The organism is Bifidobacterium aerophilum, from assembly GCF_010667685.1.
GTDB classification, from domain to species: domain Bacteria; phylum Actinomycetota; class Actinomycetes; order Actinomycetales; family Bifidobacteriaceae; genus Bifidobacterium; species Bifidobacterium aerophilum.
The window spans coordinates 1-57,671 of the sequence record NZ_WHZW01000005.1; the positions used below are offsets into that span (position 1 = coordinate 1).

The 57,671-nt window shown below is 65.1% G+C and carries 47 protein-coding genes (1 of these 47 running past the window's edge); 10 read left to right on the forward strand and 37 right to left on the reverse strand.

The annotated features are described in order from the left end of the window. Positions 1 to 65 precede the first annotated feature (65 nt). The 12 genes from GFD25_RS02795 to mraZ form a co-directional block, all read right to left on the reverse strand. Positions 66 to 1,262, reverse strand: coding sequence for a cell division protein FtsQ/DivIB (locus GFD25_RS02795; RefSeq protein ID WP_163229784.1), 1,197 nt, complete (start codon positions 1,260 to 1,262; stop codon positions 66 to 68). Further along, on the reverse strand, positions 1,259 to 2,878 hold the full coding sequence (murC, locus tag GFD25_RS02800) for a UDP-N-acetylmuramate--L-alanine ligase (RefSeq protein ID WP_163229786.1): 1,620 nt from the start codon (positions 2,876 to 2,878) through the stop codon (positions 1,259 to 1,261). Before murC ends, GFD25_RS02795 begins: the two co-directional genes overlap by 4 nt. A 47-nt stretch (positions 2,879 to 2,925) precedes the next feature. After that, positions 2,926 to 4,107 (reverse strand): UDP-N-acetylglucosamine--N-acetylmuramyl-(pentapeptide) pyrophosphoryl-undecaprenol N-acetylglucosamine transferase, encoded by a 1,182-nt coding sequence (locus GFD25_RS02805; RefSeq protein ID WP_163229788.1) that lies wholly within the window; start codon positions 4,105 to 4,107, stop codon positions 2,926 to 2,928. An 88-nt stretch (positions 4,108 to 4,195) separates the two neighbouring features. Next, positions 4,196 to 5,494, reverse strand: coding sequence for a putative lipid II flippase FtsW (ftsW, locus tag GFD25_RS02810; RefSeq protein ID WP_239512366.1), 1,299 nt, complete (start codon positions 5,492 to 5,494; stop codon positions 4,196 to 4,198). Continuing rightward, positions 5,481 to 6,914: a UDP-N-acetylmuramoyl-L-alanine--D-glutamate ligase gene (gene murD / locus GFD25_RS02815; RefSeq protein WP_163229969.1), complete on the reverse strand. Its 1,434-nt coding sequence runs from the start codon at positions 6,912 to 6,914 to the stop codon at positions 5,481 to 5,483. Before murD ends, ftsW begins: the two co-directional genes overlap by 14 nt. A 136-nt stretch (positions 6,915 to 7,050) precedes the next feature. Further along, positions 7,051 to 8,154: a phospho-N-acetylmuramoyl-pentapeptide-transferase gene (mraY, locus tag GFD25_RS02820; protein ID WP_163229792.1), complete on the reverse strand. Its 1,104-nt coding sequence runs from the start codon at positions 8,152 to 8,154 to the stop codon at positions 7,051 to 7,053. Between the two features lie 83 nt (positions 8,155 to 8,237). Next, complete coding sequence (locus GFD25_RS02825) at positions 8,238 to 9,737, reverse strand: UDP-N-acetylmuramoyl-tripeptide--D-alanyl-D-alanine ligase (RefSeq protein WP_163229971.1); 1,500 nt, start codon at positions 9,735 to 9,737, stop codon at positions 8,238 to 8,240. A gap of 78 nt (positions 9,738 to 9,815) precedes the next feature. Beyond that, positions 9,816 to 10,769, reverse strand: coding sequence for a UDP-N-acetylmuramyl peptide synthase (locus GFD25_RS02830; protein WP_163229794.1), 954 nt, complete (start codon positions 10,767 to 10,769; stop codon positions 9,816 to 9,818). A 28-nt stretch (positions 10,770 to 10,797) separates the two neighbouring features. Then, complete coding sequence (locus tag GFD25_RS02835; RefSeq protein WP_163229973.1) at positions 10,798 to 12,600, reverse strand: penicillin-binding transpeptidase domain-containing protein; 1,803 nt, start codon at positions 12,598 to 12,600, stop codon at positions 10,798 to 10,800. After that, the gene (ftsL, locus tag GFD25_RS02840; protein ID WP_239512367.1) at positions 12,600 to 13,073 is read right to left on the reverse strand and encodes a cell division protein FtsL; all 474 of its coding nucleotides are present in this window, start codon (positions 13,071 to 13,073) and stop codon (positions 12,600 to 12,602) included. The genes GFD25_RS02835 and ftsL overlap by 1 nt, the downstream gene beginning before the upstream one ends. Continuing rightward, positions 13,070 to 14,200, reverse strand: coding sequence for a 16S rRNA (cytosine(1402)-N(4))-methyltransferase RsmH (gene rsmH, locus GFD25_RS02845; protein ID WP_163229796.1), 1,131 nt, complete (start codon positions 14,198 to 14,200; stop codon positions 13,070 to 13,072). The genes ftsL and rsmH overlap by 4 nt, the downstream gene beginning before the upstream one ends. Beyond that, positions 14,200 to 14,664, reverse strand: coding sequence for a division/cell wall cluster transcriptional repressor MraZ (gene mraZ / locus GFD25_RS02850; protein WP_163229977.1), 465 nt, complete (start codon positions 14,662 to 14,664; stop codon positions 14,200 to 14,202). Before mraZ ends, rsmH begins: the two co-directional genes overlap by 1 nt. A gap of 346 nt (positions 14,665 to 15,010) precedes the next feature. Here mraZ and GFD25_RS02855 point away from each other — a divergent pair, with 346 nt between their 5' ends. Further along, on the forward strand, positions 15,011 to 17,290 hold the full coding sequence (locus GFD25_RS02855; protein WP_163229798.1) for a HelD family protein: 2,280 nt from the start codon (positions 15,011 to 15,013) through the stop codon (positions 17,288 to 17,290). Between the two features lie 9 nt (positions 17,291 to 17,299). Further along, positions 17,300 to 18,499: a phosphoglycerate dehydrogenase gene (serA, locus tag GFD25_RS02860; protein WP_163229800.1), complete on the forward strand. Its 1,200-nt coding sequence runs from the start codon at positions 17,300 to 17,302 to the stop codon at positions 18,497 to 18,499. 137 nt (positions 18,500 to 18,636) lie between these two features. Here the strand turns inward: serA and nrdR are convergent, their stop codons facing one another. Together nrdR and GFD25_RS02870 are read right to left on the reverse strand one after the other, a co-directional pair. Then, positions 18,637 to 19,083, reverse strand: coding sequence for a transcriptional regulator NrdR (gene nrdR, locus GFD25_RS02865; RefSeq protein ID WP_163229979.1), 447 nt, complete (start codon positions 19,081 to 19,083; stop codon positions 18,637 to 18,639). Positions 19,084 to 19,150: 67 nt separating this feature from the next. Then, positions 19,151 to 19,519 carry a LysM peptidoglycan-binding domain-containing protein gene (locus GFD25_RS02870; RefSeq protein WP_239512368.1) on the reverse strand — a complete coding sequence of 123 codons (369 nt, stop codon included), beginning with the start codon at positions 19,517 to 19,519 and terminating at the stop codon, positions 19,151 to 19,153. A 152-nt stretch (positions 19,520 to 19,671) separates the two neighbouring features. Between GFD25_RS02870 and lexA the strand changes: the two genes are divergently transcribed. Beyond that, the gene (gene lexA / locus GFD25_RS02875; RefSeq protein WP_163229802.1) at positions 19,672 to 20,394 is read left to right on the forward strand and encodes a transcriptional repressor LexA; all 723 of its coding nucleotides are present in this window, start codon (positions 19,672 to 19,674) and stop codon (positions 20,392 to 20,394) included. A gap of 52 nt (positions 20,395 to 20,446) precedes the next feature. Here the strand turns inward: lexA and GFD25_RS02880 are convergent, their stop codons facing one another. The 3 genes from GFD25_RS02880 to hflX form a co-directional block, all read right to left on the reverse strand. Continuing rightward, complete coding sequence (locus tag GFD25_RS02880; protein ID WP_163229804.1) at positions 20,447 to 21,385, reverse strand: cation diffusion facilitator family transporter; 939 nt, start codon at positions 21,383 to 21,385, stop codon at positions 20,447 to 20,449. 251 nt (positions 21,386 to 21,636) lie between these two features. Continuing rightward, on the reverse strand, positions 21,637 to 22,599 hold the full coding sequence (locus tag GFD25_RS02885; RefSeq protein WP_163229806.1) for an L-lactate dehydrogenase: 963 nt from the start codon (positions 22,597 to 22,599) through the stop codon (positions 21,637 to 21,639). Positions 22,600 to 22,812: 213 nt separating this feature from the next. Continuing rightward, a complete protein-coding gene (gene hflX / locus GFD25_RS02890; protein ID WP_338024613.1) occupies positions 22,813 to 24,297 on the reverse strand; it encodes a GTPase HflX in 1,485 nt (494 codons plus the stop codon). A gap of 153 nt (positions 24,298 to 24,450) precedes the next feature. Here hflX and GFD25_RS02895 point away from each other — a divergent pair, with 153 nt between their 5' ends. The 3 genes from GFD25_RS02895 to GFD25_RS02905 all read left to right on the forward strand — a co-directional run bounded on the left by GFD25_RS02895 (position 24,451) and on the right by GFD25_RS02905 (position 30,391). Next, positions 24,451 to 25,107, forward strand: coding sequence for a class I SAM-dependent methyltransferase (locus GFD25_RS02895; protein WP_163229810.1), 657 nt, complete (start codon positions 24,451 to 24,453; stop codon positions 25,105 to 25,107). Positions 25,108 to 25,171: 64 nt separating this feature from the next. Beyond that, positions 25,172 to 29,323 carry a DUF3418 domain-containing protein gene (locus GFD25_RS02900; protein WP_163229812.1) on the forward strand — a complete coding sequence of 1,384 codons (4,152 nt, stop codon included), beginning with the start codon at positions 25,172 to 25,174 and terminating at the stop codon, positions 29,321 to 29,323. A 135-nt stretch (positions 29,324 to 29,458) separates the two neighbouring features. Continuing rightward, the gene (locus GFD25_RS02905) at positions 29,459 to 30,391 is read left to right on the forward strand and encodes a hemagglutinin (RefSeq protein ID WP_420837541.1); all 933 of its coding nucleotides are present in this window, start codon (positions 29,459 to 29,461) and stop codon (positions 30,389 to 30,391) included. Positions 30,392 to 30,467: 76 nt separating this feature from the next. On the opposite strand, the gene GFD25_RS02910 is transcribed toward GFD25_RS02905, so the two are convergent. After that, on the reverse strand, positions 30,468 to 31,685 hold the full coding sequence (locus GFD25_RS02910; protein ID WP_163229814.1) for an MFS transporter: 1,218 nt from the start codon (positions 31,683 to 31,685) through the stop codon (positions 30,468 to 30,470). Between the two features lie 10 nt (positions 31,686 to 31,695). Then, positions 31,696 to 33,033: a type I glutamate--ammonia ligase gene (glnA, locus tag GFD25_RS02915; RefSeq protein WP_163229816.1), complete on the reverse strand. Its 1,338-nt coding sequence runs from the start codon at positions 33,031 to 33,033 to the stop codon at positions 31,696 to 31,698. A gap of 174 nt (positions 33,034 to 33,207) precedes the next feature. Between glnA and GFD25_RS02920 the strand changes: the two genes are divergently transcribed. Then, on the forward strand, positions 33,208 to 34,605 hold the full coding sequence (locus GFD25_RS02920; RefSeq protein ID WP_163229985.1) for a DUF2252 domain-containing protein: 1,398 nt from the start codon (positions 33,208 to 33,210) through the stop codon (positions 34,603 to 34,605). Between the two features lie 285 nt (positions 34,606 to 34,890). Here GFD25_RS02920 and priA read toward each other — a convergent pair whose 3' ends face one another. The 9 genes from priA to GFD25_RS02965 form a co-directional block, all read right to left on the reverse strand. Then, a complete protein-coding gene (priA, locus tag GFD25_RS02925) occupies positions 34,891 to 35,616 on the reverse strand; it encodes a bifunctional 1-(5-phosphoribosyl)-5-((5-phosphoribosylamino)methylideneamino)imidazole-4-carboxamide isomerase/phosphoribosylanthranilate isomerase PriA (protein WP_163229818.1) in 726 nt (241 codons plus the stop codon). A 27-nt stretch (positions 35,617 to 35,643) separates the two neighbouring features. Continuing rightward, the gene (gene hisH / locus GFD25_RS02930; RefSeq protein WP_163229820.1) at positions 35,644 to 36,291 is read right to left on the reverse strand and encodes an imidazole glycerol phosphate synthase subunit HisH; all 648 of its coding nucleotides are present in this window, start codon (positions 36,289 to 36,291) and stop codon (positions 35,644 to 35,646) included. A gap of 53 nt (positions 36,292 to 36,344) precedes the next feature. Beyond that, positions 36,345 to 37,109: a hypothetical protein gene (locus GFD25_RS02935; RefSeq protein WP_420837540.1), complete on the reverse strand. Its 765-nt coding sequence runs from the start codon at positions 37,107 to 37,109 to the stop codon at positions 36,345 to 36,347. Further along, a complete protein-coding gene (gene hisB, locus GFD25_RS02940; protein ID WP_163229822.1) occupies positions 37,109 to 37,711 on the reverse strand; it encodes an imidazoleglycerol-phosphate dehydratase HisB in 603 nt (200 codons plus the stop codon). Before hisB ends, GFD25_RS02935 begins: the two co-directional genes overlap by 1 nt. A 65-nt stretch (positions 37,712 to 37,776) precedes the next feature. Then, the gene (locus GFD25_RS02945) at positions 37,777 to 38,949 is read right to left on the reverse strand and encodes a histidinol-phosphate transaminase (RefSeq protein ID WP_163229824.1); all 1,173 of its coding nucleotides are present in this window, start codon (positions 38,947 to 38,949) and stop codon (positions 37,777 to 37,779) included. 160 nt (positions 38,950 to 39,109) lie between these two features. Continuing rightward, positions 39,110 to 40,507 (reverse strand): histidinol dehydrogenase, encoded by a 1,398-nt coding sequence (gene hisD / locus GFD25_RS02950; RefSeq protein ID WP_163229826.1) that lies wholly within the window; start codon positions 40,505 to 40,507, stop codon positions 39,110 to 39,112. An 82-nt stretch (positions 40,508 to 40,589) separates the two neighbouring features. Further along, the gene (locus tag GFD25_RS02955; RefSeq protein ID WP_163229828.1) at positions 40,590 to 42,053 is read right to left on the reverse strand and encodes a xylulokinase; all 1,464 of its coding nucleotides are present in this window, start codon (positions 42,051 to 42,053) and stop codon (positions 40,590 to 40,592) included. A gap of 43 nt (positions 42,054 to 42,096) precedes the next feature. Continuing rightward, entirely contained in the window at positions 42,097 to 42,621 is a 525-nt protein-coding gene (locus tag GFD25_RS02960; RefSeq protein WP_163229830.1) for a GNAT family N-acetyltransferase, read from the reverse strand. Positions 42,622 to 42,741: 120 nt separating this feature from the next. Then, on the reverse strand, positions 42,742 to 44,619 hold the full coding sequence (locus GFD25_RS02965; RefSeq protein ID WP_163229832.1) for an oleate hydratase: 1,878 nt from the start codon (positions 44,617 to 44,619) through the stop codon (positions 42,742 to 42,744). Positions 44,620 to 44,961: 342 nt separating this feature from the next. Here GFD25_RS02965 and GFD25_RS02970 point away from each other — a divergent pair, with 342 nt between their 5' ends. Together GFD25_RS02970 and GFD25_RS02975 are read left to right on the forward strand one after the other, a co-directional pair. Continuing rightward, a complete protein-coding gene (locus tag GFD25_RS02970) occupies positions 44,962 to 45,267 on the forward strand; it encodes a YhbY family RNA-binding protein (RefSeq protein WP_163229834.1) in 306 nt (101 codons plus the stop codon). Positions 45,268 to 45,364: 97 nt separating this feature from the next. After that, the gene (locus GFD25_RS02975; protein WP_163229836.1) at positions 45,365 to 46,708 is read left to right on the forward strand and encodes a metal-dependent hydrolase family protein; all 1,344 of its coding nucleotides are present in this window, start codon (positions 45,365 to 45,367) and stop codon (positions 46,706 to 46,708) included. A gap of 352 nt (positions 46,709 to 47,060) precedes the next feature. Here GFD25_RS02975 and GFD25_RS02980 read toward each other — a convergent pair whose 3' ends face one another. The 3 genes from GFD25_RS02980 to dnaE all read right to left on the reverse strand — a co-directional run bounded on the left by GFD25_RS02980 (position 47,061) and on the right by dnaE (position 52,114). Further along, on the reverse strand, positions 47,061 to 47,951 hold the full coding sequence (locus GFD25_RS02980; protein ID WP_239512369.1) for an aldo/keto reductase: 891 nt from the start codon (positions 47,949 to 47,951) through the stop codon (positions 47,061 to 47,063). Between the two features lie 122 nt (positions 47,952 to 48,073). Then, a complete protein-coding gene (locus GFD25_RS02985; RefSeq protein WP_163229840.1) occupies positions 48,074 to 48,475 on the reverse strand; it encodes a DUF4186 domain-containing protein in 402 nt (133 codons plus the stop codon). 84 nt (positions 48,476 to 48,559) lie between these two features. Further along, positions 48,560 to 52,114, reverse strand: coding sequence for a DNA polymerase III subunit alpha (gene dnaE / locus GFD25_RS02990; RefSeq protein WP_163229842.1), 3,555 nt, complete (start codon positions 52,112 to 52,114; stop codon positions 48,560 to 48,562). A gap of 239 nt (positions 52,115 to 52,353) precedes the next feature. On the opposite strand from dnaE, the gene GFD25_RS02995 reads away from it, so the two are divergent. Further along, entirely contained in the window at positions 52,354 to 52,686 is a 333-nt protein-coding gene (locus tag GFD25_RS02995) for a hypothetical protein (protein ID WP_163229844.1), read from the forward strand. Here GFD25_RS02995 and GFD25_RS03000 read toward each other — a convergent pair. From GFD25_RS03000 to ftsZ, 6 genes are all read right to left on the reverse strand, one after another. Continuing rightward, positions 52,610 to 53,536, reverse strand: a complete 927-nt coding sequence (locus tag GFD25_RS03000) for an RluA family pseudouridine synthase (RefSeq protein ID WP_163229846.1) — start codon at positions 53,534 to 53,536, stop codon at positions 52,610 to 52,612. The genes GFD25_RS02995 and GFD25_RS03000 overlap by 77 nt on opposite strands. Then, positions 53,533 to 54,135, reverse strand: a complete 603-nt coding sequence (locus GFD25_RS03005) for a signal peptidase II (protein WP_163229848.1) — start codon at positions 54,133 to 54,135, stop codon at positions 53,533 to 53,535. Before GFD25_RS03005 ends, GFD25_RS03000 begins: the two co-directional genes overlap by 4 nt. A 22-nt stretch (positions 54,136 to 54,157) precedes the next feature. Continuing rightward, the gene (locus tag GFD25_RS03010) at positions 54,158 to 55,453 is read right to left on the reverse strand and encodes a DivIVA domain-containing protein (protein WP_163229850.1); all 1,296 of its coding nucleotides are present in this window, start codon (positions 55,451 to 55,453) and stop codon (positions 54,158 to 54,160) included. A gap of 138 nt (positions 55,454 to 55,591) precedes the next feature. Then, complete coding sequence (locus GFD25_RS03015; RefSeq protein ID WP_163229852.1) at positions 55,592 to 55,873, reverse strand: YggT family protein; 282 nt, start codon at positions 55,871 to 55,873, stop codon at positions 55,592 to 55,594. A 129-nt stretch (positions 55,874 to 56,002) separates the two neighbouring features. After that, the gene (locus GFD25_RS03020) at positions 56,003 to 56,479 is read right to left on the reverse strand and encodes a cell division protein SepF (RefSeq protein WP_163229854.1); all 477 of its coding nucleotides are present in this window, start codon (positions 56,477 to 56,479) and stop codon (positions 56,003 to 56,005) included. Positions 56,480 to 56,525: 46 nt separating this feature from the next. Next, positions 56,526 to 57,671, reverse strand: partial view of a cell division protein FtsZ gene (gene ftsZ, locus GFD25_RS03025; protein ID WP_338024611.1) — the 3' portion only. The gene runs 117 nt beyond the window's last position; only the last 1,146 of its 1,263 coding nucleotides appear in the window; its start codon lies beyond the right edge, outside the window — the gene reads right to left on this strand; it ends in the stop codon at positions 56,526 to 56,528.

A 57,671-nucleotide genomic window follows, 5' to 3' on the forward strand; every position in this document is an offset into this window, starting at 1 on the left:
TACGTTTTTCAAACAACACCACGCATGGTGCGAGCGTCAGCGTCGCCACTCAATCCATCAGTTAACTAAACACGGTGGATGATCGGCCGCGAGGGAGCGGACACGTCGACTTGCTTCTTGTCGCCGATCACCTTCGGATCGGACAGGATCTTGTCCACGATGGCCTTCTTGAGCGCAAGATCGGACGAATCACCCCACACCACCACGTGCTCGCCGCCGTTGAGTTCGGTGGTGATCGAATCCTGCGTCGCGGCGGTGACCTTGGTGATGGAGCCGCGCATCGAATCCGACAGGCCGCCAAGCACCTTCAGCGCTTCCTTGATGGCCTTGCTGTCAAGACTGTCGGAGACGCTTTTCACCTCGATGACGGGAATGCCGTCGGTAGAGACGTCTCCCACCGTGTTGAGCACACGCCCCTTGCTGTCGACCGCCACCAGACCGTCTCCGGAATCCTTGAGCATGGCCGCAGGCTGCTGGGCCTTGACCGTGACGGACAGGCTCTTGGGGAATTTTTTGACGGCGCTTGCCTCGGTGACGCCGGGGATGTTCTTGAGCTGGTCGACGACGTCGTCCGACGAGACCAACAGCAACGACTTGCCGGACTGACGTTCGGCGATCGCGATGATGTCGTCCCGGCTGACCCACGCGTTGTTTCCGGACACGCTGATCCCCGAGGTCTCCAGACGGAACACCGACGAGAAGAACAGCAACCAGACCAAAGCGGTCAGTACGCCGACCGCGGTGACGACGGCCGCCACGCGCGCGGCGACGACGCGGACGTTCGCCCTGCGACGCTCCTTGAGCCGCGCGTTGAAATCCACGACCTTCGGACGCGTGGGCACACCCAGCGTACCGGCAGTCTCCTCGAGCGTCCTGGCGACGATGTCCTCACTGGGCATGCGGCGCATGTCCACGAATCCTTCGCGGATGGCACCGTCACCCGCCTCCGTACGGGAGGAACGCGCGGTGCGAGAGCCGTCGGACGACGACTGCACCTGACGTCCCGATCGTTTGCCGTCGCGCCGCCCGTCACGACGTTCTTTGCCGACGTTCGAGGATACGGTCCGCGGACGTGCAAGACTCGATCCGGAGACATCGGACGTACCGTCATGTCTTGTCTCGTCCGCACGAGACGAAGCGGACCGTGGACGGACCGGATCGCTCTTGGACTGCACGGCGCGTCCCGCCCTGGACTGCCCGCCGGCCCGACTCTTGCCGCCGCCGGCCGACGCCCCGTCGGAGCTGGCGATGCGACGCGTCATCGGCGGGTTCCCGCCTTGCCGTCGTCCGTCGTGCCGGTCTCGTCGCCGTCGGGGCAGTCGAACCGGTGCGCGGCGAGCGCGTGCAGCAGCACATCGCCCATCTGCGTGATGTCGCCGGCGCCGACGGTGAAGATCACGTCGCCGTGATGGGCGCGCATGGCGATCATCTGGGCCGCGGTCCGCATGTCGTCCACCGCCGAGATCCATCCGGATTGCGGCTCGTGGGCGATGCCGTCGGCGGCCTCGACGATGGTCCGCGCGGTGATGCCCGGGAAATCGGACTGCTTCTCCCTCGCGGGGAAGATGCCCGTGACGATCACGTCATCGGCCTTGGACAGCGCCTGTGCGAATTCGCGTGCGAAGAATTCGGTGCGGGAGAACAGGTGCGGCTGGAACAGCACGTGAATGACGTGTCCCGGATACCGACGGCGTGCGGCGTCGAGCAGTGCGGCGATCTCGGTGGGATGGTGGGCGTAGTCGTCCACAACACTCACCTGGGCGACTGTTCCGCGGATCTGGAAGCGCCGTGCCGCGCCAAGGAACGTGCCGGCGGCCTCCGCGGCCCGATGGGGATCCATGCCGAGCAACGTGGCCGCGACAATGGCCGCCGTGGCGTTGCGCGCGTTATGGATGCCCGGCACGATCAGACGCACCGGCAACCGCAGGCCGTCATCGGCCCCATCAAGCACCGAGGAGGGCAGCTCGATCACGAACCGCTCCTCGCCGCTGCCGATATGCTCGCTTTCGGAGGCGATATGCACGAACGTCGCTCCGTTGAGATCGCCGATCCGGGCGGCATCGCGGGTCGAGTAGGCGATGACGCGGGATGCGACGGCCGGATCGAGAGCGCGCAGCACTGTCAGTGCGCCGGCGTCGTCGACGCACATGATGACATGTTCGCGCGCATGTCCGGCATGCTGCACGAATGCGGCGTGATAATTGTCCGCCGTGCCGTAATGGTCGAGATGATCCGGTTCGGCGTTGGTGATGATCGCGATGGTCGGCCGGTATTTTTCGAAGCTGCCGTCGGATTCGTCGGCTTCCGCGACCAGCACGTCGCCATGGCCGGCGTGTCCGCCGTCCATCGTGCTGCCGTCGGGCGCCTGGATGGACCCGCCGATCGCATAGCTCGGATCGGCGAGTTCACCGGTGCCCGCATGGGTGAGGATGTGGGCGAGCAGGGAGCTCGTCGTGGTCTTTCCGTGGGCGCCGGCGACGGTCACCGCGCGTCTGCCGGACATGAGCAGCGCGAGGATGTCGCTGCGGTGCACGATGTGTGCGCCGGCCGCATAAGCCGCGACGATTTCCGGATTGTCGGGCTTGATTGCGCTCGAATAGACGACCGTGTCCGCACCGGCGACGTTCTCGGCGCGCTGTCCGAATTCCACGCCGATGCCGAGTTCGGCGAGACGATCGGTTTTGGCGCTGCGCTCACGGTCCGATCCGTCGACCGCGACGCCCTGTTCGTGGAGCATTTCGGCGAGCACGCTCATGCCCGCTCCCCCGATGCCGATGAAATGCGTGCGTCCCAGGCCGGCCACGGTCTCGTCCGGACCAAATGCGGTCCGGGTGGGGTCGAGGACGATCGCGTCATCCTGCTTGTTGTCAGTCACCATGTCTCCTTGATTCGTTCCTCGTAAGACGTTTTCGCGCGGAGTCTTCGTCAGCGGTTCCGGTCCGCGATCCGCAGCACCGTGCGCGCCATCGAATCCGCCGCGTCACGAATGCCGTAATTCCATGCCTTTTCGCCGAACTGACGCAGCCTGATCGGATCGGCCAGCAACGACGGCACATGCTCGCGCACCCAGTCGGCGGTGAGATCCCGGTCCGCGACCATAAGGCCGCCGCCGGCGTTAACGACCGGCTGCGCGTTGAACCGTTGTTCCCCGTTGCCGATCGGCAGCGGCACGTAGACGGACGGCAGGCCGAGGGCCGCGAGTTCGGACACCGATCCCGCGCCGGCGCGGCAGATCACGAGCGCCGCGCATGCGAAGGCGAGGTCGATGCGTTCCAGATATTCCGCGACGTGGTAGTCCCCGCCCTTCGCATCGTCGAACAGGCCCGACAACGCCGATTCGCCGGCCTGCTCGGCGACGGTCGCGCGCACCTCGTCGATCTTGCCGCGCCCGGTCAAATGGATGACCTGCGCATGCTCGAGCAGGTCGCGAGCCGCTCCCGACACCGCGCGGTTCAGACTCAGCGCACCGAGCGAGCCGCCGGTGACCAGCACGAGCGGCCGGGTCGGGTCGACGCCGAGCGCCGCCGCGGCCTCGTCGCGCACGGCGACTCGGTCCTTGTCGAACCTGGCGCACAGGTCGGCGATGGCGGGCCGCAACGGCAGCCCCACCCTTTCGACCGGCACGTCGGCGTTGCGCGGCTTGAGTCCGGTGCCGTCGTAGGCGGTGCCGATGTAGGACGCCCAACGCGCGCCGAGTTTGTTGGCCATGCCGGCGCGGGCGTTCTGCTCGTGAATGACGATCGGGATGCCCATCCGATGCGCTTCGGCGTAGACGGGCGCGGAGGCGTAGCCGCCGAAGCCGACGACGACGTCGGCCTGACGGGCGGTGAGGATCTCATGCACCTTGGCGGTCTCGCGCTTCCAACGCATCGGGAACCGCAACGCGTCGAGGTTGGGACGGCGGGGAAACGGCACTTTTTCGATGGTGTCGAGCTCATAGCCGGCCTGCGGCACCAGATCATGTTCCAATCCGACCTGCGTGCCGATCACGCTGACCTGCGCGGACGGGTCGATGCGCCCGATGGCGGCCGCCACGGCCAGCAACGGGTTGACATGGCCCGCGGTACCGCCGCCGGCCAGAACGATATGACGAACTCCTGTACTCATAGAACCTCCAGCTTAGCCCACGCACGCAACAGCGCGCGACAGAATCTGCCCGGGCGCGACATGCCGCCGACGACGCACCCGGATGCTCTCACAGCGCCACGCGTTCCGCCTTGATCTGCGGCTGGCATCGCATCATGCCGACCGCCGCGCCTGCCGCGCCAAGGCACATGATCATCGAGGAACCGCCCGACGACACGAACGGCATCGGCACGCCGAGCACCGGGAAGATGCCGATGACGACGCCGATGTTGACAAGCGCCTGACCTACGATCCATACGGCGATGCAGATCAGCGACATCGCCACATAGCGTTCCCGGATCTGCAGGGCGACGCAGATCAGGGACCATCCGATGACGACGAACAGCAACAACACCGTCAATGCGCCGACGAACCCGGTCTCCTCGCCGATGATCGCGTAGATGAAATCGGTGTGCGCTTCGGGCAGGTAGTTCCATTTCTCACGCGAATTGCCCAGCCCCACGCCGAGCAGGCCGCCTTCTGCGAGCGCGTATTTGGCGTGCATCGACTGCCAGCAGACGCCTTCGAGATCGGTGCACGGCTTGTATGCGGCGAGGATGCGGTTCATACGGTTCGGACTGGTGATGGCGAGCCCGATCACGCCCGCGGCGAGCACGCCGGTGAAGACGGCCATCCATTTGAAAGGGAAACCGGCGACCATGAACGCCACGACGCCGATGAATACGACGATCATGCCGGTGCCCAGATCCTTGCCGAGCAGGATGAGCCCCAGGGACAGCGCGAAAATCAGGCCAGGCATCATATAGGCGCGGACGCCTTCGCGGGAGAATCGTTTGGACGCCCGCTGCAGGGCGAACGGCAGCCACAGGCATAACGCGAGCTTGGTCATTTCGGCCGGCTGCAGCTGGATCGGACCGAGCACGATCCAACCGTTGTTGCCGGTTTCCTCACCGCCGGTGCCGAGCGGGGTCAGGGTCAACGCCTGCAGCCCGAGCGCGGCCAGCATGATGACCGGACTGAATTTCTCGAAAAACTTCGGACGCATGCGGGACGCGACGAACGCAAGACCCAAACCGATGACGCAGTAGAGACCCTGCTTGATCGCACGGTTCCATGGCGATTTGCCGGCTGATACGAGGGTGACGGACGAACTGGAGAATACCATGATGACGCCGAAGCAGCAGAGGACCAGCACGGCGACGATGAACCCGTGGTAGCACCACAGCGGGTTCAGCAGCGACCGGATGCCCGTGAACGCGGCGAAATCACCGCCGTCGATTCCGCCGTCCGGATCGGCACGGAGACGTCCACCCGCTCCGATCGGACGTTGCGAGGATCGTCGCGCCTGCTTCCCCGTTCCGGCCGCGTTCTTCGACGCGCCGGAGCTGATTCGTCTACCGTTCGCCATGCGCCCCCGCCCAACGGGTCGCGGCGGTCGCGAACCGGTCTCCGCGGTCGGCGTACGACCTGAACTGGTCCATCGAGGCGCAGGCCGGAGCCATGAGCACGACATCACCGGCCGCCGCGTATCCGCCGGCCGCGTCGACCGCGCGATCCATGACCGTATCGTTGTCCGCCGGATCGATGACGGTGACGGGAATGTCGGGTGCGCTGGCCTTGAACGCGTCGATCATCGGCTGCTGGTCCTTGCCGATGATGACCGCGGCCTTGATCGTATGAGCCTGGTCGGCGACGAGGCGTTCGAACCGGCCGCCCTTGGCGAGTCCGCCGGCGATCCACACCACGGACTTCGCGCCGAAGCTGTTGAGGGACGCGTTCGCCGCATGGGCGTTGGTCGCCTTCGAATCGTCGACGAAACGGATGGTTCCTCCGTCGGGGAGCACCGCGGTGGCGACGGTCTGGATGCGGTGGCCGCCCGGGGCGAATCCCTGCAGCGCGCGCACCGCGGTGTCGCGATCCGCGCCATAGCCGAGCACGAGCGCCAACGCGGTGAGCGCATCGGCGAGCAGATGCGGGTAGACGGTGCCGTCGGGCTCCGTCAGATGGGTGAATTCGGCGACCGGAGCGATACGCTCCTCCTCGCCGGCGGCTCCTCCGGCGACGCCGCTCATGTCGACGATCCATCCGTCTTTGACGCCGATCTGTCCGACGGACGGCTGGCGCAGCGTGAAGCCGACCTTGCGGCATCCCGGCGCGACGACGGCCGCGGCCGCGAGCGCGGCGACGCGTTCGTCGTCGGCGTTGTAGACGAGCGTGCGGGTCACGCCGTGGAAGACCTTGGATTTGTCGGCCGCATAGTTCTCGATGCCGCCGTGCCAGTCGAGATGGTCGTCGGCGATGTTCGTGATGGCGGCGCAATCCAACGCCAAAGAATAAGTGAAATGCAGCTGGAAGGAGCTCAGTTCGACGCACAGCACGTCATGCGCGGGGTCGACGGCGGCGTGGGAGACGGATTTGCCGATGTTGCCGACCGCCGGTGCGTCGAGTCCGCATGCGCACAGCATTTCCGAGGTCATTTCGGTGGTCGAGGTCTTGCCGTTGGTGCCGGTGATGCCGATCCATCCGGCGTGCGATCCCTTGCCGTCGCGGTCGGCGCGCAGCTTCCATGCCAGCTCCACTTCGCTGATCACGGGAATGCCCCGACGCTGCGCCTCGAGGATGAACGGCGTGCGCGGGTTGAACACCGGAGATGTGCACACCAGGTCGACCCGATCCCAATCGACGTCGTCGAAGGAATGCAGGTCGGCGGTCTCGTTGCGTTCGTCGACGCTGAACACCTTTGCCGCGCGATCGCGCAGCACTTCGACCATGCCGCGCCCGGACACGCCGAGGCCGGCCACCATCACCGTCGCGTCGCCCAGTTTCATTTCGTCATCTGCCATGTCAAGCCCTTCCATCATAGGATTCCCGTCATTTACGTTACCCGTATCCCGCGTGGGTCACGCCCCGTTCTCCGGCATGCGGCCGGACGGGTATCGTCCCCGTCCGGCCGCATGCGTACGGTCAGCCAAGCAGTCCGGAACGCGCGACCCAGTCGGCGTAGAAGACCATCAGGCCACACAGCACGAACATCAGCTCGACCATCCAGAACCGCACGACCACCTTTGTTTCAGTCCACCCGCACAGCTCGAAATGATGGTGGATGGGAGCCATCTTGAACACGCGCCTGTGCGTCATCTTGAAGTAGCCGACCTGGATCACATCGCTCATCGCCTCGATCACGTACAGGCCGCCGAGGATCACGGCGAGGAATTCGGTGTGCGTGGCGATCGACAGCGCGGCGAACAGGCCGCCGAGCGCGAGCGAGCCGGTGTCGCCCATGAAGATGGTCGCAGGGTTCGAGTTGTACCACAGGAACCCGCAGCACGCGACGGCCGCGCACACGGCGATGATCGTCAGGTCGAGCGGGTCGGACACCGCGTAGGAGAAGCCCTGGTGGGAGCCGCCCTTGATGTGGTAGCTTTCCCAGAACGCGATCATCGCGTAGCCGGCGAAGGAGATCATCGACGAGCCTGCGGCCAGGCCGTCGAGACCGTCGGTGAGGTTCACCGCGTTCGTCCACGCGGTCATCAGGAAGTTGACCCAGATGACGAACAGGACGATCGACACGATGCGGCCTGCGAATTCGAAGCTGAGGAACGGCGTCTCGATGAAGCTCATGCCGGCCTGGGCGCTGGGGAACCCGGATTTGGTGGGCACGACGAGCGCGAGCACCGCGTAGATCGTGCCGAGAATGAATTGTCCGATGAACTTGCCTTCGACGGTCAGGCCCTCGTTCTGCTTCTTGCGGACCTTCGCGAAGTCGTCGATGAAGCCGAGGAAGCCCATCGACAGCATGGCGAACAGGACTAGCACCGCGGACCATGACGGCACGTCGCCGGCGATCAGGTACCGGTACAGCGCGGAGGCGCCCCAGCCGAGCAGCACCGCGAAGTTGATGACCACGCCGCCAAGCGTCGGCGTGCCTCGCTTGACCTGATGCGATTGCGGTCCGTCCTGGCGGATGTACTGTCCGTAATGCAGCTTGTGTACCAGTCGGATCAGCAGCGGCGTGCCGATCATGGTGACGGCCAGCGACACCAGTATGCCGATGATGAGTGCGATCATGCTTTTCCTCTCCAGTTGCGACTCGAATCCGCGTTTCGCGTCGTTCTCGTCGTTCGCCTATCCCTTACGGGTCGTCGTTCCGTTCATGCCTTGTCCTGCGGGGCCCAGCGCGACGCCAGGGCGCTCAGGCCCGAGGCGTGCGACCCCTTGAGCAGCACGACGGCCGGCGCGTGGTCGGCGGCAAGCCGCATGACCAGTTCGTCCGCCTCTTCGGCATTGTGCGCCCAGTCCACCGAGGTGCGCTTGTCCGCGTCGTCCGCCGCCTCGCGCGCACCGTTTGCCAACGAGCCGGCCAGCTCGTCGAGATGCGGGTCCGTTCCCCCGACCGCGACGACGGCGTCGGCTCCGACGGATACCGCGTAACGGCCCATGTCCCGGTGCAGCCGGTCCTCGTCGCCTCCGAGTTCGAGCATCGCGCCGAGCACTGCGATGCGGAACGGCTGCGGCCGTTCCGCCTTATGCCATGCGGCCAGCCCGTCGAGGCCCGCGCGCATCGAATCGGGATTGGCGTTGAACGAGTCATCGATCAGCGTGAATGCCACGTCGCCGCGCGTGACCGTGGAAACGGCCATACGGTGTGCGCTGATGCTGTGCTGCGCCGCGAGGATCGTCGCGATGCGCTGCGGCGTCATGCCGAAATACAGCGCGACGGCGGAGGCGGCCAGCGCATTCATCACATTGTGCCTTCCGCGGATGCCGAGCGTTATCCCGGTGGCCGTGCGTTCCCCGCCGTCGCACGCCGTCATCGTGAAGCTCGGGCAGCCGGTGTCGTCCTGGGCCACGTCGCTTCCCGCAAGGGTGAAACCCTCATGGTTTTCCGTCGCTTCGGTGATGCCGAACCAGCGGACCGGCCCGGGGGCGATCGCGGACATGGCTGCCACATGCTCGTCGTCGGCGTTGAGCACGCTCACGCCTCCCGGCACCAGGCCGCGGATGATCTCGCTTTTGGCTTGGGCGATGCGTTCGACCGATCCGAACTCGCCCAGATGCGCGACGCCGACCTTGAGCACGACCGCCACGTCGGGCGGGGCGATGGTGGTCAGCCGGGCGATCTCGCCGATGTGGTTCGCGCCCATTTCGGCCACGAAGAAGCGCGTGCCGGCGTTCACCTTCAATGCGGTCAGCGGCAGTCCGATCTCGTTGTTGAACGAGCCGACCGGCGCGACGGTCTCCCCCATATCGCCCAGCAGGTGCGACAGCAGGTCCTTGGTGGTCGTTTTGCCGACCGAACCGGTGATGCCGACGATCGAGAACGGCGCCGATTCGGCGCGGCGGCGTTCGAGATTGTGCTTGGCGAGCAGGCCCAGCGCCTTGACCGTGTCATCGACGACGACCTGCGCGATCGGCGCGTCGACCTCATGGTCGACCAGCGCGCAGACCGCTCCCTGCTTGGCCACGGCCGGTACGAAATCATGGCCGTCGACCCGTTCGCCCGCAATCGCGACGAACACCGATCCCTCGCCGGCCTGCCGCGAATCGCTCACGGCCGACGTGGCGATCGGCGCTGCCGGGTCGGCCCCGGCGACGCGCGTCAGGCGCCCTTGCGCGGCCTCGGCGATCTCGCCCAGGCTCATCGGCATCATATGTTCCGTATCGTTTCCCATCGGCACCTCTCTATCGAAAAAATCCTCTGTATCCGTCCGTACCGTCCGCCCGGGCCGTCACTTGCCCAGGTCGCGGCTGACGCGCAACGCGTTGCGGATGTTGTTGCGTCTGACGCCGGCGGCCATCACCATCGCGATCGCAAGGGACGAGCGTTTCACGTCGCCGATCCCCGCGTCCTGCGACGAGGGGAACTGCATGGCGATCTGATCCGATTCCGCCGTCCGTCCCGTCAGATGGGTCTGCGAGTCCATGACGAACCCATACCGGTCACTGGCCCGCGCGGCGATGTCGCGGTTGCGGGGGTCGCTGTCCATGCCGTCGACGCCGAGCACGTCCACGTTGATCCCGCTGAGCGCCCCCGGCTCGAGCGTGGCGTCGTCGAGCGCGATGACGACCGCGGCCGCGCCGTCCTCCTGGCATACGCCGAGCGTGCGCTGCACGTCAAGCAGCCCCAAGGGGCATTCCACCGGCAGCGGGCGTTCCAGGGACTGCGACCCGAACGAGCCGATCACGCTGACGGGGTTGCCGAGCATGTGCAGCAGGCGGGACAGTCTGGTCACGTTGCGGCGCATGTCGTCGGCGCGTCCCGAACCGTTCGCGCCCGCCGCCGACGCGCCCGCCAAGTTCGACGGGTTAGACGCACTCGAGGCGAGCGCGAACACCGCCAGCATGCTCGCCGGCGATCCGGATACGTCGTTGGCCATCTCGCCGAACCGATCGCCGCTGACGTTGCCGATCAGCAACGGCAGTTCGCATCCGTCGGTTTGGGGTCGGCTTTCCGGCGGCACGAGGGCGGCATAGGCCCCCTGTTCGAGCACGCGTTCGAGCAGGGCGTCGTCGACGGGTCCGCGGGCGACGAACAGCGCGCCCGGCACGACCGAGGCCACGTCGTCGGCCAACGAGGTGATCGTGACGTTCGCCGCGAACGACGGCACCAGTTCGTACCCGTAGTGATCCGCCAGGTACCCCAGCGTGGTACGCCGCGACACGGCCTCGCTCACCGAACTCATCGCTTCGCCTTTCCTTGGTCGGTCCCGTTCACCATTCCACCGGGATAGCATCAGTACGCTTGGCGGATGGGGAGACATTGTATTTCTGCATAAGGAATTCACCGATGGTGGCGAATACCGGGCCGGCCGTCAGACCGCCGAACGAGCCGACCTTCGCGTCCTTCATGACGACGGTGATCACGAACCGCGGGTTGTCCGCGGGGATGACGCCCGACCAGTCGGACACGATCGACGTGAGCTTGCCGTCGGATCCGGCGACTTCGGCGGTGCCGCTCTTCGCGGCGATGCGGTAGCCGGGAACGGACACCATGTTCTTGTACAGGTCGGAGACCGATTCCATCGCGTTGAGCACCTGCGACGCCACGTCCTCGTCGATGACCCGCGTCGCGTTGCCGCCGGCGTTCTCGGTGACGTGCCCGTCGGCGTCGGTGGTCGACTTGATGAGCCTGAGCTTCGGCATGACGCCGCCGTTGCCGACCGCGGCGATGGCCTGGGTGATCTGCAGCGCGTTCATCGTGTATCCCTGTCCGAACAGCACGGTGTTGCGCGTACGCAGATCCCAGTCCTGCCAGTGGTGCAGGATGCCGGCGGATTCGGCGGACAGGTCGAGCCCGGTCTCCTGCCCGACGCCGAATTTGCGCAGATATTCGTACCGCTGTTCGTCGGTGTAGTTCGACGCGGCGAGGATCATGCCCACGTTCGACGAGTTCTTGAGGATGCCGGCGTAGGTCCAGTGTTCGGCGCCGTGCGTCTCCGCGTCGGTGTAGGTCTGCCCGTCGTCGGTGGTGATGGTGTCGGGCACGGTGAACTGGTCGGTCGCCTTGTGCTGGCCTTCCTGCAGCACGCCGGCCATGGTGAACACCTTGCCGATCGAGCCGGGGTCGAAGGTCTCGCTGACCACGCGCGACGCGTTCAGCTTGGCGTCGTCGCTGCCGGCCTCGCGTTCGTCCGTGTCTTCGAGCGCGAGGATGTCGCCGGTCTTCACATCCGCCACGACGGCCATCGCCCATGAGGCGTTGTACTTTTCCTTGCCTTCGATCAGCGCCTTCTTGACGTACCAGTCGACGTTGCCGTCGACGGTGAGCGTGACGTCGGATCCGTTGACCGCGTCCTTGGAGTCGGTGAGCGTTCCCGGAATCATCTCGCCGCCATTGCCGCGCTGGTAGATCTCATACCCGTCGGTGCCGGTCAGGGTCTTGTCGAGCGACTGTTCCAGCCCGGCCACGCCGGAGCCGTCCGCGTTGACGCCGCCGAGAATCGGGCCGAGCATCGTGCCGCCGGAGTAGACGCGTTCGTTGGTCAGTTCGCCGTAGACGATGCCGCCCAGGTTGAGGTCGTCGATCTTGCGCTTGATCTCGGGGGTGACGTCCTTGGCGACGACCGCATACCGGCTGTTCGCGTCGCTGATCGCCGCTCCCAGCTCCATCGCGTTCGTGCCGTCGAGCACGGTGGCGAGCAGTCTGGCGACCGCGGCGGCCCCGGACGCGCCGACCGGCTTGCCGTCGATCTGGTGGCAGTATTCCTTGGTCGTGTCGTTGCAGGCGGTCGGCTTGAATTCGCTGGCCAGCTGCGGGTCGACGATGATGTTGTACCGTTCGACGCTTTGCGCGAGCACGACGCCGTTCGCGTCGAGGATCCGGCCTCGCTTCGCGTTGACGGCGACCTTCGTGGTACGCATCTGGGTGGCCGCGAGCGCGGTGTTCCTGCCGAGCAGCTGCAGGTTGGCGAGCTGCACGAGGCACACCGACGCCACGAAGGACAGCACGAGCGCGATGACGATGCTGCGGAACGCGAAGTTCCGTGTCCTGGCGAACCTGCGGATGTCGTCGATCACTGCGCGTCCTTCCCGTCGGGCTTGTACCCGTTCAGGTCGATGGACAGGGTTCCCTGCTGCAATGTCATGCCCATCTCCTCGGCCTTTGACGGCAGGGAGGATTCCAGTGCATCGAGTTTCGCCTGATCCTCCTCCACGTCCTGGCTCAGCGTGTTGATGTTGGATTGCACGGTCGCGGCCTCGAAGGAGTTCTGCACCATCTGCGTGCGCAGCACCAGCGCGCCGAACAGCGTGGCGGCGAGGAACACCGCGGCGGCGACGATATGGAACAGCGAGGTGCTGCGCGCTCGCGTCCAGACGACCAGACGGGTCAGTCCGTCCGTCATCGAGGCGCGCTTGGACGCGGGCTGCTGCACGACGTGCAGTTCGGGACGGACGCCGGATGCCGCCGCGGACGGTCTACGGCTGACGGAAGGCACCGCATTGGCATGTGCGGAGCCGGAGCGCACGCTTCTTCCACGGCTGATCATCGATGGTTCCTCCCCTGTTGTCCGCGGCCGTTGCCGCCGCGTTTGCGTTGTCCCTGCTCGCCCTGACGCTCGCCGTGTCCGCGGCGGGGGCCGGCCTGCGCGCCCCGCCGTCCGGTTCCCCCGCTACGGCGATGAGGCATCTCCTCGAGTTCGCGCATGCGGCGTTCGGGAATGGGACGGATAAGTTCGACCGCACGAAGCCTGACCGAGGCGGAACGCGGATTGGATGCGATCTCCTCCTCGTCGGCCTTGACTGCGCCGCGGGTCAGTTCCCTGAAGAACGGTTCGGCGTCCGGAGGGATCATCGGCAGGCCGGCCGGCGCGTCGACCTTCAGTCCTTCGTTCATGAAGCTCTTGACGGTCTTGTCTTCGAGCGAATGGTAGGACTCGACCACGATCCGGCCGCCCACGGCCAGATGCGCGGCGATCTGCGGCAACGTGCGCGCGAGCTTGTCCAGTTCGCCGTTGACTTCGATGCGCAGCGCCTGGAACACGCGCTTGGCCGGGTTGCCGGCCGGACGGTGCGCCTGCGGCACCACTTCGTCGACCAGGCGGTTGAGTTGGGCGGAGGTGGTCAGCGGTTCGTCCGCACGTCGCCGGACGATCTCGCGCGCTATCTGGCGGGAGAACTTCTCCTCGCCGTACTCGCGGAAGATGCGCGTCAGCTCGTCGGCATCGTATTCGGACAGGATGCGTTCGGCGGTCAGCGTCTGCGTCACGTCCATGCGCATGTCGAGCGGCGCGTCATGGGAATAGGAGAAGCCACGGTCGGTCTCGTCGATCTGCAGGCTGGACAGGCCAAGGTCCATGAACACCGCATGCACCCGTCTGACGCCGAGATCATCCAGCACCGAGGAGAACTCGTCGAATGCGGCATGGACCGGCGTGAACCTGTCCGCCAGACCCTCCCGGCGCATGCGCTCGGTCGCCAGGCCCAGGGCTTCGGTGTCGCGGTCGATGCCGATGAGCCGGGCGTTCGGCGCGGCCTTGAGGAAGTTCACGGCATGGCCGGCGAGTCCCAGGGTGCAGTCCACCGCCAGCGCGCCGGGTTCCCCGAGCGCGGGCGCGACGAGATCCACGCACTGCTCGAGCAGCACGGGTTGGTGAATGGCCGTCACATCGATCATCAGAATTCCACCGCCGGTAGTACGTCGTCCGCGATATCGGAATAGCCTTGCTCCTGAGCGGCAAGGTATTCCTCCCACGCCTGTTTGTTCCAAATCTCCGCACGAGTGCCCACGCCGATCACGACCACGTCGGTGCCGAGGTTCGCGTAGTCGCGCAGCATCTGCGGCACGAGCACGCGCCCCTGCTTGTCGGGTTCCTGGTCGACGGCGCCGGACAGGAACACGCGCAGGTAGTCGCGCGCCGCCTTGTTGCCCATCGACGTGCGCTGGATCTGCATGGCGATCCTGCGGAATTCGACCTGCGGCAGCAGGTAGATGCATCGTTCCTGGCCGCGGGCCATCACCATGCCGGGGCCGAGCTGCCCGCGCAGCTTCGCCGGCAGGGCAAGGCGGCCCTTGGCGTCGATCTTCGGGGTGTAGGTGCCCAACAGCAGCGGCGGCATCGCGGGCATCTGGCCCGGCATGCCGCCGCCCTGCCCGCCGTTCGCGTACTGATCCGGGGAAGGGGTCTGGACGTCCTGCACGATGCGCTGATCATCCATGTCCACCTCCTTGGTTCAGTTCTCGATCGGGTTTCGGGTACACTCATGCCACAACTGTTTCACCACTCTACCCCACTCCTCACCATAAAACCCCACCTTTTCACATTTTCCGTCCTTTTTGGGCGCCTCCGCATGCCACCGCGGAAACGGCCCGGTCGCGTTCACCGAGAATTCATCCGCCCGTCCCGGCCTCGGCGCCTTCGACGTAGACACCTGGGAGTACATTGGAATGCCTGAGTTTTCAGCGGAACCAAGGAGAGAACAGGGTATGTCGGAGTACTCAGCGCAGATTCACGAGGAGCAGCGTGCGGTCGATCGCGCGTACGGGAGGCTCGATGCGTTGCGCGCGCAGGTCAGGTCCAGACTGGACACGATCCGCGCCGCGGGCTCCCACGGCTCCCCCACCCAGCGCACGGAGCGCGATTCCTTCGCCACCATGTACGAGGACCGGCTCACGCAGATGCGCGCCGTCGAGGACCGGCTGGTGTTCGGTCGCCTCGACGACGTGGACGACAACCGGCGCTACATCGGACGCATCGGACTGTCGAACGACGATCACGAGCCGATCCTGACCGACTGGAGGGCCGAGGCCGCACGCCCCTTCTACGAGGCGACGCCGTCGAACCACGGCGACATCGTGATGCGCCGCCACCTGACGCTGCGTTTCCGCGAGGTGGTCGGCATCGAGGACGAGGTGCTCGACATCGATTCGTCGCAGGTGGGCCAGGCCGCCGCGTCCGGCACGTTGACCGGCGAAGGCGCGCTGCTGGCGTCGCTCAGTTCGCGGCGCACCGGCAAGATGACCGACATCGTGGCCACGATCCAGGCCGAGCAGGACCGCATCATCCGTTCCGACATGAACCAGGCCGTCGTCGTGCAGGGCGGGCCGGGCACCGGCAAGACGGCCGTGGCGTTGCACCGTGCCGCCTACCTGCTGTACACGCACCGACGCACGCTCGAACGTTCCGGCGTGCTTGTCGTCGGCCCCAGCACGACGTTCCTGCGCTACATCGATCAGGTACTCCCCTCACTCGGCGAGACCGGCGTGGTCAGCCGCACCATCGGCGACCTGGTCCCCGGGTTCCCCGCCACCGCGACGGATTCCCCGGTTGCGGCGCAGCTCAAGGGAGACAGGCGCATGGCGCGCCTCGTGGCCGACGCCATCGCCTCGCGCATCCGCATCCCCGCCGAACTGCCCGTCGCTCGGGTCAACGGGTTCGCCGTGCCGATGCTCGCGGTCGACATCGAACGCGCGCAGGCGGACGCGCGCCGCACCCATCAGCCCCACAACAAGGCCCGCGAGACGTTCGTGCGCAGCATGCTCGCCGCGCTGCGCGTCCGCTACGCCGAGCAGCTCGACTACACGCCGGACGAGGCCGAGATGTCGCGCGTGACCTCGATGCTGCGCATGGACGACAAGGTGCGCAAGGCCATCAATCTCGCATGGCTGCCGATGACCGCGCCGTGGCTGATCGACCAGCTGTGGTCGCATCCCGAACGGCTCCGCCGTCTCGCGCCGTGGCTGACCGACGACCAGGTACGCGCACTGGCCCGGCCGAAGGGGTCGCCTCTGACCCGTTCGGACATCCCCCTGCTCGACGAGGCGATGGAGCTGCTCGGCCCCGATCCGAAGACGTCCGGGCGCCTGAGCGCCAAGGACGCGGCACGCGCCGAAGAGGAGCAGTTCGCACGGGACACGCTCGCCCAGAACGGCATCGGCTCGGGCATCGTCACCGCGCAGATGCTGGTCGACAACATCAACGGCGCGGACACCGAACTGACCGCGCAGCGGGCCGCATCCGACCGCGAGTGGACGTACGGGCACATCGTCGTGGACGAGGCACAGGAACTGACCGCGATGGACTGGCGCATGCTGGTGCGCCGTTGCCCGTCCCGCTCGTTCACGATCGTCGGCGACGTGGCGCAGACCTCGGCGCTCGGCGGCACACGCTCGTGGAGGCGCGTAATGGACCGGCTGTTCGGCGAGGCGCGTTGGAGCCTCAACGAACTGACCATCGACTATCGCAATCCGCAGGAGGTCTCCGACTTGGCCTCCTCGTTCGCGCAGTCCGAAGGCCTGTACATCTCCACGGTCAAGGCGGTGCGCGCGTTGCCGGATTCGGTGCGGCGCGTGACCGTGGACGACCGTGACTCGCTGCTGGACGACGTGGCGGCGCGCACGGTCGAGCTGACCCGCGAATTCGTCGGGGCGGACGGCACCGGACGCATCGCCGTGATCACTCCGGATTCGATGCATGACGACATGCTGGCCCGCGTGCGGTCGGCGTTGCGACGCGCGTTGCCGCAGGATCAGTTCGAACGGCTGAACGCGCAGAGCGCCTGGGACGAACAGGTCAACGTGTGCGGCACCCAGGAGGTCAAGGGACTGGAATACGACGCGGTGGTCGTCGTCGAACCCGGACTGATCGAGCAGGAGGCTCCCTCGCGCCTGGTGGCCGCGTCGGACCTGTATGTGGCGATGACCCGACCGACCCAGCGCCTGCTTATAGTGCGGACAAAAGAAGACCAGACCTATCTGACCATCTAAGGTGGAGCCATGCCTAAAGCTTTGTTATTGGAGAACATCCATCCTTTCGCCGCGCAATCGCTGCGCAACCACGGGTTCGAGGTCGAAACGCTCAAGGGCGCGCTGGGCGAGGACGAGCTCATCGACGCGCTTGACGGCGTCGATCTGTTGGGCATCCGCTCGAAGACCAGCGTCACCCGCAAGGTGATCGACGCGCGCCCCGGACTGAGCGCGGTCGGATGCTTCTGCATCGGCACCAATCAGGTCGATCTCGACTATGCGGGCAAGCACGGTCTCGCCGTGTTCAACGCCCCGTATTCCAATACCCGTTCCGTGGTGGAGCTGGTGATCTGCGACATCATCTGCCTGATGCGTCGCATTCCGGCTCACACGCACCACATGAAGCAGGGCGTGTGGGACAAGTCGGCGGCCGGCTCCCATGAGGTGCGCGGCAAAACGCTCGGCATCATCGGCTACGGCAACATCGGCTCCCAGCTGTCGGTGCTGGCCGAGGCGTTGGGCATGCGCGTCGTGTTCTATGACATCGAGGAGAAACTCGCGATGGGCAACGCCCACCGGTGCGATACGCTCAACGAACTGCTCGAGCAGTCCGACGCGGTGTCGATTCACGTGGACGGGCGCAAGACGAACACCGGCTTCTTCGGCGAGGAGCAGTTCGCGCACATGAAGCAGGACGCGATCTTCATCAATCTGTCCCGCGGTTTCGTGGCCGACATCGACGCGCTGAAAAGACATCTCGACTCCGGCCACATCTCGGGCGCAGCGGTGGACGTGTTCCCCGTCGAACCGAAGAGCAGCGGAGACCGGTTCTCCACGCCGCTGGCGGACGAGGACAACATGATCCTGACGCCCCATATCGGCGGATCCACGCTGGAGGCGCAGGAGGCGATCGGGCATTTCGTCTCGCAGCGTCTTGAGGACTACTGGGAGAAGGGGTCCACGATGCTGTCGGTGAACCTGCCCCAGATCACGCTCAGTTCCCTGCCCGGCACCGCCCGCATCGCCCATCTGCATGCCAATCTTCCCGGCGTGCTCGCCAAGGTGAACCGCGTGCTCGGCGAGGAGAACATCAACATCGCGGCCCAGGCCCTCGGCACTGAAGGCGAACTCGGCTACGTGGTGACCGACGTGGCCCAGATGCCCGGCGAAGCTGCATTGGAGGCGCTGCGCCATATCGAAGGCACGATCCGGATGCGCGTGATCAGCTGACGAATCCCGTGGCATATGTGGAGAGGCCGGTTCGGTCGACATGCAGAATGGTGTATGTCGACCGAACCGGCCTCTCCACGTTCAACCGCCTCACGTCGGTTCATCGAAATACGGCGGCCTTTGGGCGTCAACGACGCTTACTCCTCGCTTTTGAGCTCGTCAATCGCGTTCTGGAAGTCCTCCAGGCCATCGAAATCCTGATAGACGCTGGCGAAACGCAGGTAGGCGACCTTGTCGAGCTCCTTCAATGGCGCCAAAATGGCCTTACCCACATCCTCGGACTTGACTTCCGCCAGACCACGGGCACGCAGATCCTCCTCCACGCGCTGCCCGAGTTTTTTCAGGTCCTCTTCCTTGATGGGCCGGCCTTGGCACGCCTTGCGCACGCCCGATATCACTTTGTTGCGATCGAACGGTTCGGAGTTGCCCGAACGCTTGGTCACCAGCAGCATGGTCGTTTCCACCGTCGTGAAACGCTTATGGCATTTGAGGCATTCACGTCGACGACGAATGGAAAAACCATCCTCGCTGATACGTGTATCCACGACTTTGGTATCCGGCTGCTGACAAAAAGGACAATGCATGTCCACCACAATAGCGTGTGACACGGAAGACATGCAAAACATGACGTTCACGTTCCCCTTCATGCCGTCATTCGACCGGCACGATGATCCGTTGACCGACCTCAAGCGTCGACGAGTCAAGATCATTCATCGACTGCAGCAACGCCACGCTGCGCGACACGTCTCCTCCGGCCGGCGTGATCATCTCCGCGTACGACCACAGCGTATCCCCTGGCCGGACCGTATAACTGGTCACTTCGGTGGGAGCGGACGCCGAATCGGCTCGCCCGGGCACGATCCACGAGCACAACGTCCATGCCATCATGGCGCACAGCAGCATCGCCAGCGCCTTTTCCGCCACGCTCATCCCATGACGGACCGACACGACACCGTCGTCTCCGCAGGAACGGACATCGATCTTCACCGCCGTTTTCGGCTCCATCGTCCGCGACATCATGGCAACCACATCCTTTCGAACGACTGTTCTATCGAACAACAGTTCTGATTATGGCACATCTGTTCGATATGCGCAACACGACACCTCGAACAGATGTTTGTTTTTCTGTGTCGTTCACGGTATGCTTGAACAAGCACGAAAGGAGCCAGCCGATGAGCACCATATCTTTCACCTCGAAACGGCCCGCGCAACCGCCTCAGGAAAGCACGTTGACGGAACGCCAGCGCAAGGTGCTTGACGCGATCCGCACCCATGTGGCCGAAAAGGGCTTCGTTCCCTCGTTCCGGGAGATCGGAGAATCCGCCGGCCTGAAGAGCCCGTCCTCGGTCAAGCATCAGCTGCAGGTGCTTGAGGAGAAGGGTTTCATTCGCATGAACGCGAACAAGGGCCGTGCCATCGAACTGGTGGATGTCGCCAATACATCGGCGTCGAATAGGACCGTAGCCGACGAGGCGGTGACGGTGCTGCCGTTCCCGGACGGGACCAGCGCGTCCATCCGCCAGTCGCACGACGTCCCGCTGGTCGGACGCATCGCCGCCGGCGTGCCGATCACCGCCGAACAGCATGTGGACGACGTGATGCGCCTTCCGGAACGCCTAACCGGAACCGGCAATCTGTTCATGCTCGAAGTGCATGGGGATTCGATGGTCGACGCCGCCATTTGCGACGGTGATTTCGTGGTGGTGCGCGAGCAGCACAGCGCCGTCAACGGCGATATCGTCGCCGCGCTGCTCGGGGATGAGGCGACCGTCAAGACGTTCCGCAACGACAACGGCCACGTGTGGCTGATCCCTCACAACCCGGCCTACTCCCCCATCGACGGCACTCATGCGCAGATCATGGGCAAGGTCGTCACCGTGCTGCGCAAGATCTGAGCGTGCCGTCGTATCGTGGCGGATGACGTCGGCGCCATCCGCCACGGCCGGATCATTGATGGAGCTGTGTGGCGCTGGGTGTGCTGTAGCCTTCCGGTTCGAGCTGGAAGGTGGTGTGCGGCACGGATACGGGGAAATGTTCGCGCAGGCAGTCCTGCAGTTGGGCAAGGATGTCCGCCGCCTGGTCCATGGTCAGTCCTCGTTCCACCACCACATGCGCCATGAGGATGGGCATGCCTGTGGATACCGTACTGGCATGAAGGTCATGTACGGCGATGACGTGCGGCACGTGTTCCATGTGCTCGCGTACCGCGTCGAGGTCAAGCCCGTCGGGCGTTTCTTCGAGCAGCACCTTTACGGCGTTGCGTAGCAGCATGATGGCACGGGGGATCATCAGCAGTGCGATCAGACCGCCGGCGACGGCGTCGAAGCCGTCCCAACCGGTCGACATCATGACGACCGCGGAGATGACGACCGCGACCGATCCGAGCGCGTCGTTCATCACCTCGAGGAATGCGGCTTTCATGTTCATGTTGTCCGCGCGCTGCGAGGCGAGGATGGCGATGGATCCGACATTCGCGGCGAGGCCGAGGATGCCGAAGAACAGCAGCAGCCCGATGTCCTGGATGCCTTCGTTCGACCCGCCGAACAGGCGCATGGCCGCTTCGACCAACGCGTAGATGCCGACGACGAGCAGCACCATTGCGCCGCAGGCCGCGGTGAGCACTTCGAGGCGCGCCCATCCCCATGTGCGATGGCTGCTGGGTTTGCGTCGCATGAGTATGGCGGTGATCGTCGAGGCGATGAGTACGGACATGTCGGTCAGCATGTGGCCTGCGTCCACGAGCAACGCGAGGGATCCGGTGATGATCGCGCCGACGACTTCGGCCATGAATACGGTGGCCGTAAGCGCCAGCGTCATCGTCAGTCTCCGCTGATGGGCCCGGGCATCCGCTGCGGTAGTTCCCGCAGCCCCATGATCGTGTGCCATATGCCGTCCTTTTCCTGTTCCTTGTTGTCGAGGCGTTGCTGAGATCGCTTCCTACAACCATTTTCATTAGCCCGCAAACGCAGAAACCCCCGGCACAGGGCCGGGGTTTTCTGCACTGCCACACACGTGGCAGTCACATCAATGCAAATATTCGGCTGATGCGTGCGGAAGCCGCCGTCCGAAACCGAAGGCGCACGACGGTGCGTCGAGGTTGAGGAAAGGCGGCTTACGCTCCATCAGCCGAATATTTGTCAGAAGCCGAACTGGGCGGCGGTCTCCTTCAGCGTCTCCGCGGAGCGCTTGAGGGCCGCGAGCTCACGGTCGGAGACCGGGGTGTTGATGGCGGTGTTGACGCCCTGACGGTTGAGGAGGGTCGGGACGGACATGCAGATGTCGGAGATGCCGTGGAAGTCCTTGAGCATGGAGGAGACGGGCAGGATGCGGTTGGTGTCGTGCATGACGGCTTCGATGATGTCGACGCCGGACATGCCGATGGCGTAGTTGGTCGCGCCCTTGCCGTTGATGATCTTGTAGGCGGCGTTCTTGACTTCCTGGTGGATCTCCTCGCGCTTGGCGGCGTCGAGCGGCTCGTGGCCCGGCAGCGGGGTCCAGTCGCACATCGGGACGCCACCGATGGTGGCGGAGGCCCACAGCGGGACTTCGGAGTCGCCGTGCTCGCCGGCGATGTAGGCGTGGACGTTCTTGACGTTGACGCCGGTCTGCTGGGCGATGAGGAAGCGCAGGCGGGCGGAGTCAAGGTTGGTGCCGGAGCCGAAGATCTGGTTCTGCGGCAGGCCGGTGATCTTCTGGGCGACATGCGTGGCGATGTCGACCGGGTTGGTGATGAGCATGTAGATGGCGTTCGGGGCCACCTTGACGAGGTTCGGCATGATGGCCTGCAGGATCTTGACGGTCGCGCCGACAAGCTCGAGGCGGGACTGGCCGGGCTTCTGGCGCGGGCCGGCGGTGATGACGATCATATCGGCGTCGCGGCAGATCTCGGGATCGTCGGAACCGTCGATGGAGACGGTCGGGTAGAAGCTGGAGCCGTGCTGCATGTCGAGCACCTCAGCCTCGACGCGCTCCTTGGCGATGTCCTCGAGAACGATCTCGCGGGCCACGCCGCGCTGGGCTGCGGCGAAGGCGAGGGTGGAGCCGACCGCGCCGGCGCCGACGACTGCGAGCTTGGTGGGCTTGATGAGTGATTCAGCCATGTTGTTAGCGACCTCTCTTACAAAATCTGCCGATTGTGTCGGCATTCATCCAAACAACATATTCACTCTATCCACACACGCTGACGTTTCCGGCGCACGTGCCGCATCGGCCATAAGTGATCTTCGTCACACTCTCGGGAGCGTTCACACGCCTGTCCACGAGCGACGTCCGCATCGTGGAATCGCCGGAATGACACCGCTTTCCGGCAGGACTCAGTCGATGGCCTGCTCCATCACCTGCGCGGCCAGATGGCTGCCGACTTCCGCTTCGACCATCATGCCATCGTCGCGGTAATCGACGTCGATCACATGGCCGTATTCGCGGATGCGCGACAGCAGCGAACCCGCCGCGTACGGCAGCAGCGCATGAACGTGCACGTTCGGCACGGGCAGCATGCTTTCGACGTGCTCCCGCAGCGCATCGATGCCTTCGCCGCTGTACGCGGACACGATATGCGCGTCCGGTTCCAGCGACGACAGACGCTCGCGCGTGGCCGGGTCGATGCGATCGGCCTTGTTGAATACGAGGATGCGCGGGATCTCGGCGGTGCCGTCGATGTCGGCGAGCACGTCGTTGACCGCGTCGATCTGCGAGAACGGGTCGGGATGCGAGCCGTCGACAACATGCACGATGAGATCCGCCTCGGAGACCTCCTCCAGTGTGGATTTGAACGCCTCGATGAGCTGCGTGGGCAGACGTCGCACGAAGCCGACCGTGTCGACGTAGGCGTACAGACGCCCGTCCTTGGCACGGGCGCGCCGCACGGCCGTGTCGAGCGTGGCGAACAGCGCGTTCTCGACGAGTTCGGCCGAACCGGTGAGCCTATTGGTCAAGGACGATTTGCCGGCATTGGTATAGCCGACCACGGCGACGGTCGGCAGTCCGTACCGGCGACGCGAGCCTCGCTTGACTTCGCGGGCGGGTGCCATCTCGCGGATCTGCTTGCGCAGTCGGGCGATGCGGGTGCGGATGACGCGACGGTCCATTTCGATCTTCGTCTCGCCCGGGCCACGCGAGCCGATGCCCGCGTCCGCTCCGGCCGCACGGCCGCCGGCCTGTCGCGACAGCGAACCGCCCCAGCCGCGCAGTCGCGGCAGCATGTATTCGAGCTGGGCGAGTTCGACCTGCGCCTTGCCCTCACGCGACGTCGCATGCTGGGCGAAGATGTCGAGGATCACGGCGGTGCGGTCCACGACCTTGACCTTGGTCGCATCCTCAAGCGCACGCCGCTGGCTCGGCGGCAGGTCGTCGTCCACGATGATCGTGTCGGCCTCCTCGCGCGCGACGATGTCGGCGATCTCCTTCGCCTTGCCGGAACCGACATAGGTGGCCGCGTCCGGCCGGTAGCGATGCTGCAGCAGACCGTCGCATACGACCGCGCCCGCGGTTTCGGCGAGCGCCGCCAGCTCGCGCAGCGATTCCTCGGCGGCGGATGCGGTGGTCACGGCGGACGACCAGACGCCGACGAGCACGACGCGTTCGAGTCGCACCTTGCGGTATTCGACTTCGGTGACGTCCTGCAGTTCGCCGAGACCTGAAACATGCTTGAGCTGGTTGCGCGATTCGCGTTCCTCCCACGCCTCGCTGGATCGTTCGCCGAATCCCGCACCGTGGTCGTTCTCGTCAAGCAGCACGTCGGACTGGTCGGCCAGCACGCCGGTCAGTTCCGGCTCCTGCCCCACGATGGACTGGTTCACGACGCCGCTGTCAACGGCCGGCTGCTGGCTCTGCTCGCTCAATGGCACCTCTCGCTTCTCTTGGCTCACGATTAAACTATGGTGGTCCTTATTATCATCGTTTTGGAAGACATGCCACATCGCATGGATGGCGTGCCAGGGGCAAGGAGACATATGGTCGAGCAGTATTTTTCCGCCGAACCCGCGTCCGAGGACGTTCGCCGTCGGCTGACGGTGACGTTGCAGGGCAACGAGGCGACGGTCGAGACGTCGAACGGCGTGTTTTCCGGTTCGCGGCTTGATCTGGGCACGTCGGTGCTGCTGCGCGAGGTGCCCGAGCCGCCTCAGCGCGGCACGTTCCTCGATCTTGGCTGCGGATGGGGCCCGGTATCGCTGGCGCTGGCGTTCGCCGCGCCGGATGCGACCGTGTGGGCCGTGGACGTGAACGTCCGCGCGCTCGAACTGACCGCCGCGAACGCCAAGCGCAACGGCTGCACGAACGTGCACGTGACGCAGACGGACGAGTCCGGCGCCCCCCTGCCCGAACAGACGGCGACGGCCTGCGAGACGATGCCGGCCGATGCGACCTTCGACGTGATCTGGTCGAACCCGCCGATCCGCGTCGGCAAGGAGGCCCTGCACACGCTGCTTATGACATGGCTGCCGAGGCTGAAGCCGAATGGCGGCACGGCGTATCTGGTGGTGCAGCGGAACCTCGGCGCCGATTCGCTGATCCCGTGGCTGGCGGGCGCGCTCGGCGACGATTACGAGGTGGGCAAATACCATTCCGCCAAGGGATACCGCGTCATCGAAGTGGTGCGGAACAAGTAGGCGCATTCCAATTCGCGGCTCCCCGTCGCCGGGGAGCCCGCTTCATGTTAGGGACGATTCACTGATGAAATTCGAATATCCGCCGGAACTGCCGGTGTCGGCCGCCCGTGACGAGATCGCCGAGGCCGTCCGTCACAGTCAGGTCGTGATCGTGTCCGGCCAGACCGGTTCCGGTAAGACCACGCAGTTGCCGAAGATCCTGCTGGAACTGGGGCGCGGCAGCCACGGCCGGCAGATCGTGCACACGCAGCCGCGTCGTCTCGCCGCGCGCACCGTGGCCGAACGCATCGCCGACGAGATGGGCGTGCAACTCGGCGACGAGGTCGGCTATCAGGTGCGGTTCACCGACGAGAGCTCGCCGAAGACGCGGCTGCGCGTCGTGACCGACGGCATCCTGCTCGCGCAGATCCAACGTGATCCGAAACTGAACCAGTACGACACGATCGTCATCGACGAGGCGCACGAGCGCAGCCTGAACATCGATTTTCTGCTCGGCTATCTGACCGCGCTGCTGCCGCAGCGGCGTGACCTGAAGCTCGTGATCACGTCCGCGACCATCGATTCGGTGAAGTTCAAGGAGCATTTCGAGCATGCGCTGCACGAGAAGGTGCCGGTGATCGAGGTGTCCGGCCGCACGTTCCCCGTGCAGGTCGTGTACGAGCCGCTCGGCACCGCGCCGGCGCTGATGCGCAACGTGCCCGGGTTCGAAACCGGCGCGTTGCCCGGCGAGGAGGCGTATGCGGAACTGTCCGCCGCGCCGGGCGCAGCCGAACGCGGCGGCAACGGTTCGGGGCGCAATGCCGACCGCGACGTCGATATGGACATGCCGACGGCCGTGGCCCGCGCCTGCGCCGAACTGGTCATCCATTCGAGTCACGAACGCGGCGCCCGCGACATCCTCGTGTTCGCCTCGGGCGAGCGCGACATCCACGAGTTCGAGAACGCGCTGCGTCGCCATTACGGCCCGCGCGCCGACGACATGCGCCGCCCGGACGCGATCGAGATCATGCCGCTGTTCGCCAGGCTTTCCGCCAAGGACCAGCACAGGGTCTTCGAACCGCATACGCATCAGCGCATCGTGATCGCCACGAACGTGGCCGAAACCTCGCTGACGGTGCCGGGCATCCGGTACGTGGTCGATCCGGGCACCGCGCGCATCAGCCGTTATTCGAAGACCGCGAAGGTCCAAAGGCTGCCGATCGAGCCGATTTCGCAGGCGAGCGCGGACCAGCGCTCCGGCCGATGCGGCCGTATCGCGGACGGCATCGCGATCCGCCTGTATTCGCGCGAGGACTACGAGACGCGCCCCCGGTTCACCGAACCGGAGATCCTGCGCACCTCATTGGGTGCCGTTGTACTGCACATGCTGTCGGTCGGCGTGGCGCGCACGGCCGAGGACGTGACGAATTTCGGATTCATCGACCCGCCGGACATGAAGGCCGTCTCCGACGGCTTCAACGAGCTGACCGAATTGAAGGCGGTGGCCCGCAGGCGCGGCGAGGTGACGCTGACGCATATCGGCCGCCAGCTGGCGCGCATTCCGATCGACGTGCGTCTGGGACGCATGGTGATCGAGGCGGCGAGGTCGACCACGCCGGACACGCTGGCCGCGGTGCTGGTGATCGTCGCGTTCCTGAGTCTGCAGGATCCACGAGAACGACCGGACGAGGCGCGCGACGAGGCCGATCGGATTCATAACCGGTATGCGGATCCGACCAGCGACTATCTGACGGCCCTGAACATCTGGGATCGTATCTTCCAAGCGGACGGCGAGCCGAGCAATTCGGCGCTGCGCCGCATCTGCAAGACCGAGTATTTCAGTTGGCTGCGCGTGCGCCAGTGGAAGGATCTGGTGAACCAGCTCACCGACATGTGCCATGAGCTGAAGTTCACGGTAGGCTCCCCTCAACCGGCGTCCCGGCCGGGTCTGGAGATCCGCCAGCTGCCGATCAACCAGCAGGCGGCGGGCTCGCTGCGCTGCTCGTGGGACGATCGCGGCATCCACACGTCGATGCTGGCCGGTCTGCTGTCGATGATGGGCATGCAGATCATCCGCGAGCCGAAGGCGTCGGATTTCACGGGATTGAAGGGCGCCGCGCGAGCGAAGGCGATCAAGCGCGCGCAGAAGATGGCGAAGAACGACTATCAGGGTGCGCGCGGCACGCATTTCGCCCTGTTCCCCGCCTCGAGCGTCGCCAAAAGCACGCCGGCATGGGTGATGAGCACCGAACTTGTGGAGACGAGCCGCCTGTGGGCGCGGTATTCGGCGGCGATTGACCCGGCGTGGGCGGAGCCGCTGGCCGGCCAGCTGACGCGTACCACGTATGCGGAGCCGCATTGGTCCGGCTCACGCGGCTCGGCGGTGGCGAGCGCGAAGGTGCTGCTGTACGGCCTGCCGATCGTGCAGGATCGCACGGTGCAGTGGGGGCGCATCAATCCGCTTGAGGCGCGTGACTTCCTCATCCGGCAGGGTCTGGTCGAGGGCGACATCCAGCAGCGGTTCGGTTACGACGAGTTCGTGGGCCGCAACCGCGACATCCTCGACGAGGCGGCCGACGATGCGAACCGCACGCGTCAGATCGCGCAGACGGTGAGCGACGAGGACCTGTTCGACTTCTACCAGTCGGTGATTCCGAACGACGTGACCTGCGTGGCCGATCTGGCGAAATGGTGGAAGCGCGAGCATGACGAGCATCCGCATCTGCTGGATTTCGACCCGGACAAGGTGGAGCGTCTGGCCACCGCCGAGTCGGTGTCGCTGGCTGACTATCCGGATCATTGGCATACGCTCGGCACCGACGGCCGGCCGATCGATCTGCGGCTGAGCTACGTGTACGATCCGCATGATCCGGCCGATGGCGTGACCGTGCATGTGCCGTTGAAGGCGCTGTCCAGGATCACGCCCGAACAGTTCACCTGGAACGTGCCCGGCCTGTTGGACGAGCTGATCGTGGGGCTGATCAAGGCGCTGCCGAAGTCGCTGCGCGTGCAGTTCGTGCCGGCGCCGGATACGGCGCGCAAGATCCGCGCGTGGATCGACGACCATGTGGCCGATCTGCCGGGCTCGGGAGAACGGGGCAAGCCGAACCTGCCGCAGGCGTTCGGCGGGGACGATGCGACCGCGACCGATTCGTCCGCGGCGCGCTGGACCGACCTGCCGCATGTGTTCACGCGGGCCGCCATCGCGACGGTCGGCGCGCAGATCCACCCGGAGGTGCTGACCGGCGAACTGTGGGAGAAACTTCCCTCGTACCTGCGCATGACGTTCGCGGTGGAGCAGCAGCTGCCCGCGCCGAAGAACGCCCGTGGCCGGCGCGGCGCACGCGGCCCGGTCAAGGTGCTGGGATCCGGCAAGTCGCTGGTCGAATTGCAGCGCCGGTTCGCGGCGCAGGCCGAGGCGTCGGCGCGGCAGATGGTCAAGAAGCAGGCCGATCGCGCGGCCGATCAGGGCAGGCTGGTCGAGCAGGCGAACCTGCTGCACAAGGCGGGCGCCACGACCGAATCGCGTGCGACGATGTTGTGGCGAGGCGCGTTGGACGCGCTGCGTCTGCCGAACGAGCGCGTGTCGTCGCGTTGGCTGGGCACGGAGGCGCTGATGCTCGCGTCCGCGCCGTACAAGACGACCAAGGATCTCGTGGAGGACCTGCAGCTGGCCGCGGTCAAGCGCCTGCTGCCGAAGGTCGATACGCTGCCCGACGATGAGGCGCTGGCCGACGCGGTGCTCGACGTGCGCGAAGTGTACGAGGACACCGTGTATGCGGTCGCGCATGACGTGATCACGATCCTCAAGCGCTACGCCGAGGTCGACAAGGCGACGAGCGGCAAAGCCGACCTGCCGATGCTGTCGGTGCTGCAATCGGTGCGCGAGCATATCGCGACGCTCGTGTTCCCCGGATTCATCGGGGCCGCTCCCCCGGACGCGCTGGCGAACATCCCCCGCTACCTGCAGGCCGACATGATGCGTCTGACCAAGGCGAAGTCCGACAAGAACCGCGACGTGCGCTGGGCGTGGGAGGCCGACGAGGCCCGTGCGCTGGTCGACAAGGCCATGACGCGCGCGAAGGCGGAGCCGGCCGGTCCGCGTCATGAGACGCTGATGAAGCAGGCGACGGCCGCACGATGGATGCTCGAGGAGTTCTACGTCTCCCTGTGGGCGCAGGAGCTCGGTACCGCCAGGCCGGTCAGCCTCGCCCGCATCAAGAAAGCGCTGGCCTGAGTCGGATGGACGATGGCGGCCCGATGCGGAACGTTCTTCCGGATCGGGCTACTACAATGTCGCCCGATGGCACAGTCGAACAGGAACACGAACCAGAAACGCAATCGCAAACGGCCGGTCTCCCGTGCGTCCAACATGGCGGGCAAGTCCGGGAAAACCGTGAAAAACGCCAAGCGCACAGGGAAGACCCGACGCGGAACAGGCGGCATCATGACCCCGGCACGCTGGTGGCGGCAGGCGTCGTTGGCCGCACGCATCAAGGCCGCATTGTGTTCGCTGGTGGCGATCGTCTGCGTCATTGCATTGGCATTGGGCACGGTGCGGTTCGTCCAGTGGCGTCTCGACCTCAAGGAGGCCGAAGCCCGCCAGTCCGAACTGGCCAGGACCTATGACTTCGACCCCGGCGACATCATCTCGGACGGCCAGTTCTTCAACGCGAACGCGATGAGCGAGGCCGAGGTGCAGGCGTTCCTCGACGAGCAGGGCGCGTCCTGCTCCGGCAAGGACTGTCTCAAGTCGAAGACCTTCGACACCACGAACCAGCCAGCCGACGAATATTGCGACGCGTACCGGGGCGCGAAGGGCGAGACCGCGGCGCAAATCATCGCCAAGGCGGGCAAGGCGTGCGGCATCAGCCAGAAGGTGCTGCTCACCGTGCTGCAGAAGGAGCAGCATCTGGTCACGGCCACCAGGATCTCGGCGTTCCAATACAAGTCGGCGATGGGACTGAGCTGCCCGGACGACGCGAGCTGCGATCCCGAATACGCCGGGTTCTTCAAGCAGGTGTACGGTTCGGCGAAACGCTACCGCTATTACGTCGCCCACGAGGATCGGTACGGATACCATGCGCACGCGCTGAATTACATCCAATACCATCCGAACGCGTCATGCGGCGGCACCGACGTGTACATCCGCAACAAGGCGACCGCACTGCTGTACATCTACACGCCGTACCAGCCGAACGACGCGGCGCTGGCGGCGGGCGTCGGCGAGGGCGACGCGTGTTCGAGCTACGGCAACCGCAATTTCGCGATCATCTACCAGAGCTGGTTCGGGTCGGCCCGGTGACACCTGCCGACGTCATATGAGATCGGGGCGGCCTGCGATGTGCACGGACCACCCCGATGGGAAAATGCCGACTGATTCAGCGTTCGATCTTCCGGTCAAGATACCGGCCCATCGCCATCGTCACGCCCACGGCGCACAGCGAGAAGATCGCGCCGAACGGACCGAGCCAGGTCAGGCCGAGCGAATCGTTGACCACGCCGCCGACCGCGGAACCGATCGCGATGCCGATGTTGAACGACATCGAGTTGAGCGACGCGGCGAGGTTCATCGAACCGGGATGGGCTTCGGCGGCCACGTCCATGTACAGCACCTGCGACGAGGCGTTGAACAGGTACATGAACATGCCGAGCGCGACGAGCAGGATGGCGCCGTACCAAGGGATCACACTGGCAAGGGCCAACGAACACAATAGCACGCCATGCGCAAGGAACACCCAGCGCAGATGGTAGAGCGGTTCCACTCCCCTGCCCCGTTCGGCGAGCTTGCCGGCGTACAGGTTGCTCCACAGGCAGGCGACGCCGTAGACCACGAGTCCGATGCTCAGATACTGTTCGGGCACATGGATCTCGTCGCGCATGATCGGCGTCAGATACGTGTAGAACACGTAGCTGGAGCCTGCGCCGAACACGACGGCGAGCACGCCGAGCCAGATGCGGAAATCGAAGAACAGGCGGAACTGCGGCAGGAAGCCGACCTTCATGAGGTGGCTGTTGCGGGGCAGCACGACCACCATGAGCACCATCAGTATCACGGTGAGCAGGTCGATGAGATGGAACGTCCACCGCCAGCCGAACGTGTTCGCGACCCAGGTGCCGACCGGCACGCCGACGACGGAGGCGATGGAAAAGCCGGAGAACACCCATGCGATGAACTTGGTGCGGTACTGGTCGGTCGTCACGTCGGGCGCGTACGTCATCGCGATGGCGACGAGCGTGCCTGAGACGAGCGCTATGAGGATGCGGGCCACGACGAGCACCGCGTAGTTCGGCGCGAACGCGCACAGCACGTTGCCGATCAGGAACACCGTCATCAGCGTCATATGCGTGGCGAACCGCGGGAACCGCGCGGACAGGGCCGAACCGAGCGGCGTGACGGGAGCGTAGACGAACGCGAACAGCGAGACGAGATTGCCGACCGTCACTTCGGAGACGGTCAGGCTGGTCGCGATGTCAGGCAGGATGCCGACGACGATGAACTCGCTCATGCCCAGCATGAAGCTGATCGCGATGAGCACGATCACTGGAAGCGTAAAAAAGCGGGTGCCGTCGGCACCCGCGTTCTTGGTGACAGTCATAGGTGAAATACTACAACTTGGGCAGGTACGTCTTGAGCTCGTACGGCGTGACCTGGCGACGGTACGCGTCCCACTCCTGACGCTTGTTGCGGATGAAGTATTCGAACGCATGCTCGCCGAGCACGTCGGCCACGAAGTCGGACTTCTCCATGATTTTGAGCGCCTCGTCGAGCGACTCCGGCAGCGGCTGGATGCCCATCGCCTGACGCTCCGCGTCCGTGAGCTCCCACACGTCGTCGCTGGTCGGCTCGCCGAGCGTCATCTGCTTGTCGATGCCGTCAAGGCCGGCTGCCAGCAGTACCGAGTACGCGAGATACGGGTTCGCGACCGGGTCGAGCGCGCGGAACTCCATGCGGGCCGAGTTGCCCTTGCCCGGCTTGTACTGCGGGATGCGCAGCAGGGCGGAGCGGTTGTTGTGGCCCCAGCAGATGTAGCTCGGCGCCTCGTTGCCGCCCCACAGGCGTTTGTACGAGTTGACGTACTGGTCGGTGACCGCGCAGATCTCCGCCGCATGGTAGAGGATGCCGGCCGCGAACTGGCGGGCCGTCATCGACATGTTGAACTCCTGCCCGGCCTCGTAGAACGCGTTCGCGTCGCCTTCGAACAGGCTCAGGTGGGTGTGCATGCCCGAACCCGGCGCGTCGGCCAGGGGCTTGGGCATGAAGCTCGCGTGGATGCCGCGCTCAAGCGAGATCTCCTTGACCACGGTACGGAAGGTCATGATGTTGTCCGCCGTCGTCAGCGCGTCGGCGTAGCGCAGATCGATCTCGTTCTGACCGGGGCCCGCCTCGTGATGAGAGTACTCCACCGAAATGCCCATCTGCTCGAGCATGTTCACGGTGGCGCGGCGGAAGTCCATTCCGGGGCTGCGCGGCACATGATCGAAGTAGCCGCCTTCGTCGATCGGCGTGGGCGCCTTCGACCAGTCGTCCTGATGCTCGAACAGGTAGAACTCGATTTCGGGATGCACGTAGAACGTGAAGCCCTTCTCCTTCGCCTTGGCGAGCGCGCGCTTGAGAACGTGGCGCGGGTCGCCGAGCGACGGCTCGCCGTCGGGCGTGAGGATGTCGCAGAACATGCGGGCGGTGCCCTGCGGACCACCGCGCCACGGCAGGATCTGGAAGGTCGACGGGTCGGGCTGGACGATCATGTCGTCCTCCGACACGCGGGTCATGCCTTCGATGGCCGAACCGTCGAATCCGAGCCCCTCCTCGAACGCGGCCTCCAGTTCGGCCGGCGCGATCGCCACGGACTTCAACGTGCCCAGAACATCGGTGAACCACAACCGAATGAAGCGCACGTCGCGTTCCTCGACCGTGCGCAGTGCAAACTCCTGCTGTTTATCCATAAGGCAATATCGTCCCATCGGCGTGTTACGTGTCTCGTTAACAATCCGTTTTCGCGGTGCCCGGCGGAGTCCGTTCGAAAGGCCCTTGGCAAGCCGCGCGGTAAGGTAGTGCATGTGAGTGTACGCGACAGCAATATTCTTCCCACGGCCGACGCCGACCATCCGATCATCGACATGACCTCGTGGCATCAGGCCTCGACCCCTGCCGAACGCGAACGGGCCGGATTGGACCGTCGCTTCCGCGTGCCGTTGGAAAGCCATGCGCTGTGGCAGGTGCGCGAGAACCGCCGTGACGTGATCGGGCTGCTGGAGGAGCAGTCGCGCAGCCGCGTGGCCGATCTCATCCCGCTGCGATACCAGCGCATGAGCGTGTCCGCGTTCACGTTCTATCGCGGCACGGCGCTCATCATGGCGAACGATCTGGCCCGCACGCCGGTGACGGGCATTCCGGTTCAGGCGGTGGGCGACGCGCACATCGGCAATTTCGGCATGTTCCGCTCACCCTCGCAGCGTCTCGTGTTCGACATCAACGATTTCGACGAGACGACGACCGGGCCTTGGGAGTGGGACATCAAGCGCCTTGCCGTGTCGGTGGAGATCTGCGGACGCGCGAACGGCATTCGCAAGCTGGAACGCCGAGAGGCCGTCAAGCGTTGCGTGCATTCGTATCGCGATCATCTGCAGCAGTTCTCGCAGATGGACTATCTCGACGCATGGTACGACCATATCGACGTGGAGGCGGCGCTCGACCATTACGAGCGCACGGTCAACGGCAAGCGCAACCGCACGCTGCGCGACGCGGCGGCCAAGGCCGCGATCAAGGATTCGAACCGCGCGGCGGCCAAGCTCACGTATCGAGACGGCGGCAAGCTGCGGTTCCGTTCGAAGCCGCCGGAGCTGACTCCGATCAACGAGCTGCATGATTACGCCGATCTCGAGGCGCTGCAGGGACGACTTGAAACGTTGTTCGACAGCTACCGTCATTCGTTGTACGAGGACCGACGGCATGTGCTGAGCCATTACACGTACCATGACACGGCCCGCAAGGTGGTGGGCGTCGGCTCGGTGGGCACGCGCGCGTGGGTGTCGGTACTCACCGGCCGTGACATCGACGACCCGCTGATGCTGCAGATGAAGGAGGCGAACGAGTCGGTGCTCGAACGGTTCGTGGGCCGTTCGAAGTACGCGACGCACGGCGAGCGCGTGGTGCAGGGGCAGAAGCTGATCCAGTCGACCGCAGACGTGCTGCTGGGCTGGGCGAGTTTCATGGCCGAGGATGGGCACAAGCGCGACTATTACGTGCGCCAGTTCTGGAACGGCAAGGGATCGATCGACATCGATCACCTCAACGATCTGGCACTGTCCGATCTGGGACGCATGTGCGCGCGATGCCTGGCTCATGCGCACGCGCGTACCGGCGACCGCATCGCGATCGCCTCGTATGTGGGCGAGGACGAAACGTTCGACGAGGCGATCGCGTCGTTCGCGTCAGCCTATGCCGACCAGAACGACGCGGACTACGCGTTGTTCAGGCAGCTCATCGACTCGGGTGAGTTGCCTTGTGCGGCGTAAAACGTGTTTCGTTCGACGCATGCGAATGACCGCCATCGTCAAACGGCTCTGTCTGTGCTCATGGTCGTGCTCCAGCGCGACTATTCCCGGAAAACGGCCGCTTTGTCCTGAATGTGTTGCGATGACGCTTGCTCAGCGCAACAGATTCAGGAAACCAGAGCATATTCCCGGAAATTGTTGCGCTGAGACTCCCATAACGCAACAAATCCGGGAAACCTATTGCAGGTTCCCGGATTTGTTGCGCTCAGGATTCCAATGCCCCGGAAGATTTCTCAGGACAAGCGGCTACTTCGCGACTTGAAGCGCCTCTTCGAGGGTGAAGGCGCGGGCATAGAGCGACTTGCCGAGGATGGCGGAGTCGACGCCGAGATCGGCCAGTTCCTTGATCGCACGCAGGTCGTCGAGCTTGCTGATGCCACCGGACGCGGTCACCTTGGCGTCCGTGCGCTCGGCCACCTCACGCAGCAGGCCGATGTTCGGACCGGACATCATGCCGTCGCGTGCCACGTCGGTCACGACATATCGAGAGCATCCGACGGAGTCGAGGAATTTCATCGTCTCGAACAGGTCGCCGCCTTCCTTGACCCAGCCTCGGGCGGCGAGCGTGTGTCCGCGCACGTCGAGGCCGACGGCCACGCGGTCGCCGTACTTGCGGATCACCGAAGCGGTCCAGTCCGGGTTCTCGAGCGCCGCGGTGCCGATGTTCACTCGTGCGGCGCCGGCGTCGAGCGCCGCGTCGAGCGAGGCGTCGTCTCGCACGCCGCCGCTCATCTCGATGTTGACCTTGTCGCCGAGTTCGCGCACGATCTCGCGCAGCTGGGCGCGGTTGTCGCCGGTGCCGAACGCGGCGTCGAGATCGACGAGATGGATCCATTCGGCGCCGGATTCCACCCATGTGCGGGCGGCGTCAAGCGGCGAGCCGTAATCGGTTTCGGAGCCGGATTCGCCTTGGCGCAGGCGCACGGCCTTGCCGTCGCGCACGTCGACGGCGGGAAGCAGGGTAAGTGACATGATGTCAGCCTTTCTCGATGTTCGGGATCAGAAGGTGTCGACCCAGTTGCGCAGCAGCTGAGAGCCGGCTTCGGCGGATTTCTCCGGATGGAACTGCGTGGCGAACAGCGGCCCGCGTTCGTATGCCGCCACGAATCGGCTGCGCCCGTATTCGCACCAGGTGACGCGTTCGGGAGCATCGCCGAAGTCGATCTCGTACCGGCTCAGGTCGCCTGGGTGCACGTCCATCGCCGCATACGAATGCACGAAATAGAAACGCTCGTTCTCCACGCCATGCATCAGCACGGAATCCTCCGGGGCGTCGACCGTGTCCCACCCCATGTGCGGCACCACGTCGGCGTCGAGCAGGTCCACGCTGCCGCCGATCAGGCCGAGACCGGCCGCTTCATGGCCCCGTTCACGTCCGCGTTCGAACATGATCTGTTCGCCGACACACACGCCGAGCACGGGACGGCCGGCACGCAGTCGGTCGGTGACCACGCGGTCGCCGGACATTTCCTTGAGGCCTTCCATGCATGCGGCGAACGCGCCGACGCCGGGCACGACCAGGCCATCGGCTTCGAGCGCCTGACGATAGTCGGAGGTCAGTGTCACGTCGATGCCGAGGTTGGCGAGCGCGCGCACCATGGAGCGCACGTTGCCGAATCCGTAGTCGAAAACCACCACTGATGTCATGTTGTTCTCCCGTGCTGTTGAATTCGCCGATGTCTCGGCTCGTTTGCTCGTGTCTATTGGATGCTGGATTCGCCGCGGCCGAATCTGGTGTGTTCGGCGAGCACCTTCATGGCGCCGTCATGGTCGTAGTCCGACGAAGCCACCGTTGTGATGCCTTGTTTCCTCAGGTCGTCCAGGGTGGAGATGCCGAGCATGAGGTCCTCCACGAACGGCGGGGTCGCGCTGAACAGGATCGGCGGGGCGAAGGTCTGCGCGGGCTTGCCTTGCAGGTACAGGGTCGCTTCGAGTTTGTCGGCGCGGTTCACGGCGAGGATGACGCTCATGCCGGACACGACGATGGTCATGTCGCGGGCCGCGGTTTCCGGACCGTCCCCGTCGAGGTTGCGCAGCACGGCGACCGCCCCGTCCGGCGAGCCGATGCAGTCGGCGGAGATGTCGGACAGCTCGCAGAACGCGGCGAGCAACTCGGCGGACGCGATGCGTGTGATGATCACGGCGGCTTTCGCCTTGTTGCCGAGCAGTCCGGCGAGTTCGTCCTCGAATTGGGAGGACAGGTCGGCGGGGCTTGCGTCGCCGGCGTTTGCGCCGTCCTGCGCGTCATGTTCGCCGTCATCGTCCGCCGATCCGGAATCGTCGCCACTGCCGTCGCCGGCTCCGGAATCGTTGAATTCCTGTTCGAATCCGGCGAGCGCGGCTTCGAGTTCCTCGTCGCTGAACGAGGTGCCGTCCGCGCCGTCCGGGTCGTTCATGCCGAAATCGTCCGGGTTGAACTCGTCGGGCACGTCCAGGCCGTCGTCCTTGTTTGTGTCGTCGGCCATCACAGAGCACCCTTCGTGCTCGGGATCAGGCCTTCGATGCGCGGGTCGGGTTCGATCGCGAACCGCAGTGCACGGGCCAGCGCCTTGAATTCGGCTTCGGCGATGTGGTGCGGGTCGCGGCCGGCGAGCACCTGCATGTGCAGGCAGATGCCCGCGTGCAGGGCGATCGATTCCATGACGTGACGCACGAGAGAACCGGTGAAGTGCCCGCCCATCATGCAGTATTCGAAGCCTTCCGGTTCGCCGGTGCACACGCAGTACGGGCGACCGGAGATATCGACGACGGCCTTGGCGAGCGCCTCGTCGAGCGGCACGGTGGCGTCCGCGAAGCGACGGATGCCGCGCTTGTCGCCCAGCGCCTGCTTCAACGCTTCGCCGAACACGATGGCCGTGTCCTCGACGGTGTGGTGCACGTCGATGTCGGTGTCACCCCACGCTTTGATCGTCAGGTCGATGAGCGAGTGCTTGCCGAGCGCGTTCATCATGTGGTTGTAGAACGGCACGGAGGTGTCGATACTGGTTTTGCCGGTGCCGTCGAGGTTCAGTTCGAGGTCGATGTGCGATTCGCTGGTCTCGCGGATGATGTGCGCGGTGCGTGCCATATGTTGCTCCTTACGCTTTGGTTGCGTCTCCTGAGGGTACTCGGTCTGCGGCGGATTATGCCGGCTTATTCGGCTTCGACGATGCGCAGCGCCTCGTCGAGCGCCTCGCGGAAGCGGTTCATCTCGTCGTCGGTGCCCATGCACACGCGCATCCAGCCGTCCGGTCCGACGACGCGGATGAGCACGCCGCGCTTGAGCAGTTCGTCGAAGATGCGGTCGCGCTTGTCGAAATGCCCGCCGAAGAGCAGGAAGTTCGATTCGGACGCGGCGACCTCGAGCGGCTGTCCCTTGTAGGTCTGGGTCTTGAGCCATGCGGCGGTGGCCTCGCGGGTCTCGCGCAGGTGGGCGACCTGGCTGAGCTGTTCGTCGGTGTGTTCGAGTGCGGCGAGCGCGGCGGCCTGCGTGACCGCGGACAGATGGTACGGCATGCGTACGATGCGCACGCAGTCGATGATGCCCTTGGACGCGGCGAGGTAGCCGACGCGGGCGCCGGCGAACGCGAACGCCTTGCTCATGGTGCGGCTGACCGCAAGGTTCGGGTGCTGTTCGATGAGCGTGACCGCGCTGGGCGTGCCGGGGTTGCGGAATTCGACATAGGCCTCGTCGACGACCACGATCGGATGCACGCCTTCGGCGGCTCCCGCGACGTCGGCGGTTTCGCACACGGCGAGGATGCGTTCGAGGTCGGCGGGCGGCAGCGGCGTGCCGGTCGGGTTGTTCGGGCTGGTGAGGATCACCATGCTCGGCTTGATCTCATGGATCGCCTCGATGGCTGCCTCCACGTCAAGCGTGAAGTCGGCGTTGCGGTGGGCGAGCTTCCATCCGGTGAACGTGTCGCGCGCGTATTCGGGGTACATGGAGTACGTCGGGTCGCAGCCGAGCGCGGTGCGCCCCGGTCCGCCGAACGCCTGGAAGAGCTGGAGCATGATCTCGTTGGAGCCGTTCGCGCCCCACAGCTGGTCGACGGTCAGGCGCGCGCCGGATTCCTTGGCGAGGTAGTCGCTGAACGCCTGGCGCAGCGCGACATGCTCGCGGTCGGGATACCGGTTGAGCGTATGGGCGATCTCGCCGACGCGCTTCGCGATGGTGGCGCACACGTCGGGATTCGGCTCGTACGGGTTCTCGTTGACGTTGAGGCAGACCGGCACGTCGAGCTGCGGCGCGCCGTACGGCTCCTCGCCGATCAGGTCGTTGCGCAGCGGCAGGCTTGCCGGGATCGCGTTGGTTTCTTCAGTCATGCTTTTCTCCCCTGTTGTTGCGGTGATTCGCCGCGCACATGCCATGCCATCTCGACCGGGCGCTGGCGAGCGGAGGAAATCTTCTGCGGATGCGTATGCTCCGGAAGATTTCCTCCACTCGGTTTCGTCTCGATGGAAATGACACGATGCCGGTATGTCTTTACCGCAGGCCGGCTTCCTTCTCCTGCTCGCGCAGCGTCGCCTTGTCGTACGGGTCCTTGACGAAGCGGGACAGCACGCATTCGCCGTGGGCCGGAAGGTCTTCGGACACGGCGAACGCGTTGATGCGCGCGGCGAGCGCCTTCAGGCCCTCCTCGTCGTATTCGATGACTTCGACGGGCTTCATGAAGGTGTGCACGCCGAGGCCGGCGGCGAAGCGCGCGGTGCCGCCGGTGGGCAGCACATGGTTGGAACCGGACATGTAGTCGCCGAGCGGGACCGGCGAGTACGGTCCGCGGAAGATGGCGCCCGCGTTCTTGATGCGCTTGACGACCGCGTCGGCGTCGGCGGTCTGGATCTCCAGATGCTCGGCGGCGTACGCGTTGGCCGCGTCGACGGACTGGTCGAGGTCGTCGGTGAGCACGATCGCGGACTGCGTGCCGGACAGGGACATGTGGACGCGTTCGGCGTGCTCGGTCTTCGGCACGCGGTAGTTGAGGTTCTCCTGCACGGCGTCGGCGAGTTCCGGAGAGTCGGTGAACAGGACGGAACCGGCGAGCTCGTCATGTTCGGCCTGGCCGATGAGGTCGGCGGCGAGGAGGCTCGGGTTGGCGTCCTTGTCGGCGATGATGCCGATTTCGGTCGGGCCGGCGACCGCATCGATGCCGACGAATGCGGACACGAGCGACTTGGCGGTGGCGACGAAGATGTTGCCCGGACCGGTGATCTTGTCGACCGGGTCGCACAGCACCTCGCCGTCCTGCGGCTCGGACCCCTTGGCGCCGTAAGCGAACATGGCGATGGCCTGCGCGCCGCCGACCGCGTAGACCTCCTTGACGCCGAGGATGGCGCAGGTGGCGAGGATGGTCTTGTTCGGCAGTCCCTTGTCGTTGTCGCGGGCCGGCGGGGTGGCGATGGCCAGCGATTCAACGCCGGCGGCCTGCGCGGGCACGGCGTTCATGATGACGGACGACGGGTAGACGGCCTTGCCGCCGGGCACGTACAGGCCCACGCGCTGGATCGGGATCCAGCGCTCCGCGACGCGGGCGCCGGGCGCGAGATCGGTGTGGAAGTCCTTCGGCACCTGGTTTTCGGCGACGGCGCGGGCGCGGCGCACGGATTCCTCGATGGCGGCCCGCACTTCGGGATCGAGCGTGTCGAGCGCGGCTTCGATCTCCTCTTCGGGCACGCGCAGGTGCTCGGGACGCACATGGTCGAACTTCTCCTCGAAGTCGCGCAGGGCCGCGGCGCCGCGTTCCTTCACGTCGTCGAGGATCGGGCGCACCAGATCGGTGGCTTCGGAGGTGCCCATCGCGGCGCGCGGCATCGCGGCCAGCAGTTCGGCACGGGACAGTTTGCGACCGCGAAGGTCGATGATTCGCATGATGTTCTCGCTCATAAGGCCCCATCGTAACAATGCGGCGCCACGAACCGCCGTCCGATGTCCGTTTTCACCCGAATCGTGAGATAGGCCGCGTATTTCACCCCAGATCGGCGATGGCCGGGTAGAGGGCGGCGAAACGCGGATAGAGCGTGTCGTAGACGCCGATGGCGGCCGGATCCGGTTCGTAGGTGGTGGTGTCGGCGACGGTCGCGACCAGGCCTGGACGTCCGAAGACGAGCGAGGCGAGCGCGACGGCGGGCAGGATATCGGCATTGGCGAACACCTCGACCGGATGATGCAGCATGGCGGCCAGAATCCGGCACCATGCGGTTTCGCGAGCGCCGCCGCCGATCAGGGAGATCGCGGTCGGCGGCTCGTCGAAGCTTGCCATGCCCTGCCGGATGGAGAACGCGACGCCTTCGAGCGCGGCGCGCAACATGTCCGCCGCGGACGCGGCCGGCGACATGCCGACGAATGCGCCGCGCACGGCCGGGTTCATCACCGGGAACCGCTCCCCCACCAGATATGGCAGGCACAGCACGCCGTTCGCGCCCGGCCGGGAGGATTCGATCAGTTCGTGCGCACGGCCGTAGTCGCCGTCGGCGAACAGGCCGGTCGCCCAACGGTGCACGTCGCCGGCGTTGAGGAACGGCACCGCGTTCACGTACCCGTCGGTCACGCCGAATGCAAGGTTCGCCGCGCCCGGCTTGTCGACGAACGGATCGGACGAGACGGTCGCGATCCAGCCGGAGGTGCCGAGATTGATGTTGTACTGGCCGGGATGCGCGACCCCGCTGGCAAGCGTGGTCGCCCCCGCATCGCCGATGCCCGCGTATACCGGCGTGCCGACGGCGAATCCGGTGACCTCGGCGGCCTCGGTCGTCACCGCCCCGACGACGTCCTGCGGACGGTGCAGTTCGGGAAGCAACGAAACGTCGATGCCGGCCGCCGCACACAGCTCGGCGTTCCACCGTCCGGTACGGATGTCCATCGCGCCGGCCGTGGAGCAGGCGGCCACGTCGCCGACGCAGACGCCGGCAAGCCGTACGATGAGATAGTCCTTGGAACTGATGAGCACATGTGCGATCCTCGCGAACGGGTCCGGCTCACGGTCACGCAGCCACATGAGTTTCGGCAGCGGCAGGCAGCCTTCGAGCCGGTTGCCGACCGTCGCGAGGAACCGTTGCGCGCCGCCCGAGTAGGCTTCCGCGAGCGCGACAGCCTGCTCGTCCGCACGACCGTCCGAATACAGGATCGCGTGGCGCACCGGCTGCAGATCGGCGTCGAGCGCGATGACGTCCTGCATTTGTCCGCTGCAGACGATGCCGCGAATACGTTCGACGTCGAAATCCGGATCGGCCTGCGCGGCGTCATGAAGCATCAAGCGTGCGACGTCGAGAAACGCTCGCCACCATTGGTCCGGATCCTGTTCGCGGGCTTCTCCGTCGATGATCGGTTCGAGATCACCGCTCGCCGATGCGACGACACGGCCGCTTTCGTCGACCAGGGCGCCTTTGACCGCCGTCGTCCCGGCGTCGAACGTTGCCGCATATTCCCGCATGCCCGTCCCCCTCGTCTCTCGCCGCTCACGTTCGCATATCACGTCAGAACGCCAGCCGCATCTGATGCCAGACGACGTCGCCGTGCGTGGAACCGGAGATGCCCTCGTCCACGTAGCCGAATCGCGCGTAGAAGCCGATGAGCCGATCCTTGCAGGTCAATACCAGTCCTTCGCGGCCGGCCGCACGCGCGTCGTCGATGACGCGATGCATGAGCCGGCTCGCGTATCCGCGATGCCGCGAACCCGGCTCGGTGTCCACGCCGAAGATCATCTGCCAGGCACCGTGCGGATCATGCCGGGACGGGTCGTCGTACATGTCATCATCCAGATCGCGATCGTCGGTGGCGAAACCGTTGATGAACGAGATGATCGAACCGTCATCGTCGCACAGCAGCCAGAAGCATTCCGGGTACGCCGCCACGCGTGCGCGGAGCGCGTCCGGGCTCGCGGCCTCGGCCGGCGGGAAGCACGCGGCCTCGATCGTCGAGATCTCGTCCACGTCTCCCTCCGTCGCATGCCGTACGGTCAGTCCGTCATCGTTCGCGGTATCGTCCGTCACATCGGTCATGCCGTCATTCATACCGCATTCCCCACGCGAACCCCGCTTCGGTATCACCACGCGATACCGAAGCCGGCAACCGGACACCGGCCCCTGTCGACCGAGCGGCGGCCCGATCGACAGGCCGGATCAGATCACGTGGTATTCCTTGAGCAGCGTGGCAATGTCGGTGCCGTCGAGCTTCTTGAGGATCTTGCCCAGTACCGCCCGTTCCACGAAGTTGAGTTTCATGTCCGTCACCGGCGCGCCGTCGCGCAGCTTGACGGTCGCGTTGAGCAGGTTCCTCACGTCGTAGACGCTGCCCCATACCTCCGGCACGCCGCGGTCCACGTCGAGCAGCGTGTAGACCGCCTCCATGCCGGTGCGCATCGAGTATTCGGTGGTGAAGATCGTGTCGCGCGGCGTTTCGGCGAACTGGCCGAGGAACGCGAAGTTGACCGCGCCGTCCGGCACGACGTCCGGGCGGTCGCCGGCGGCGCGCGGCATGAAGAACGCGGTGATGTACGGCATCATGACCGGCACCGTGTTGGCGTGACGCTTGGCGAGCGCCTCGATCCTGTCGGCAGGCACGCCCATGTGGTAGAGCCACTCCTCGCAGATCTCCTCGCCGGTGCATTCGGTCATCGGCTTCTTCACGTAGTTGCCGGGCTTGTCGGGGAACAGGCCGTAGACCCATACGCACAGCTGGTCCTTGGGCTGGTTGCGGAACTGCTGTTGGCGGTTGAGCGTCCAGCTCATGAGCCAGTTGGAGTCGGTGACGGTGACGATGCCGCCGGTGACGACGTGTCCGGTGAACGGGTCGCGCTTGCAGATGCGCTGGATGTACGGCGGGATCTCCTTGTCGAGCGTGGTCACGGTGGCGCTCATCCACTTGGTGGCCTGAGGGTCGGCGCAGAACGTGTCCGGGTGCCCGAAGCTCGGGTCCTGCTTGGCGATGCGGCGCCACATGTCCCAGCCGCCGCCGGGCTTGATGTCCGGGTTCCACGGGGCGGGCGAGTTCTGCGAGCCCATCGTGGAGTTCTCGACGCAGCCGCCGTTGGTGATGAACACGAAATCATCCTCGGTCAGGTCGACGGAGGACTTGTCGCCGTCGTGGTCGAGGTCGATGCGCACGGCGATCTTCTTGGTCGCGGAGCTGTACGGGTTGCGCTTGAACACGCCGGACGTCGCCTGGATTTTGAGGATCGTGTCCTGGCCGACGCCGGTATGCTCGCGCCTGGGGCCGTCTCCTCCGCCGATCGCGAACTCGACGTTCTCGACCTTGGTGTCGTAGTGGAACCGCACGCCGTGCGCCTCGAGATAGCGGACCATCGGCAGGATCATCGACTCGTACTGGTTGTATCGGGTGAAGCGCAGCGCGCTGAAGTCCGGGAGCCCTCCGATGTGGTGGATGTAGCGCTTGATGTACAGCTTCATTTCGAGCGCGGAATGCCAGTTCTCGAACGCGAACATGGTGCGCCAGTACATCCAGAAGTTGGAGTTCAGCACCTCGTCGTCGAAGAAGTCGGTGATCGGCTTGTCGTAGAGTTCCTCGTCGGGCGTGAAGAACAGCTTCATGATCTCCATCGACGCCTTGTCCGTCAGACCGAACTTGCCGTTCGTTTCGGCGTCGTGGCCGAGATCCTTGGTGGCGCGGCACAGCGAGTAGTTCGGATCCTCCTTGTTGAGCCAATAGTATTCGTCGAGCACGGACACGTCCGGCGTTTCGATGGACGGGATGGAGCGCAGCAGGTCCCACATGACCTCGAAGTGGTTGTCCATTTCGCGCCCGCCGCGCATCACGTAGCCGAGTCCGGGGATTTCGGCGCCGTCGCATGCGCCGCCCGGAACGGAGTCCTTTTCGAAGATGTGGATGTTCTCGCCGGGCATCTGCGCGTCGCGCACGAGATAGCACGCCGCGGACAGGGCCGCAAGACCGGTGCCGATGATGTAGGCCGACTTATGATCAACGCCTTCCGGCTTGCGCGGCCGTGCGAACGCTTCGTAGTTGCCGTTGGAATAGTACATGTTCCGCCTCCTTGACGGTGGAGTTTGACATCACGTCAACTTTGACTCGATAGACATGATGTCGCATTTTCTCGACTCCCGCTATAGACACTAGCCCGTGTTGTGTCGAAACACCAGAGTCGTGGCGGTTTTCGCTCGTCGACGGGCGTCTCAGCAAGCGTTTCCGCCACCAGCGGCGATGCGGGCGCCGACGGCGTGCAGGTGCCGGCGATACGGGGTCTCACCGCGCGGCGCGCATCATCGCCCCGCGCCGGTATGCTCGTATGAGGCATCGCGTACGATATGACGGCACGCGACAGACATGACAGACAGTAGGACAGTCAAGGACAGGTAAGGAATCACATGGCACTGACCAAGAAGCAGACCAAGCAGCTGCGCGCGCTGGCGAACCCGCTCAAGCCGCTGCTGTTCATCGGCAAGAACGATCTGACCGACGCGGCCGTCAGGCAGGCGTCCGAGACGATGGACAGCCATGAGCTGCTCAAGATCGCCGTGCAGGACGGCTCGGGCCTGACCGCGAAGGAGGCCGCCGAAAGCCTTGCCGGCCAGATCGGCGCGGAAGTGGTGCAGGTCATCGGCAACCGTTTCGTGCTCTACCGCCGTTCCAAGCGCGACGACATCGAGCACATCCAGCTCGTGCGCGAGTAGCCAATCCCGCCCATCGAACACCGCGGCTCCCGCACGTCATGCCGGGAGCCGAACCATATCCCGCATACCGTCGATCCGAACGCAAAGGAGCATTCAGATGACCGGAACGCCATCGCGCGAACCATTCGCCATCACCCACGCATCCGTCATCACCGGCGACAGGGCCGGCACCACGCTTGAGGACACCACCATTCTCGTCGGGACCGCCGGCCGTATCGAACAGGTCGCGCCAAGCATCGCCACGCCGATCCCCGACGGATACCGCATGCTCGACGCGACCGGCAAAACCGTGATGCCGGGGCTCATCAACGCGCATGTCCACCTGTTCTCCGACGGCCGGCCGCTCAACCCGAAAATGGCGACGCCTCGCGGCCAGCGCATCACCGCATCACTCATGCATTCGCCCATCGGCCGGCCGTATCTCAAGGCGCGCGCCAAGGCGAGCGTCACGACGCTGCTCAATTCGGGCGTCACCACGATCCGCACGTTGGGCGACGTCGGCTACGAGGCGGTCGAACTGCGCGACATGATCGGCGACGGCCGCATGGCCGGCCCGCGTATCCTCGCGTCCGGGCCGCTACTGGCGGTTCCCGAAGGTCACGGCGCTCCCCTGATCGCGCTGACCGGCGAGACACCGGACGACATGGCGCGCAATGCGCGCACGAATCTTGGGCACGGCTCGAACGCGATCAAGATCGCGGCGACCGGCGGCGTGACCGACGCGCAACGGCTCGGCGAAGCCGGCAGTCCGCAGATGGACGTCGATCGGATGCGCGCGATCTGCGACGTGGCCCATGAGTCCGGCGTGATCGTCGCCGCGCACGCGCAAAGTCCGGAAGGCGTCAGGCTCGCACTGCTGGCCGGCGTGGACACGATCGAGCACGGCAGCGAACTCGACCCGTCGATGATCGAGCTGTTCCGGCACAACCCGCATGCGCTGCGCGGATGGTCGGCGCTGGTGCCGACGCTGTCGGCCGGTCTGCCGATGACGCTGATCGACCAACGGACGACCGGCATCACGGACATCCAGCTGGAGAACGCGCGCACGGTCGTGGCCGGCATGCTGGCCGGCGCGAACGACGCGCACGACGAGGGTTTGCGCGTAGGCGTCGGCACGGATACCGCGATGACGTTCGTGACGCAATACAACACATGGCGCGAGCTTGATCTGTTGGTCAAACGCGCCGGATTCACCGCGGCCGAGGCGATTCACGCGGCCACGTTGGGCAACGCGGAAATCCTTGGCGTGAGCGACGTGACCGGTTCGATCGAGACCGGCAAGGCGGCGGACCTGCTCGTGCTGGAAGGCGATCCGCTGCTCGACCTGCGCGTGCTCAAGACACCGGCGCTGGTCGTCGCCAATGGTTCGCCGGTCTGGCGGCCGAAGACACGCCGATTCGACGACATCGACGCCCTGCTCGACCGCGCCTATCGCGAATAACCGTTGGCGCCGGATGGCGGGAGTCGGAATCGGCTTGCAGCCGATACCGCATTGTCGCGGCTCACGCCGCAGTACCCCACCCGTCAGCTTCGCTGACACCCTTCCCTGAAAGGGGAGGGAAAGGTAGAAACACTTTATAGGCGAGGTGCGAGCCGACATGCGAGTCGACAACAGCGCGGACGAAGTCCCTGAAAGAGGCGCACAGCACTTCCCTCCCCTTTCAGGGGAGGGTGTCAGCGAAGCTGACGGGTGGGGTGCCGTCGAGCGGCAAGGCCGCGAGACTCAACAAACAGCATCGCCCGCACATCAGTGCGGGCGATACCCATATCAAGGCGTCAATCGACCAGTCGCGTCAGATGTTGCCGCGCACGTGCTGGTCCGCCCACGACTGGGAATGGGTGAACGTGGCCGGGTCGGCGCTCACATTGCCGTGCGGGTCGTGCAGCGCGTCGATGGCTGCGAGCTCGGCGTCGGTCAGGTCGAAGTTCGCGCTGGCGAGATTCGCCTTCATGCGTTCGACGTGCTTGGACTTCGGGATGATGATGCGCCCTTCCTGCGTATGCCAGCGCAGCACGACCTGCGCCGGGGTGACGCCGTGCGCCTTTGCGGCCGCGACGACCGGCTCGGATTCGATGTCCTTGCCGTGGCCGAGCGGACTGTACGCCTCCGCGACGATGCCGTGCTCCCTGCAGAACGCGAGGTTGCCCGGCTGACTGAAGTGCGGATGGACCTCGATCTGGTTGACGGCCGGGGTTTCGCCGGAATCGTCGATCACGCCGCGCAGGTGTTCGGGCAGGAAGTTGCTGACGGCCGGCACGCGGATCGCGCCTTCGTCACGCAGACGAAGCAGCGCCTGCCAGGTCTCCTTGTAGAAGCCGGCGGCGGCGAACGGCCAGTGGATCAGATACATGTCCACCACATCGACCTTGAGCTTGCGACGGGACTCGTCGAACGCGACCATCGCGGAATCGTAGCCCTGGTCGCAGTTGCGCAGCTTGGTGGTGACCCACACCTTGCCGGCCATGCCGGTGGCCTTGAGCGCATCGCCGACCTGTTCCTCGTTGTAGTAGGCGGCCGCGGTGTCGATGTGCCGGTAGCCGATCTCCAGCGCCTCCTCGACCGCACGTTGCGTGTCTTCGGGCGGAATCTGGAACGTGCCGAATCCGATCTGCGGGATCACCGAATGGAACTTGTCGTTCAACGTGATGTCGGGCGAACGGGTCACGTCGTCATTGTCAGCCATCATTGCCCCTTTCAGCATGATTGAACATATCCGTTCCTATGCTATACCTCATATGGCATACAAAACAATGTATGACGTATCGGGACGCCGGCCAGCGGGCAATCGTCGACAAGGTCGATCGATCACCGCGGCCGATCGATCCTGCTGACCGGATGGGCGATCAGGTCACGTTCGATCCACGCCATCACCAGATCGGCGAGACGGTTCACCTCCTCGTCGCTCAGCGCGCGGCCTTTGGGAATATGATGCCATTTCTCGATGCATCCGCGACAGCAGGTCGCGGTCGCATGCTGCGCGGTGAATACCGGATGTCCGCGCCACGGCGTCTGCCGACCGTCGTTGCGCGGTTGCGCGTCCCCCACCCGCGAGCGCAGCATGTCGCGCGCATGCCGGTCGATCACGACCCGCCCCTTCGCCCTGGCGTACGCGCGATCCCGTTCGTCGAGCGTGAATTTCGCCCGGAACGCGGAATGCGACAGGCGTTCCAGCGTCTCAGACACCCACTCGGATTCGTATCCAGTCATGACCATTCACCACGACGACGGTGTAGCATGCCAGCGACCGCAACGCAGGAAGTCAGTCGCATGACGGACGGCGCATGGCATCGCCTACGCCGCAGGCAGGCAGCTGGGACCGAACAGGCTCTTGATGTCGGCGAACAGCGTCGTGTCCCGTTTGACGCGGAACCGGTCGCCGAACGTGAGCACCTGCGCGTTGCCCTCGTCATCGACGATGGCGAGCTGCACCTCGCATACGCCGGGGTGTGCGTGGAGCACCTGCGCCAAACGGTTCACGTTGCCGCGGCTGAGCGCCATGTTCGGCAGCGTGAGGACAAGCGGCCGTTCGTCGGCCGCCTCCAGCGTCGCCGTCTGCATTTCGGTGGCACGCAGGCTCACGGTCTCGTCGCGCACCTCCACCTGACCGCGGATCTGCACGATCGAGTCGACGATGAGTTCGGAGAACGCAGCCTCGTACACCTTGCCGAAGAACATGCACTGGATCGAGCTTTCCATGTCCTCGACGGTGACGATCGCCCATGCGTTGCCCTTCTTGGACACGCGCCGGTCCACGCCGGTGATGAGGCCGGCGATCGTGATCTGCTGGCCGTCGCCCATGGTCTTCGCACGGTCGATCAGATGCGCGATCGACATTTCGCGCAGTCCGGCCAGCACCGACTGCATGCCGCTGAGCGGATGGTCGGACACATACAGGCCCAGCATCTCCCGTTCGAAGTTGAGCTTGGTCTTCTTGTCCCATTCCTCGATGTCGGGCACGGTGACGGCCGCGTCTCCCATCGCCTCCGCTCCCCCGTCGTCATCGTCGGCGAACAGGTCGAACTGTCCTTCGGCCTGCTTGCGTTTGAGTCCGACGACGGAGTCGATCGCCGCCCCGTGGATCTCGTACAGGGCGCGGCGGTTCGGGTCGATGGAGTCGAACGCCCCGGCCTTGATCAGCGATTCGATCATGCGCCGGTTCAGCGCGCTCAGCGGCACGCGTCTGATGAAGTCCATGAAGTTCACGTATTTGCCGCGCGGGCCGTTGCGCTCGGCGATGATGTCCTTGACGGGGGCCTCGCCGACGTTGCGGATGGCGCCAAGGCCGAAACGCACGACGTCGCCTACGGCGGAGTACTCGTACACCGATTCGTTGACGTCCGGCGAGAGCACCTGGATGCCCATGCGGCGGGCCTCGCCCAGATACAGCGCGGTCTTGTCCTTGTTGGTGGACGCGCCCTGCAGCAGGGCGGCCATGAACTCGACCGGGTAATGGGTCTTCAGATACGCGGTCCAATACGAGATCAGACCATAGGCCGCGGAATGCGCCTTGTTGAACGCATAGCCGGAGAACGGGACCAGGATCTCCCAGATCGCCTCGGCCGCCTCCTCGGAATAGCCGTGCTCCTTCATGCCGGCGAAGAACGGCACCTTCTCCTTGGCCAGCACCTCCGGCTTCTTCTTGCCCATGGCTCGTCGCAGCACGTCGGCCTTGCCGAGCGAGTAGCCGGCGAGGATACGCGCGGCCGACTGCACCTGCTCCTGGTAGATGATCAGGCCGTAGGTTTCGTCGAGCACCTGTTTGAGCGGTTCGTCAAGCTCGGGATGGATCGGGGTGATGCGCTGCAGGCCGTTCTTGCGCTTGGCGTAGTTGGTGTGCGACTCCATCGACATCGGGCCCGGTCGGTACAGGGCGATCAGTGCGGAGATATCGTTGAAGTTGGTCGGCTTAAGGGTTCGCAGCAGCGAGCGCATGCCGTCGCCATCGAGCTGGAAGACGCCCAGGGTGTCGCCGCGCGACAGCAGTTCGTAGGTCTCCTTGTCGTCAAGCGGGATCTTGGTATGGTCGATCTTGCCTTTCCCGTTGAGTTCGATGTTGCGCAGCGTGTCGCGGATGGTCGTGAGGTTGGACAGGCCGAGGAAGTCCATCTTGACCAGACCCAGCGTTTCGCAGGTATGGTATTCGAACGTGGTGGTGACGGTGCCGTCGACTCGTTCGAGCAACGGCGACGTGTCGGTGATCGGCTCGGAACCCATGATCGTGGCGCACGCGTGCACGCCGGTCTGGCGGATCAGCCCCTCGATGCCCTTGGCTTCCTCGGTGACGCGCCTGACGTCGGGATCGGCGTCGTAGAGCTCGCGGAACTCACGCGCCTCGGCGTACCGTTTCGCGTTCGGGTCGAAGATGTCGTGCAGGCTGATGTCCTTGCCGCCGGTTGCCGCCGGGGGCAGCGCCTTGGTGACCTTTTCGCCCATCGAGAACTCATAGCCCATGATTCGGGCGGAGTCCTTGAGCGCCTGCTTGGTCTTGATGGTGCCGTAGATCACGCACTGGGCCACCTTGTCGTGGCCGTATTTGTCGGCGACGTACTCGAGGACGTGCGCGCGCCCGTCCGGGTCGAAGTCGACGTCGATATCGGGCAGGGAGACGCGTTCCGGGTTGAGGAAGCGTTCGAAGATCAGACCGTGCTGGATCGGGTCGAGTTCGGTGATGCCCATCGCATAGGCGACCATCGCGCCTGCCGCGGATCCTCGGCCCGGCCCCACCATCACGCCGTGCGTCTTGGCCCAGTTGATGTAGTCGGCGACGACGAGGAAGTAGCCGCAGAACTGCATCTGGCAGATCACGCCGCATTCGTAGTCGGCCTGCTTGAGCACGTTGATCGGCACGTCGCCGTCGTAGCGCTTCTCAAGGCCTTCCTCGACCTTCTTGAGGAACAGCGAGGTCTCGTCCCAGCCTTCGGGGCATGCGAACTGCGGCATGAACGCGCCGTCCTCGTGGTCGTCGAACATGACGTTGCAGCGTTCGGCGATCTCCAGCGTGTTGTCGCAGGCTTCGGGCAGGTCCTTGAACAGTTCGCGCATCTGCTCGGCGGATTTGATGTAGTAGCCCGAGCCGTCGAACTTGAAGCGGTCCGGATCGTCGAGTCGGCTTCCCGAGTTGATGCACAGCATCGCGTCCTGCGCGTCCTTGTCCTCTTCGAGCACGTAATGCGAGTCGTTGGTGGCGAGCAGCGGCGCATTGAGCTTCTTCGCGATGGTGAGCAGGTCCTTGGTGACCTGCGTCTCGATCCTCAGGCCGTGGTCCATCAGTTCGATGTAGAAGTTGTCGCGTCCGAAGATGTCCTGCAGTTCGCCGGCGGCGCGCAATGCCTCGTCGAACTGGCCTAGGCGCAGACGGGTCTGGATGATGCCCGACGGGCATCCGGAGGATGCGATCACGCCCTTGGAGTACGTGGCGAGCACCTCCTTGTCCATACGCGGGTAGCGGGCCACGCGTCCTTCGAGGTTGGCCACCGAAGAGGCCTTCATCAGGTTGACGAGGCCTTCGTCGTTTTCGGCCCACATGGTCAGGTGGGTGATCAGACCGCCGCCGGACACGTCGTCGGAGCGTTGCGCCTCGGTGCCCCAGTGCACGCGGGACTTGTCCTGACGCGCGGTCTCCGGCGTCACGTACGCCTCGATGCCGATGATCGGCTTGACGTCGGCCGCCACCGCGGCGCTCCACATCTCATAGGCGCCGTGCATGTTGCCGTGGTCGGTGATGCCCACGGCGGGCATGCCGAGTTCCTTGACGCGCTTTACCAGAGCCGGGATTTTCGATGCGCCGTCCAACAGCGAATAGTGCGTGTGATTGTGCAGATGTACGAAGTTTCCCGATTCAGCCATGTGACCAACCTTACCGTATGGCCTCGCTTGGGACGTTTCAGGGGGAACCGCACACGACGGCATCGCATACGACACGCCCGGATTCACCGTCGGAACCGGGACACGCCCGGACTGTGGATAACCGGGTACCTTTCGACCACATGTCCCGTTCCGGCTTGTCTACGCGAACGGTCGTCGTCGAAGATGGTCTCACCGTCATGAGAAGTCCAGTGACGGCATCCGCAGGGAAAGGATCTCCGATGAATGCCGATCAGAGTGCCGGGCACGATATGCGGGGTCGCTCGGGCGCGGTGACTCCCGTGCCGCTGCCCGCACGCGGCAATGCCGCACGCGTCATCGGCGCGGTGCTGATGGGGGCGGGCGTGATATTCGCGCTTGCCGTGCTCGCCGGCATGGCGTATCTGCGCCGAGGCGTCTATGATCCGACGGATGTGTTGGCGCTGTTGTTCGTATGCGTGTCGGTCATGGCCTCCCCGGTCTGTCTGATCACGGGGGTCATCGTTTCGGCCATCGCTGCCGCATCAGGTCGAGCGCATGCGCGAGATCGGCCGGAACCTGCGATTCGACCGTAGTCCACACGTGGGTGCGGGGATGGCGGAATTCGAGTTTCATCGCATGCAGCCACTGGCGTTCCAATCCCAGTTCGGCCGAAAGCACCGGGTTGGCGCCGTACATCGGATCGCCCACCAGGGGATGGCCGATGGATGAGAAATGCACGCGGATCTGATGGGTGCGGCCCGTTTCCAGGTTCACAGAAACAAGCGTGGCTTCGCCGCCGAATCGTTCCATCACGTCCCAGTGGGTGATGGCGGGTTTGCCCGCCGGCGTCACGCAGAACCGGAAATCGGAGACCTTCGCGCGACCTATCGGGGCGTCGATGGTGGCCCTGTCCTCTTTCAGGCATCCCTGCACAAGCGCATGGTACGTCTTGCGCACCTCGTGTTCGGCGAACTGGCGACGCATTTCGACGTAGGCGAGATCCGACTTGCAGACCAGCATCAGTCCCGACGTGCCTACGTCGAGTCGGGACACGATGCCCTGCCGTCCGGCCGCGCCATACGAGGTGATATGGACGCCGCGCCTGAGCAGGCTGCCCAGCACGGTCGGACCGGTCCATCCCACCGAGGCATGGGCCGCCACGCCCACCGGCTTGTCTACGACGACGATGTCATCGTCCTCATAGACGATGGCCATGTCGTCGGCGACCGGCTCAGGTTCGACCCGTTCCTCGACAAGGTCGAATTCCACGGTTTCCCCGGACATCAGCGTGCCGGATTTGGAGATGTCGCGGTCCAACACGCGCGCCTGGCCGCTTTCAATGAGATCGGCGGCTTTGGCGCGCGAAATGCCCAGCATTTTCGCTACGGCGACGTCGAATCGTTTGCCGACCAACGCGTCGGGAGCGGGAACCAGTCTGCTCATAGGCGCTCTCCGCCTTTCGACGAGTCCCTCCCGTCAATGACGTCGTCCTCGGACTTCGCTGCACGGACTTCGGGAGCCGGCTTCGCGATGCCGGCGACCGGACCGTCACCGACCGACGCAAACGACGTGCCCATCATGATCAGCACGACGATTCCGACCCCGGCCAGCATGAGCCAGATATCCGCCACATTGCCGACGGACCATCCGTAATTCAGGAAATCCACGACCTTGCCGTTGAGGAACCCGTCCGCATAGGCGACGCGGTCGATGAGATTGCCGAACGCGCCGGCAAAGGCCAGCGCGAGAAACAGTGTCCACCGCATCGACGCCGTGCGCAGGGAGAGCACCGCCAACGCGACGCACGCCGCAATGGCGAGCATGGAGATCACCCATGTCATCGACGAGCCGAGTCCGAGCGACGCACCTGGATTATGCACGAGGGTCAATGACAGCAGCCCCGGAATGACCGGTACCGTATGTCCGTCCGCAAGTACCGCCTGCGCCCAGAATTTCGTGAGCTGGTCGATGGCCAGCGCGACGGCCGCCACACATGCAAAGACGGCCACGCGCGTGCGCGGCCGTCCCTGTCGAGTAGTCATATGAGAATACCCGTCCTGTGTCTCACTGGCCGGACTGCTCGGTCTGGCTGTAGCTGTTCGTGTCCGACACCTGGTTCATCAGACCGGTGAGGAACTCGGTCAGACGGGTGCGGTAAGCGCTTTCGAACTGCTTGAGGCCCTGAATGTTACCCTCGATGACCTTGGTCTGGTCGGTGAGGTTGTCACGGACCTGCTGCGCGTAGTCGTCGGCGGCGGAACGGGTGTTCTTGCTGTACTCGTCGGCCTCGTTGCGCTTCTTCTTGTCGTACTCGGAAGCGCGGCGCTGGACCTCGGCCTCATAGGCGTCGCCGTCCTCGTGCTTGTTCTTGAGGTACAGGTCGGCATCCTGACGGGTCTTGACGGAGTATCCGTCGGCGTCGGCGCGCACGCGGTCGGAGTAGGCGTCGGCATCGGCGTGCGTGCGCTTGCCGTACTCATCGGCCTCGGAACGCGTACGGCTGGAGTAATCGTTGGCCTTGGTGATCAGCTCGTTGTACTTGGCCTGGCTGGCCTCGGTGATTTCCTTGGCCTGCGCCTTGCCCTTGTCGACGTACTGGTCGTGCAGCTGCATGGCGAGGGTGAGCATCGCGGTGGCGCGCTCGGGCTCGGTGCTGGCCGCGGCCGCGGCGCCGGCGATCTTCTGCAGGCTGCCGGTCTCGGTGCTCGGCTCGACCTTCGAGACCTGCTCGCGCAGCTGGTTCTCGCGCTGCTTGGATTCCTCAAGCTGCTTGGTGAGCTCGCGGACCTGGGCCGCGGCCTGCTGGGCGGCGGCGACCTGCTGCTGGGCGGCGGCCAGCTGGCGGGACAGGTTCTCGCCGTTGGCGCGGAAAGAGTCACGCTCGCGCTTGATGGCGTTGAGCTGGTCGGCCAGGGCGTCGTTGTCGGACGCCTTGGCGGCCTGGGCGGTCAGCTGGTCGATCTGCTTGTTGAGCTGGTCGACCTGGCCCTTGAGCTGCTCGTTCTGCGCGGTGAGGGCGCGGTTGCTTTCCTCGGCCTCACCGAGCTTGGCCTGCGCCACCTTCGCGGCCTGATCGCCCTGTCCGGCGGCATTGCCGGCTTCGGACTTCAGGCTCGCGTTTTCCTTCTGCAGCTCCTGCACCTGCGCGGTCAGATCGGAGATCTTCTTGTTCAGGTTGGCGACGTCCGGGCCGAGCGACTGCGTGGCCGCACCGGCGGCGACGGCCTGCTTGCCGAGCGCCTCGACGGTCTCCGTCACCTGATCGAGGAAATCGTCGACCTCGTCGACGTCATAGCCTTCCTTGAATCGAACCGTCTGGAAGGTATGCTCCCGTATATCCTTCGGAGTCAACAAAGCCATAAATCTTTACACCTCGCTTTGGGGCCATGCCTCGCTGTGTTGGTATCAACTCACGATGCTATCACGGACCCCACGCCAATGTGCCGATTGTGTGCCGATTCCGGCGGTTTTTTTGTCCGTTTGCGGCACGGACCGACCTCAGATGAGGATGCGGAGCACCACGAGCGCGAAGTACAGCACGAGGAAGCTCACGTCGAAATACACCGCTCCCATGGGGATGGGACGAATGTAGCGGCGCAGCCATCGCAACGGGGGCTCGGTCAGGCGGTATATCACGTCGATCAGCGATGCGACCACTCCGGCCGGCCGCCATCGGGGCGCGAGCACGAACGCCCAGTCAAGGATCATACGGATGAACAGGATGGTGATGTATACGTCGATCGCCCAGTTCACGATACGCGACAGCAACAAAAACAGCATGCCCCCAGCCTATCAAGAGGACCGGGGACATGCTGAACGTTCGCTGAACGTCTACGCAAGGCACGCTGCGGCAGCCGCACCATAAGCGCTCATTGCCGCGTGCCGAACGGAAGCGGCCGGGAAAGACAGTCAGTCGGAGAACAGGTCATGCGCGGAGGAAGGCGTCTGCGTTTCCTCCACCTTGATGTTGACCTGCGCCGGGCTGAGCAGGAACACGCGCGGAGTCACCCGTTCGATCGATCCGCGCACGCCGAACACGACTCCGGCGGAGAAGTCCACGATACGATACGCGACCGCCTCGGGAACGCCGGTGAGGTTGAGCACGACCGGCACGCCGTCGCGCAACGCACGGCCGACGAGCTGCGCGTCGTCGTACGTTTTCGGATGGATCGTGGTGATGCGGCTCACCCGGCTTTGGAACGGGTTCGATTCACGGCCCGATGCGGCCGGAGCCTGCGCCGCGGCCGCGGGCTGGCCCATCGGGGTTACGGAATGGTCGGAGTCGAAGCCGGCTTCCTCGGTCGGCTCCTCCTCGTACTGGTCGTCGTCATCCACGACGTCCGTCATGCCCAGATAGGACATCGCGTTCTTCATAAACCCTGCCATGCAAGTTCCTTTCGATCCGGCTTAGGCTTTCGGCCCATGATCCGATTCAGCGCAGAAAATCCGGGATGTCGAGATCGCCGGGGTCATTGGGGGAAACCACCGAATGCTCGGAGGTCTCGTCAAAGGAGCGCGAGGCGACGTCACCGGCGGCCGGAACGTAAGTCTGCGGCTGGACGGCGGGAGCAGGCTGCTGGACCGGCACCGGCTGGGAGACGGGAGCCTGCACCGGAACCGGATTCTGGGCCACAGGCTGCTGCTGGACGGGAGCCGGCTGGGAGACAGGCGCGGCCGGCTGTGCGATCAGCGGCTGGGCGGCCGGCGCGTCGGCGACGGCTTCGGGGGTCTTGGACTTCGGGTCGAAGCCCGCGGCGATGACGGTGACGCGCACCTCGTCGCCGTAGGCGTCGTTGAGCGCCAGACCCCAGATGATCTGCGCCTCGGGATGGATGGCCTTGCGCACGAGCTCCGTCGCGGCGGCGGCCTCCTGCAGACCGAGATCGGTCGGGCCGGCGATGTTGATGAGCGCGCCGTGCGCGCCTTCGATGCTTTCCTCAAGCAGCGGCGAGCTGATCGCGATCTCGGCCGCCTGGGTGGCGCGGTCCTCGCCGCGCGCGGAACCGATGCCGAACAGGGCCGTGCCGGCGCCGCGCAGAACGGTGGTGACATCGGAGAAGTCGACGTGGATGTAGGAGTTCATCGTGATCAGGTCGGTGATGCCCTGCACGCCGGCCAGCAGCGCGGTGTCGGCGGTCTTGAAGGCGTCCACGATGCCGACGGTGCGATCGGACAGCTCAAGCAGGCGGTCGTTCGGGATGACGATGAGCGCATCGACTTCCTTGCGCAGGTTGTCGATGCCCAAGCTGGCGGACGCGGCACGCTGCGGGCCTTCGAAGGAGAACGGACGGGTGACGACCGCGATGGTGAGTGCGCCCTGCTGGTGCGCGGCCTTGGCGACGATCGGGCTGGCGCCGGTGCCGGTGCCGCCGCCCTCGCCGCAGGTCACGAACACCATGTCGGCGCCCTTGAGCGCCTCTTCGATGTCGGACTGATGGTCCTGCGCCGCCTTCGCGCCCTTTTCCGGGTCGGCTCCGGCGCCCAGTCCACGGCTGGTATTGTCGGAAAGCGAGATCTTCACGTCCGCATCGGATCGCAGCAGATCCTTTGCGTCGGTGTTGACCGCCACGAACTCAAC

Coding starts and splice junctions, on each gene's coding strand:
- GFD25_RS02955 (WP_163229828.1), bottom strand. CDS start 42,053: ATGCGGGAATATGCGGCAACGTTCGACGCCGGGACGACGGCGGTCAAA.
- priA (WP_163229818.1), bottom strand. CDS start 35,616: ATGTCACTTACCCTGCTTCCCGCCGTCGACGTGCGCGACGGCAAGGCC.
- GFD25_RS02905 (WP_420837541.1), top strand. CDS start 29,459: ATGGCGGGCAAGTCCGGGAAAACCGTGAAAAACGCCAAGCGCACAGGG.
- GFD25_RS03000 (WP_163229846.1), bottom strand. CDS start 53,536: ATGAGCAGACTGGTTCCCGCTCCCGACGCGTTGGTCGGCAAACGATTC.
- mraZ (WP_163229977.1), bottom strand. CDS start 14,664: ATGCCGGGCCAGATGCCCGCGATGCCGCCGCTGCTGTTGGGCACCTAC.
- GFD25_RS02995 (WP_163229844.1), top strand. CDS start 52,354: ATGAATGCCGATCAGAGTGCCGGGCACGATATGCGGGGTCGCTCGGGC.
- hisH (WP_163229820.1), bottom strand. CDS start 36,291: ATGACATCAGTGGTGGTTTTCGACTACGGATTCGGCAACGTGCGCTCC.
- GFD25_RS02885 (WP_163229806.1), bottom strand. CDS start 22,599: ATGGCTGAATCACTCATCAAGCCCACCAAGCTCGCAGTCGTCGGCGCC.
- GFD25_RS02935 (WP_420837540.1), bottom strand. CDS start 37,109: ATGGCCGACGACACAAACAAGGACGACGGCCTGGACGTGCCCGACGAG.
- GFD25_RS03005 (WP_163229848.1), bottom strand. CDS start 54,135: ATGACTACTCGACAGGGACGGCCGCGCACGCGCGTGGCCGTCTTTGCA.
- hisB (WP_163229822.1), bottom strand. CDS start 37,711: ATGGCACGCACCGCGCACATCATCCGCGAGACCAGCGAATCGCACATC.
- GFD25_RS02870 (WP_239512368.1), bottom strand. CDS start 19,519: ATGATGTCGCGGACGATGGAGCCGAAAACGGCGGTGAAGATCGATGTC.
- murC (WP_163229786.1), bottom strand. CDS start 2,878: ATGGTGACTGACAACAAGCAGGATGACGCGATCGTCCTCGACCCCACC.
- GFD25_RS03010 (WP_163229850.1), bottom strand. CDS start 55,453: ATGGCTTTGTTGACTCCGAAGGATATACGGGAGCATACCTTCCAGACG.
- mraY (WP_163229792.1), bottom strand. CDS start 8,154: ATGATCGCACTCATCATCGGCATACTGGTGTCGCTGGCCGTCACCATG.
- ftsL (WP_239512367.1), bottom strand. CDS start 13,073: ATGATCAGCCGTGGAAGAAGCGTGCGCTCCGGCTCCGCACATGCCAAT.
- GFD25_RS02895 (WP_163229810.1), top strand. CDS start 24,451: ATGGTCGAGCAGTATTTTTCCGCCGAACCCGCGTCCGAGGACGTTCGC.
- GFD25_RS03015 (WP_163229852.1), bottom strand. CDS start 55,873: ATGCTGTTTTTGTTGCTGTCGCGTATCGTGAACTGGGCGATCGACGTA.
- hisD (WP_163229826.1), bottom strand. CDS start 40,507: ATGAGCGAGAACATCATGCGAATCATCGACCTTCGCGGTCGCAAACTG.
- GFD25_RS02910 (WP_163229814.1), bottom strand. CDS start 31,685: ATGACTGTCACCAAGAACGCGGGTGCCGACGGCACCCGCTTTTTTACG.
- GFD25_RS02805 (WP_163229788.1), bottom strand. CDS start 4,107: ATGAGTACAGGAGTTCGTCATATCGTTCTGGCCGGCGGCGGTACCGCG.
- GFD25_RS02985 (WP_163229840.1), bottom strand. CDS start 48,475: ATGACTGGATACGAATCCGAGTGGGTGTCTGAGACGCTGGAACGCCTG.
- dnaE (WP_163229842.1), bottom strand. CDS start 52,114: ATGGCTGAATCGGGAAACTTCGTACATCTGCACAATCACACGCACTAT.
- GFD25_RS02900 (WP_163229812.1), top strand. CDS start 25,172: ATGAAATTCGAATATCCGCCGGAACTGCCGGTGTCGGCCGCCCGTGAC.
- GFD25_RS02975 (WP_163229836.1), top strand. CDS start 45,365: ATGACCGGAACGCCATCGCGCGAACCATTCGCCATCACCCACGCATCC.
- nrdR (WP_163229979.1), bottom strand. CDS start 19,083: ATGCATTGTCCTTTTTGTCAGCAGCCGGATACCAAAGTCGTGGATACA.
- GFD25_RS02920 (WP_163229985.1), top strand. CDS start 33,208: ATGACCTCGTGGCATCAGGCCTCGACCCCTGCCGAACGCGAACGGGCC.
- GFD25_RS02960 (WP_163229830.1), bottom strand. CDS start 42,621: ATGACCGATGTGACGGACGATACCGCGAACGATGACGGACTGACCGTA.
- GFD25_RS02945 (WP_163229824.1), bottom strand. CDS start 38,949: ATGACTGAAGAAACCAACGCGATCCCGGCAAGCCTGCCGCTGCGCAAC.
- GFD25_RS02795 (WP_163229784.1), bottom strand. CDS start 1,262: ATGACGCGTCGCATCGCCAGCTCCGACGGGGCGTCGGCCGGCGGCGGC.
- GFD25_RS03020 (WP_163229854.1), bottom strand. CDS start 56,479: ATGGCAGGGTTTATGAAGAACGCGATGTCCTATCTGGGCATGACGGAC.
- ftsW (WP_239512366.1), bottom strand. CDS start 5,494: ATGGCGAACGGTAGACGAATCAGCTCCGGCGCGTCGAAGAACGCGGCC.
- serA (WP_163229800.1), top strand. CDS start 17,300: ATGCCTAAAGCTTTGTTATTGGAGAACATCCATCCTTTCGCCGCGCAA.
- GFD25_RS02825 (WP_163229971.1), bottom strand. CDS start 9,737: ATGATGCCGATGAGCCTGGGCGAGATCGCCGAGGCCGCGCAAGGGCGC.
- glnA (WP_163229816.1), bottom strand. CDS start 33,033: ATGGATAAACAGCAGGAGTTTGCACTGCGCACGGTCGAGGAACGCGAC.
- GFD25_RS02880 (WP_163229804.1), bottom strand. CDS start 21,385: ATGGCACACGATCATGGGGCTGCGGGAACTACCGCAGCGGATGCCCGG.
- GFD25_RS02965 (WP_163229832.1), bottom strand. CDS start 44,619: ATGTACTATTCCAACGGCAACTACGAAGCGTTCGCACGGCCGCGCAAG.
- GFD25_RS02830 (WP_163229794.1), bottom strand. CDS start 10,769: ATGAGTTCGGTGAGCGAGGCCGTGTCGCGGCGTACCACGCTGGGGTAC.
- GFD25_RS02855 (WP_163229798.1), top strand. CDS start 15,011: ATGTCGGAGTACTCAGCGCAGATTCACGAGGAGCAGCGTGCGGTCGAT.
- GFD25_RS02980 (WP_239512369.1), bottom strand. CDS start 47,951: ATGGCTGACAATGACGACGTGACCCGTTCGCCCGACATCACGTTGAAC.
- rsmH (WP_163229796.1), bottom strand. CDS start 14,200: ATGATCGATGTGACGGCCATTCACCAACCCGTGCTGCTCGAGCAGTGC.
- murD (WP_163229969.1), bottom strand. CDS start 6,914: ATGAAACTGGGCGACGCGACGGTGATGGTGGCCGGCCTCGGCGTGTCC.
- lexA (WP_163229802.1), top strand. CDS start 19,672: ATGAGCACCATATCTTTCACCTCGAAACGGCCCGCGCAACCGCCTCAG.
- GFD25_RS02970 (WP_163229834.1), top strand. CDS start 44,962: ATGGCACTGACCAAGAAGCAGACCAAGCAGCTGCGCGCGCTGGCGAAC.